Here is a 57161-nt window from a genome sequence, read left to right as displayed (position 1 = left end):
GGGCACGGGCGCGCTGGCCGTCGTGGAGCCGTACGCGCCGCAGGCCGTCGACCGCAAGGAGGCCGCCCTGCGCCTGCGGCTCCTGGCGGAATTCCGCCGGGCCACCGGCAAACGGGCCGTGGTCATCACCGTCGGCGCCCCCCGCTTCGCGGCCGGCCGCACCGAGGGCGTGCTCACCGTCGCGGCCCCGCGCACCGGCCGCACCGTGATCGGCGCCGACGCCTTCGCGACGGGCGACTGGCTCTCCGTACTGCCGGCAGCCGGCCGGTGAATCCGGCCGGCAACCGGGGAAGCACGGGCCGGCCGCCCGCCCCTGGCGTGAAACCGGACCGGGCCTTCCGGGACCCGGCCGGAACGATGATCCGGTTCCACCAGCCCCGCAAGCCCTGAGATCCACCGCACCTCATACCTGGCGCCGCTCCCGGATGACACCGCCGATCGGGTAGACAGGGGAGCGTTGACGCGACCGCGAAAGGCGGCGCCGGCCCCACGGAGCGGCGTCAGCCCGACAGTATGGAGACACGATGAGCAAGGTCACGAGGACGGGCACCCAGTCCCCCGAGCCGCACGCCGCCGACGTCCACGACCTGATCCGCGTACACGGTGCGCGGGTGAACAACCTCAAGGACGTCAGCGTCGAGATCCCCAAGCGGCGGCTCACGGTCTTCACCGGTGTGTCCGGCTCGGGCAAGAGCTCCCTGGTGTTCGACACGATCGCCGCCGAGTCGCAGCGGCTGATCAACGAGACCTACAGCGCCTTCGTCCAGGGCTTCATGCCGACCCTGGCACGGCCCGAGGTGGACGTCCTCGACGGGCTGACCACCGTGATCACCGTCGACCAGCAGCGGATGGGCTCCGACCCCCGCTCCACCGTGGGCACCGCCACCGACGCGAACGCGATGCTGCGCATCCTCTTCAGCCGGCTCGGCAAGCCCCACATCGGCTCTCCCAAGGCCTTCTCCTTCAACGTGGCCTCGGCCAGCGGGGCCGGCGCGCTCACCGTGGAGCGCGGCGGGCAGACCGTGAAGGAGCAGCGCAGCTTCAGCATCACCGGCGGCATGTGCCCGCGCTGCGAGGGCCGGGGTTCGGTCAACGACATCGACCTCACCGCGCTGTACGACGACACCAAGTCGCTCGGCGAGGGCGCCCTCACCATCCCCGGCTACACGATGGACGGCTGGTACGGCCGCATCTTCAGCGGGTCCGGCTTCTTCGACATGGACAAGCCGATCCGCAAGTACACCAAGCGCGAGCTGAGCGACCTGCTCCACAAGGAGCCGACCAAGATCAAGGTCGACGGGATCAACCTCACCTACGAGGGCATCATCCCCAAGCTCCAGAAGTCGATGCTGTCCAAGGACGTCGAGGCGCTGCAGCCGCACATCCGGGCCTTCGTCAAGCGCGCGGTGACCTTCACCGTCTGCCCCGACTGCGAGGGCACCCGGCTCAGCGCGGGAGCCCGGTCCTCGAAGATCAAGAAGATCAGCATCGCCGACGCCTGCGCGATGCAGATCAGCGACCTGGCGAAATGGGTCCGCGACCTCGACGAGCCCTCGGTGGCCCCGCTCCTCGCCACGCTCCGCCAGACCCTCGACTCGTTCGTGGAGATCGGGCTCGGCTACCTCTCGCTGGACCGGCCCTCGGGCACGCTGTCGGGCGGTGAGGCCCAGCGCGTCAAGATGATCCGCCACCTCGGCTCCTCGCTCACCGACGTCACCTACGTCTTCGACGAGCCCACCGTCGGACTGCACCCCCACGACATCCAGCAGATGAACCGCCTCCTGCTGCGGCTGCGCGACAAGGGCAACACGGTGCTCGTCGTGGAGCACAAGCCGGAGACGATCGCGATCGCCGACCACGTCGTCGACCTCGGTCCCGGCGCGGGCCAGGGGGGCGGCACCATCTGCTTCGAGGGCACCGTCGAGGGGCTGCGGGCGGGCGACACCGTCACGGGCCGGCACTTCGGCGACCGCGCGCGCCTCAAGTCGGCGGTGCGCGAGCCCAGCGGAAAGCTGGAGATCCGCGGCGCCAGGGCGCACAACCTGCGGGGCGTCGACGTCGACGTGCCGCTCGGGGTGCTCGTCGTGGTCACCGGCGTCGCCGGCTCCGGCAAGAGCTCGCTCGTGCACGGCTCGATCCCGGCGAGCGAGGGCGTGGTCTCGGTCGACCAGGGCGCGATCCGCGGTTCCCGGCGGAGCAACCCGGCCACCTACACCGGCCTGCTCGACCCGATCCGCAAGGCCTTCGCCAAGGCCAACGGCGTGAAGCCGGCTCTGTTCAGCGCCAACTCCGAGGGCGCCTGCCCCGGCTGCAACGGCGCGGGGGTCGTCTACACCGACCTGGCGATGATGGCCGGCGTCTCCACGACCTGCGAGGAGTGCGAGGGCAAGCGCTTCCACGCCTCGGTCCTGGAACACCACCTCGGTGGCCGCGACATCAGCGAGGTCCTCGCGATGCCGGTCACCGAGGCAGCCGAGTTCTTCGGCGCCGGCGAGGCCCGCACCCCGGCCGCGCACAAGATCCTGGAGCGGCTGGCGGACGTGGGCCTGGGCTACGTCAGCCTCGGCCAGCCGCTGACCACCCTCTCCGGCGGCGAGCGGCAGCGGCTCAAGCTGGCCACGCACATGGCGGACAAGGGCGGGGTCTACGTACTCGACGAGCCGACCGCCGGCCTGCACCTCGCCGATGTGGAGCAGCTCCTCGGCCTGCTCGACCGCCTCGTCGACTCCGGCAAGTCGGTGATCGTGGTCGAACACCACCAGGCGGTCATGGCGCACGCCGACTGGATCATCGACCTCGGGCCCGGCGCCGGTCACGACGGCGGCCGGATCGTCTTCGAGGGCACCCCCGCCGCCCTCGTCGAGGGCCGGGCCACCCTCACCGGCGAGCACCTGGCGACCTACGTGGGCGCGTAGGGCGGGCAGGGAGCGTGCCTGGGCCTTAGAGCCGTACGAGGGTGACCTCGGTCGCCTTCACGCTGGTCCACACCGCGGCGCCGTCGACGATTCCCAGTTCGGCGGCGGCCTCGGGGGTGATCTCCGCGACGAGGTCGGGTGCCTGGTCCGAGCCGACCAGCACGCGCAGCCGGCTACCGACCGAGGTGATCTCCCGTACGGTGCCGGGCCATACGTTACGCGGGCTGCCGCCCGGCCGGTCCCGGTGCACGGACACCGCCTCGGGGGCGATGATCGCGAGGGCCTGCGCCCCCTCGGGCAGCGCCTCGGCCACCACCAGGCGGCCCCCGGCGGCAAGGTGCAGCCCGTCGGCCGAGGCCGTGCCGGGCCAGGCGTTGCGCCCCAGCATCCGGGCCACCCACGGGGAGCGCGGGTGCCGGGTCACCTCGGCGGGCGGAGCGTCCTGCAGGGTCCGCCCGTCGGAGAGTACGAGGACCCGGTCGGCCAGGGACACCGCCTCGACGGGGTCGTGCGTCACGATGAGGCAGACCCCGCCGAAGCCGGCCAGATGCGTGCGCAGGGTGTGCCGGACACGGGCGCGGGTCGTCTGGTCCAGGGCGGCGAGCGGCTCGTCGAGCAGCAGCAGCCGGGGCCGGGCGGCCAGCGCGCGGGCCAGCGCCACCCGCTGGGCCTGCCCGCCGGAGAGTTGGGCGGGCTTGCGGTGGGCGAGGTGCCCGACGCCGAGCCGGTCCAGCCAGCCCTGCGCCTCGGCCCGGGCCGAGGCCCGGGGCACCCGGCGGGCGCGCAGCCCGTACGCGGTGTTGGCGAGCGCGCTCAGGTGCGGGAACAGCGCGCCGTCCTGGGGGACCCAGGCGACCTGGCGCCGGTGCGGGGGCAGGCCGGTCACATCGGCGTCGCCGAGCCGGAGCTCGGCGTGGGCGCGGGGGGTCAGGCCGAGCAGGGCGCGCAGCAGGGTCGTCTTGCCGGCGCCGTTCTCGCCGACGACGGCGATGGTGGTTCCGGGTGCGGCGTCGAGGGTGAGCTCGTTGAAACCGGTGACGGTGGCGTGCAGCGGCCAGTGCGCGCCGTCGGACGCAGTAGCGTCCTCGGCCGGAGTTCCTGCCGACGGCTGCGCCGCCCGCGCGGGAGCGGGCGCAGGGGACGCGGGGGAGCCCGCGGCCGCGGGCGGTACGGGGCCCACGGGAGCCGGCCCGGCGGCCTCCTCGGTGACCACCGACGCACCGGGGTCCTTGCGGGCGACGGGGGTTCCCGTCCACCTCCCGCGCAGGGCGATGAGTACGGCCATGGCGATCGCGAGCAGCAGCAGGGACACGGACGTGGCGGCCTCGGGCTGGTCCTGGAGCAGCAGGTAGACCTGGAGCGGCAGGGTCTGGGTGGTGCCGGGGAGGTTGCCCGCGAAGGTGATGGTGGCGCCGAACTCGCCGAGCGCCCGCGCCCAGGTCAGCGCGGCTCCGGCGACCAGGCCCGGGGCCACCATCGGCAGCGTCACGGTGAAGAACACGCGCAGCGGCGTGGAGCCGAGGGAGGCGGCGGTCTCCTCGTAGCTCGGCCTGAGCCCCGCGAGGGCGCCCTCCAGGCTGATCACGAGGAAGGGCATCGCGACGAAGGTGGCCGCGACGACCGCACCGGAGGTGTGGAAGGGCAGCGTGATGCCGAAGGTGCCCTCCAGCCAGGGGCCGAGCAGCCCGCGCCGGCCGAAACCGAGCAGCAGGGCCACGCCGCCGACCGTGGGCGGCAGCACCATGGGCAGCAGGACCAGCGAGCGCACCAGCGCCTTGCCCTTGAACTCGACGCGGGCCAGCAGCCAGGCGAGCGGCACCCCGAGGAGGAGCGAGAAGCCCAGCGCCCACAGGGACACCACCAGCGAGAGCCGGAGCGCTTCGACCACACCGGGGCTGGTGAGGTGCGCGCCGAGATCGCTCCAGTGGGTGCGGGTGAGGATGCCGACGAGCGGCATCAGCAGGAACGCCACGGCGACCAGAGCGGGGAGCGCCAGAGCCACGGGGGGCCGGGCGCGGCGGGTACGGAGTCTGCTCATGTGCATTCCTGGCCGGGGATGTCGGGACGCCGTCCGGGACGGAGGACGCCCGGGCGGCGTGTGAAGCGTAGTGCGGCGGGGGGAAACGGAGAGGGACTGCCTGTCCCCCCGGACCGGGCAGTCCCTCTCCGTCACCGGATGCGGCGGGCGGTCACGCCGTCTGGAAGCCCGCGTCCTGGAGGATCTTCTGGGCCTCCGGGGTGCTCAGCCACGCCACGAACGCGGCCGCGGCCCCGGCGTTCTTGGAGCCCTTGAGCGTGGCGGCCGGGTACGAGGCCACGGCGTTCTCGGCGTCCGGGATCTCCACGACGGCGACCTTGTCACCGGACTTGCGGGTGTCGGTCTTGTAGACGAGACCGGCGTCGGCCTCGCCCAGCTCGACCTTGCTCAGCACGGCGCGGACGTTGGGCTCCTGGGAGACCGGCTTCACCTCGATCTTCTGGGCGTCGAGGATCTGCTTGCTGTAACGGCCCACGGGGACCTCGGGCGCGGCCAGCACGACCTTGATCTTGGTGTCGGCGAGGTCCTTGAGGCCGGCGACCTTGAACGGGTTGCCCTTGCCGGTCGCGATGACCAGGCGGTTCTTGGCGATGACCGCCGGCTCGTCGGTCTCGGCCTTCAGGCCGTCCATCGTCTTGGTGTCGGCTGTGACCAGCGCGTCGGCCGGGGCGCCCTGCTTGACCTGCGCGGCGAGCTCCTGTGAACCGGCGAAGGAGAAGGTGACCTTGGACCCCGGGTGCGCCTTCTCGTACGCGGCGCCCGCGGCCTTGAAGACGTCGGTGAGGGAGGAGGCGGCGAGCACCGTCAGGTGCGCGGCCTTGGGCTCGGCGGACCCGGAGGCGGAGCCCGGAGAGGCGGCGGCCCCGTCCTCCTTGTCGTCGCCGCTGCCGCAGGCGGCGAGCGCCGGCACGAGCAGGGCGGTGGAGAGGGCGAGCGCGGCGGTACGGCGGTTCAGGGGCGGGATCGGGGACATGAGCTGGTGCTCCTCGGTCGGGTCGGCGGTCGGCCTGGTGCCGGATCCGCGCGGTGGTGACCCGCGCCGGGGACGGGCGGAGCGGGTGGGGACGCGTGGTACTGAGTGGTGTGGAACCGGGTGGCGCCGAACGGGGTCAGGCGCGGTCGATGTGCACGCTGGTGGACTTCACGCGGGCGGTGGCCCGCATGCCGACCTCCAGCCCGAGCTCGTCGACGGCCTCCCGGGTGAGGAGGGAGACCAGGCGGTGGGGACCGGCCTGGATCTCGACCTGGGCGGCCACGTCGCCGAGCTTGACGGCGGTCACGATCTCGGCAAAGGCGTTGCGCGCCGAGGTGTAGGTCTCGCCGTCCTCGGTGTGGGCCCCCTGCGCCACCTCGATCGAGAAGGCGGCCAGGGCCCGGCCGTCGATCAGCCGGCGGCCGGCCTCGTCGCGGTGGGTCGCGACACGGCCGGCGTCGGCCCAGCGGCGTGCGGTATCCGGGCTGACGCCCAGAAGACGGGCCGCCTGACCGATGGTGTAGGACTGCATGTGCGACAAGGTAGGGGCACGTGTGCCGCATTTGCAATTCCATTGGGATGATATCCATGGCAGATACCACTGCTCTTGTCGTAACCGCCAAAACCGTTCCGTTTCCACGGGCTCGGCCCGGCCCGGCTCGCCTCGCTAGAGTCGGGGCATGGCTGAAGAGGGAACCGCGGGTGCGGGTGCGGCGTCGGGATCGGCGCGGGTCGACGTGTGGATCTGGTCGGTCCGGCTGACGAAGACGCGGGCGATCGCCGCCACGGCATGCCGCGCGGGACACGTGCGGGTCAACGGCGAGCGCGCGAAGCCGGCGCAGGCGGTGCGGGCCGGGGACGAGGTGCGCCTCTTCCATGCGGGGCGCGAGCGCATCGTGGTGGTCCGGCGCCCGGTGTCCAAGCGGGTCGGCGCCCCGGCCGCCGCGGAATGCCTGACGGACAACAGCCCGCCGCCGCCCACCCCGGTGGAGGCGGCGGCGGTCGGCATCCGCGACCGCGGCGCGGGCCGCCCGACGAAGCGCGAACGCCGCGAGATCGAAACCCTGCGCGGCGGCCGGTAGGAGCCGGTAGCGGCGAAACGCCCAGGGTCGGTCCCCGGGGCCTCGCCCGGGTCCTGCGGCTGCGTGCGGTCCTGAGGCTGCCGCGACGGCTGCGACGGCTGCGACGGCTGCGACGGCCGCGGCTCCCGCGGCTCCCGCGAGCGTCGTGCGCCGGGTGCGCGCATCTCCGGAGTCGACTTGTCGACCTCCCCTGTGCCCGGCTCCCGGCCGCGTGCATCGGCCGGGAGAAAATTTCTGCAAGCCATTGCGGTGGTTCTCCCCGCAAAGGGTCACTTCGGGCTGCCCCGACGCCCCCGGTGGCGAGATTTCCGCTTCACGAGGGGTTCACGCGCTGGTGACACGTGGATAACCTCCCCGCAAAACCTTGCGGCAAGTTTTCAATGCCGCGAAGCCGCAGGGCTGTTGGGCCCCGCTTCGAGGAGCAGACCTTGAGATCACGTACGCGATCACACCCCAGAGGGCGGTCCACGGCTCTGGCCCTGGCCGTCGCGGGATGCCTGGCGGCCGCGCTGCCGGCCGCCGGAGCATCCCTCGCCGTGGCGGCCGCCACGGCCGACGCCGCCCCCGCCGCCACGACGGCGGCCGGCGACGGCACGGCGACGGTCTTCTATTACACCAAGACCCGCAACTGGACTGCCTACAACCTCCATTGGGCCCCCGACGGAGGTAGCTGGACCACCGTCCCCGGCACCGGGATGGAAGCGGCCTGTACCGACTGGGTGAAGAAGACGGTCAGCCTCGGCTCGGCCGCGGGCCTCCAGGCGACCTTCAACAACGGCCAGGGCACCTGGGACAACAACGGGGGCAAGAACTACGCCCTGGGTACCGGGGTCATCACCGTCAAGGACGGGGTCGTGGCCCACAGCGACCCCTGCACGGCGGACCCCGGTACGGGAACCGGCGCGAGCGCCACCGTCTACTACGCGACGGCGACGGTCGGCTGGCCGACCGTCAATCTGCACTGGACCCCTACCGGCGGCGCCTGGACCACCGTCCCCGGCACCGGCATGGACCCGGCCTGCACGGGCTGGGTGAAGAAGACGGTCCCGCTCGGCTCGGCCGCCGGACTCTCCGCCACCTTCAACAACGGCAACGGCACCTGGGACAACAACAACGGCAGGAACTACGCCCTCGGTACGGGCCTGTCCACGGTGAAGAACACCACGGTCACGGCGAACGCCGCCGACCCGTGCGCCGCCGTCGTCCCCGACACCACCGCACCGACCGCGCCCACGGGCCTGCGGGCCGCCGCCACCGACGTGTCCACGGTCGTGACCTGGGACGCCGCCACGGACGACCGGGCGGTGACCGGCTACCAGGTCACCCGCTCCGGCGGCACGAAGGGCACCTCCGTCACCTCCGTCACCTCCACGGTGCTCACCGAGTCCGGCCTGGAGGAGCGCACCGCCTACACCTACACGGTCAAGGCGGTGGACGCCGCCGGGAACCTCTCCGCCGCCTCCGCCGCGGCCTCCGCCACCACGGGCACCCGGCCCCCGGCCCCGGCCGGATCCGCGCCACTGGGCGGTGACCCGCGCAAGGACCCCATCTACTTCGTGCTCACCGCCCGCTTCAACGACGGAGACAGCGCCAACAACCGGGGCGGCAGCCAGGACGTGAAGTCCGGGAACGCCGCGAACAACGACCCCATGTTCCGCGGGGACTTCAAGGGTCTGGTCGAGAAGCTGGACTACGTCAAGGCCCTCGGATTCTCCGCGATCTGGATCACCCCGGTCGTGCTGAACCGCTCCGACTACGACTACCACGGCTATCACGGCTACGACTTCTACAAGGTCGACCCGCGCCTGGAATCGGCGGGCGCCTCCTACCAGGACCTCATCAACGCCGCCCACGCCAAGGGCGTCAAGATCTACCAGGACGTGGTGTACAACCACAGTTCCCGCTGGGGGGCCAAGGGGCTGTTCACCCCCACCGTCTTCGGCGTGCGCGACGCGCAGTGGTCCTGGTTCTACGACGAGAAGCAGACCGGTTTCGAGTACGACGGCCTCACCGTCGACCCCAAGAGCGGGAAGTCGTACTACAACGGCGACTTGTGGTCGACGGCCGAGCCGGCCGGGAACACCTGCGTCAACTGGGGCGTGGCCACGCAGTACAAGAGCGCCGAGGGCTACACGATCTACAACTGCCAGTGGCCGAACCCGACCTCGGGCATGTTCCCCAAGGCCCTCTTCCACCAGTGCTGGATCGGCAACTGGGAGGGCGAGGACGCCCGTTCCTGCTGGATCCACGAGGACCTCGCGGACTTCAACACCGAGAACGCGGCCGTCCAGAACTACCTCATCGGCGCCTACAACAAGTACATCGACATGGGCGTCGACGGCTTCCGGGTGGACACGGCCGTACACATCCCCCGCGTCACCTGGAACCGCCGCTTCCTGCCCGCCATCCAGCAGCGCGTGGCCCAGCAGTTCGGCGCCCAGAAGGCCGAGGACTTCTACGTCTTCGGCGAGGTCGGCTCCTTCGTCAACGACAAGTGGAACCGGGGCTCGGCCAACCAGTCCGCCCAGTACTACACCTGGAAGGAGTCCGCGACGTACAGCGCGGACGACGCCACCGCGGCCGTCCAGCAGTACACGACCGACAACGACCCGGCCAAGCAGCCGACCAGCACCAACGCCTTCCTGAACGGCAACCTCTACCACGCCCCCGACCACAGCAAGTTCTCCGGCATGAACGTCATCGACATGCGCATGCACATGAACTTCGGGGACGCGAACAACGCCTTCCAGAACGGAAAGGACTCCGACGACAGTTACAACGACGCCACCTACAACGTCGTCTACGTCGACAGTCACGACTTCGGCCCCGGCAAGTCCTCCACCCGCTATGCGGGCGGCACCGAGGCCTGGGCCGAGAACATGGCCCTGATGTGGACCTTCCGCGGCATCCCGACCCTGTACTACGGATCCGAGACCGAGTTCCAGGCGGGCAAGCAGATCGACTGCGGCCCGACCTGCCCGCTCGCCGGTACCGGCCGCGCCTACTACGGGGAAAAGATCGCGGGATCGGTCACCGCCTCCGACTTCTCGAAGGTCGCCGCCGCCACCGGGCCCGTCGCCGCCACCCTGGAATCCCCGCTGGTCAAGCACGTCCAGCGGCTGAACGAGATCCGCCGCGCCGTGCCCGCGCTCCAGATGGGCCAGTACTCCACCGAGGGGGTCTCGGGAGGCATGGCCTTCAAGCGCCGCTACACCGACGGCGCCGCCGGAGTGGACAGCTTCGCCCTGGTGGCCGTCACCGGGGCCGCCACGTACACGGGCGTGCCCAACGGCACGTACAAGGACGCGGTCACCGGCGACGTGAAGACCGTCACCGGCGGCACCCTGTCCGTCCCCGCCCCCGGAAAGGGCAACCTGCGGGTCTACGTGCTCGACCTGGGCGGCAGCAACGCCGCCCCCGGCAAGGTGGGCGCCGCCGGCCCCTACCTGAAGTAGTGGAGCGGCCCGGCCCTCCGTGGTGATCCCGCTTCCGGTCCCCGTCACGCCCGGGGACCGGAAGTGGCGACTCGTGCAGGTGTTCGAATCGCGCGCTATCCTGGACGCATGCACGCACTCCAGGGCTCGCTCTTCGACCAGAGTGACGAGATCCGGCTTGGTCCCCTGGCGGGCGTCCGGCGCACGGAGCTGGGCGCCGACGCCTGGGTGGACCACCTCCCGGGCTGGCTGACGGGCGCCGACGCGCTGTTCGAACACCTTGCGGCCGAGGTCCCGTGGCATGCCGAGCGGAGACAGATGTACGAGCGGGAGGTCGCGGTCCCGCGCCTGCTGGCCCACTACGGCGACGCCGACCCGCTGCCGCACCCCGCCCTCGCCGAGGCCCGGACCGCGCTGAGCCGCCACTACGCCTCCGAGCTGGGCGAACCCTTCACCACGGCGGGCCTGTGCCTCTACCGTGACGGCCGCGACAGCGTTGCCTGGCACGGCGACCGCACCGGCCGGTCCGCCACCGAGGACACGATGGTCGCGATCCTCTCGGTGGGCGACCCCCGCGACCTGGCCCTGCGCCCCCGGGACGGCGGCCCCACCCTGCTCCGCCTGCCCCTGGGCCACGGCGACCTGGTGGTGATGGGCGGCTCCTGCCAGCGCACGATGGAACACGCCGTCCCCAAAACGGCCCGCCCGGTGGGCCCCCGGATCAGCGTCCAGTTCCGCCCGCGCGGGGTCCGCTGAGCCGACGGGCCCGGATGCCGTTACGCCGCGTCGAGTTCCTTGGGCGGGCGGGCCGCCGAGGCCGCCGCGTGGAGGGAGCGCAGGGCGAGCAGCAGGATGCCGATGTCGTCCAGGTAGACCGGGTCCGGGATCAGGTCCACCGGGGAGACCGTGTACGCCACGGCGGCCCAGAACAGGGCCTTGTCGCGCAGGGGGATGCCCGCGTCGCGCAGGAGCCGGCGGGCCGCGAACACCCGTACCAGGAGTACGGCCGCGGTGACCGCCAGCCCGGCCGCCACCACCGCCGCCACGATGAGCCAGACGGTCGTCGTGTCCATCAGGCGCCCTGTTTCCGCAGGCGGCGGCTGACCTCGCCGAGTCCGTCCGCGAGCGCGTCGAGCTGCTCGGGGGTGAGGACGTCCACCAGGACCTCCCGGACCGTGGTCACGTGCCCCGGCGCGGCCTCCGTCAGCCGGGCGCGGCCGGTCTCGGTCAGGACGGCGAATATCCCCCGGACGTCGGAGGGGCAGGTGCGGCGGCGGACGAGGCCCGCCTTCTCCATCTGCGTGACCTGGTAGGTGAGGCCGCTCTTGGAGTTGACGAGCCCGTTGGCGAGCTCCGTCATGCGCAGTTCGCCCTCTGGTGCGCCGGCGAGCCGTACGAGGATCTCGTACTGCGGGTGGGAGAGCCCTGAATCGTCCTTCAGCTGCTGGTCGAGGCGGCGGTTGACCAGCGCGGAAGCGGCCAGGAACCCCTCCCAGGCCCGCATTTCGCGGTCGTCCAGCCATTTCGTCTGAGCCATGCGTCCAGGCTACACGCGACGTTCCAATTTGAATCAGCGACGGATGCGGGGCTAGGGTCGGGACGAGTCGTTCGAATTTGAACAACCTGCCCCCGGGCCGCCCGATCGGAAGGACCCCCTCATGACCAGCCCTCTGACCAGCCCCTCCAGCCCCTCCGGCGCCACGCCGAAGCCGCGGGCCGGCGAACCGGCCGCGTCCCGCACGCGCTCCTCCGACGCCCCGGCCCTCTCGACCCCCGCCCACGACGTCGGCCTGCTCCTCCTGCGCGTGGTCCTCGGCCTGACCATGGCCGCCCACGGCACTCAGAAGCTCTTCGGCTGGTTCGGCGGCGGCGGCATCGGCGGCACCGGCCAGTTCTTCACCGCCAGCGGCTACCCGGCGGGCGACGCCATGGCCGTCGTCGCCGGACTGACCGAGACCCTCGGCGGACTCGGCCTCGTCCTCGGGCTGCTCACCCCGCTGGCGGGCGCCGCCCTGGTCGGCACCATGATCAACGCGATCGCCGTGCACGGCGCCGGCTCCTTCTTCGCCCCGCAGGGCGTCGAGTACGAGCTCCTGCTCACCGCCGGCGCCGCCGCCCTCGCGCTCACCGGCCCCGGCCGGTACGCCGCCGACCGCTTCCTGCCCGTCCTGCGCGGCCACCGCCTCGCCCACGGCGCCCTCGCGGTAGGCCTCGGCGTCGTGACCGCGGGCGTGCTGCTCCTCGTACGGAACTGAGCCGCCCCGGGGGCGGCTCCGCGAGGGGACCCGAACGGGCTGATTGAGTACTGGCATTCGGGGGAAAGTGCCCTAAATGACACAACCCATCGAAGACTACGCGGTCATCGGCGACCTGATGACCAGTGGACTGGTCGGCCGTGACGGGTCCATCGACTGGCTGTGCCTGCCGCGCTTCGACTCGGCCGCCTGTTTCGCCGCCCTCCTCGGCGACGAGGAGAACGGCCACTGGCGCATCGCCCCGGCTGCGGCCCCCGATTCCGCGCGCTGCGCCCGCCGCGCCTACATCGACGGCACGCTCGTACTGGAATCCTTCTGGGAGACCGAGGACGGCGCCTCGTTCAAGGTCGTCGACTTCATGCCGCAGCGCGACACCGCGCCCGACCTGATGCGGATCGTCGAAGGCCTCACCGGTGAATCGACCGTGAGCAGCACCCTGCGCCTGCGCTTCGACTACGGACACGTCGTGCCCTGGGTCCGGCGCGGCGGCAACCGCGAGGGCGACCGGGTCGCCGTCGCCGGGCCCGACGCCGCGTGGCTGCGCAGCGAACCTCCCGTGCACACGTGGGGCGAGGACATGAGCACCCGCTCCGAGTTCACCGTCGCCGCCGGCGAGCGCGTCGCCTTCGTGCTCACCTGGCACCCGTCGCACGAACCGCGCCCCGAACTCCTGGACCCGTACGCCGCCCTGGAGCAGAGCCTCGCCGACTGGCGGAAATGGACCGGCCAGTGCACCTACCAGGGCCCCTACCGGGAGGCGGTGGTCCGCTCCCTGATCACCCTCAAGGCCCTCACCTACGCCCCCACCGGCGGAATCGCCGCCGCCTCGACCACCTCCCTGCCGGAGGAGCTCGGCGGTGTCCGCAACTGGGACTACCGCTACTGCTGGCTGCGCGACTCCACCCTCACCCTCGGCTCACTGGTGGCCACCGGGTACCTCGACGAGGCCCGCGCCTGGCGGGAGTGGCTGCTGCGGGCCGTCGCGGGCGACCCGGCCGACCTGCAGATCATGTACGGGATCGGCGGCGAGCGGCGCATCCCGGAGGCCGAGCTGCCCTGGCTGAAGGGGTACGCGGGCTCCGCTCCGGTCCGCGTCGGCAACGCGGCCGTCGACCAGCTCCAGCTCGACGTGTACGGAGAGGTCCTCGACTCCCTCTACGTGGCCCGCTCCGCCGGACTCCCCTCCGAGTGGCACTCGTGGAAGCTCCAGCTCGCGCTCCTCGACTTCCTGGAGCAGAACTGGCGCCGCCCCGACGAGGGATTGTGGGAAGTGCGCGGCCCGCGCCGCCACTTCACGCACTCCAAGGTGATGGCGTGGGTCGCCGCCGACCGCGCCGTGCGCACCTTGGAACTCAACCCCAGGCTGCCCGGCGACGTGCACCGCTGGCGCGCCATGAGGGAGGAGGTGCACAGCGACGTCTGTGCCAACGCCTACGACGCCGACCGGCGCACCTTCACCCAGTACTACGGGTCCCGCGAACTGGACGCCGCCACCCTCCTCATCCCGCGCGTGGGCTTCCTGCCGCCCGACGACCCCCGCGTCATCGGCACGGTCGACGCGGTGCGCGAGGAACTGGGCCGGAGCGGCCTGGTCCGCCGCTACAGCACCGAGGGGCTCTCGGTGGACGGCCTGCCCGGCGACGAAGGAGCCTTCCTCGCCTGCTCGTTCTGGCTGACCGACGCCCTGCACCTGATCGGACGGGAGAAGGAGGCGCGGGAACTCTTCGAACGGCTGCTGGCCGTACGCAACGACGTGGGACTTCTCGCCGAGGAGTACGACCCCGTCTCGGGACGCCAACTCGGCAACTTCCCCCAGGCGTTCAGCCACGTCGGCCTCGTGAACACGGCGCTCACCCTGGGCGGAGCGAGTCCGGTGGTCATGCCCGGGTAGGGAGGCCGCCGGCGCCCGGCGGACGGAGAAGAGGTGCGGGGCCACGGGGGGAACCCGTGGCCCCGCACCTGTGCTCCGCCGGTCGACCGCTACACGGCGGCAGCCGGCGCCGGAGCCGGGTTGTCCTCGTCCACCGGGATGCTGACCAGCCAGCGGGTGTCCTTGCGCGGGCGCAGGTACAGCGCCCAGTACAGGGTGGCGACGGCGGTGATCCCGCCGGTCCACAGCAGGTACTGGGTCTCCTGCTGCGTGAGGATGTACGCGAACACCAGGATCAGCACGATCGGGACGGCGGGCCACAGCGGCATCCGCCAGGCGGCCGTCTCGCGGTGCGCCCCGCGGCGGCCGGCCAGCGCGGCCACGGCGACCAGCAGGTACATGCCGGTCACCGACACGCCGGTGACCCCGTAGAGGGTGTCCAGGTCGACGAAGCACATCGCCGCGCCGGGGATGCCGACGAGCAGGGTGGCCACCCACGGGGAGCCGAACCGGCCGAGCCGCGAGAGCGCGGAGTTGACGGGCGCGGGCCAGGCCTTGTCGCGGGCGGAGGCGAACAGCACCCGGGAGTTCTGGATGACCATGACGATGCCGGCGTTGACGATGGCGAGGGCCACGCAGAGGCTGACGAAGGTGCCGACGGCCGAGTTGGACCAGGCGGTCACCATGGTGCCGAGGTCGCCGGAGGTCAGCGCCTCCAGGTCGGGGGCGCCCAGGGTGATGGCGATGACGGGGACCAGGATGACGGCGGCGGAGATGGTGAGGGTGGCCAGCACGGTCCGCGGGACGTTGCGGCGCGGGTTCTCCAGCTCCTCCGAGAGGTAGACGGCCGTTATTTCCCTCCGCTTTGCCGACTCGCCGCGCTCCCGTGTCACGGGGTGACCGAGACGACCGGGAGGCCCACCCGGGCCGCGCCGAGAGCAGGGTCCGCGGCATGGACGGCCGCCGGGCCGGCCGCCGGGACCCGCTCCAGGACACCGCCCGCGAAGACGTCGTAGAGCGGGAGCGTCTCCAGGTGGACGTAGCCGATGTGGCAGTCGCAGACCGCCAGGGGGCAGGCGCGCGGGCGCAGGGCGGCCCGGTACGAGCCGTCGTAGAGGTTGCCCAGCTCCGCCTTCACGAAGTGGCAGCGGCGGACCGTGCCGGCGCCGTCCACCGAGATCACCGAGGCGCCCGTGCGGCACGGCAGTCCCGCCGAGCGGTGCGGGTGGCGGCTGAACGGGAAGAGCGGGTCCAGGGCGGTCCAGTTCGCCGCCTCCGGATCGGTGTAGGCGTGCCCCTCCGCCGCGTTGACCCACAGGTAGACCTCGGGCGGCAGCGCTGCGCGCAGCCGCCGGGCCTCCGCGAGGTGTTCCGGCAGGCCGACCACGCCCACGCTGAACCGCACCCCGGCGGAGGCCAGTTCCCGGCACTTGCCCAGGAAGCGGTCGTACGGGGTCTGTCCCGGGTGGTACGTGCACCACAGCGCGAGCGTGTCCCGATCGGCCTCGGCGGTCCAGCCGGTGCGGCCGCTCAGGTTGGTCTGGATCGCGACCCGGCGCACGTGCGGCAGGTGCGACAGCTCCACCAGGGCGCGCCGGTACCAGGAGCGGACCAGGCCCTCGCCCCACGGGGTGAACAGGACGGACAGCCGGTCGCCGGTGTTCCCGGCAGCCCAGCCCGCGAACCGTTCCAGGGCGGCCCGGTCGGCCGTCAGCCGCTCCCGGCTGTCCCGCCGCTTGGCGAACGGGCAGTAGGGGCAGTCGTAGTCGCAGGAGGACAGCGGGCCCCGGTAGAGGACCGTCAGGTCCATCGGCGACCCGCCCGCCGCCCCGGCCCCCGTCACTTGCGCTCGTACGCGGCCATCGTGGCCCGTACGTCCGCCGAGAACAGGACCGGGCCGGCCGCGTCCGAGTGCGCCAGCCCCTCCGGGGTCAGCCGCAGCAGCTCCGCGTCGTCCACGAGCCAGCCGCGCTCCGCGAAGGCCCCCAGCTCCACCGGGAAGTCCTCCCACGGACCGGTCCCGAACCGCTCCCGGTACTCGCTCACGGGCATGCCGCGCGCCTGGAGCAGGGACTGCAGCAGGTGCCGGCGCCGGGCCTCCTCCGCGCCGATCCACCGGCCGTGCTCGGCCCGCGCGAAGTCCTCCTCCGGGCGGCGCACGTAGTCGTCGACGATCGTGCGGATCTGCCGCATGTCGACCGCGTAGTCGAAGGAGTAGTGCAGCTCGGCCGTGTAGGAGCGGGCCCCGCAGCCGAGGCCGATCATGCCGTCCGTCTGGCAGGCACCCGGCTCGACATCCTGCTCGGCGCCCTCCCCGGGGGCACCGGTCCGGCGGAACATCCGCATCGACACCTGCTCGTACCCGGCGGCCAGCAGGTGGTCCCGCCCGGCCCGGTACAGCCGCAGCCGCTGCTGGTCCCAGCCGGCGGACGAGGCGTCGGCGGGCCGGCGCCCCAGGCCCGTCAGGGGGCGCACGTACAGGGGGTACAGGTACAGCTCCTCCGGCCGCCAGGCCAGGGCCGCGTCCAGGGAGTACCGCCAGCTGTCCTCCGTCTGCCCGTCTATGCCGTAGATCAGGTCGATGTTCAGCACCGGGATCGCCGCGTCCCGGATCACCGACAGGGCCGCCTCCACCTCCGCCCGCTTCTGCGGACGCACGGCGGAACGCGCCTCGTCGGGCACGAAGCTCTGTACGCCCAGGCTCAGCCGGGTCGTCCCCCGGTCGGCCAGGACGGCGAGCCGGTCCGCCGTCGCCGTGGCCGGCGAGGCCTCCACCGACAGCGGCACCGCCCGCAGATCGGCGCCCGCCGCCTTCTCCGCGATGTCGCAGAGCCGCTCCAGCTCGGCCGCCGTCAGGAAGGTCGGCGTCCCGCCGCCGAAGGCCGCGGCAGTGAAGCGCACGGGCTCCTCGTGGCCCAACGCGCCCCGGACCGCACCCGCCTGCCGCTCCAGCGCGTCGAGGTAGGCCGTGGTCAGTCCCTCCGGCGCGCCGATCCGGGTGAAGAGGTTGCAGAACCCGCAGCGCACTTCGCAGAAGGGGACGTGGAGGTAGAGCGAGAGGGAGTCCTTGGGCTGCTCCGACCACAGCGTGCTCAGCTCCGGCCGCTCGGGCAGTGGCCGGTACGCCGTCTTGTGCGGGTAGGCGTAGACGTAATTCTCGTACGGGGTGGCGAAGTTCATCGGGGGACGGGCTCCTCGTGGTTCAGGTGGAACTGTGCGTACGGGACCGTCCAGACCGCCTCGTGAGCGAGCCGGTGCCCGGTGTACCCGTCGTCCCCGTAGGTGGTCCCGTGGTCGGAGCAGACGATCGCGAAGCAGCGGCGCCGCGAGCGCATCGCGTCGAAGAGCCGTCCGATGTGCCGGTCGACGTACTCCAGCGCGGCCGCGTGCGTCTCCAGGCTGTCGCCGTCCGCCGCGGTTGCCCCGGGGGAGTGGAACCAGTTGGGCTGGTGCATCGCCGACACGTTCAGGAAGAGGAACAGCCGCCGGTCGTGCGGCAGTCCGGCCACGACCTGCTCGGCGCGGGACACCTGGGCCTCGAAGGAGGTCGGCGACGCCACTGCGAACTCCGGTTCCCAGTGCGACTCCTGGAACATCCCGGGCAGTACGGAGCCCAGCGCGGCCGCCTTGTTGAAGAAGCCGACGCCCCCCACGCACACGGTCCGGTAGCCCGCCCCGGCCAGCCCCGACACCAGATCCGGGGTGTCGAACACCCAGGTGCGCCCGGCGGTGGTCTCACTGCCCGGGAACCGGGCGGCGAACAGCCGGGGATGCGGACCGGGCCCGTCAGGGGTGGGCAGGAAGCCGGCGAACATCGCCTGGTGGGAGGCATAGGTGAAACTCCCCGGCGCGTGCCGCCGCTCCCACGTCCCACCGGGCAGGTGCGCGGCCAGGTTCGGGATCCGGCCCTCCGCGGCCAGCCGCGCGGCCACGTCGTGGCGCAGCGTGTCGAGGGTGACGAGCAGCAGGTCGTCCCGACCGACGACCTCGTTCATGTCAGGGACGGACGGGGGCGTGTGCATGCTGTTCCTGTCGTACGGCGGCCACTTGGGCCGCATAGGTGTCCTGGCCCTCGGCGGGCGAGCCGGGCAGTCCCGTCAGCCGGGGCAGCAGGTCCCCGAAGGCGTTGACCTCGCCCACGGCGAAGCTCCGCCAGCCGAGGGCGGGCAGCAGATCGACCCCGACGCACAGCGTGCGGGGGAAGACGGCCGCCGCCCGCTCGCAGACGGCGAGCGCGTCCGTCTCCCAGCGGCCGCCCGCCGCCGTCACGGCGGCCACGGCCGCGTCGAGATCGCCGCGGGCACCGCCGAGGTGCAGGTTCGTGAGCGGACCCGCGGCCGTGCGGACCACGGCGTGGGTGGCCCGGCCGCCGATGACGACCACCCGCAGATCGGCCGAACGCCCCTGCTGGGAAGCCTTCGGCAGCCACCGCTCGATGTGCAGGCCGTCGGGGGCCAGGGCGTCGACGACGGCGCCGATCACCCGCTCGTCCTCGTACCGCCGCAGGCGCAGCGAGTTGTGCAGCGCCCCCGAAGGGGCCCGCTCCACGGACGTGGTGGCACGGATCCGGCCGCCCGCGCCCGTCTCGACCGCGAGCACCCCGGAGGCCGATGAGCCGTGCGCGAGCTTGATGAACGCCCGGCGGTAGCCGGGGAGGGCGAGCACCGCCCGGACCTCCTCCCAGCCGCGCACCGGGGCGCGGACCGCCGCCGGGCCCGAGGTCGGGGAGGCCGGCACGGGCGTCCCGGCAGCAGCCAGCACCCCGTGGCAGAGCCGCTTGTCGAAGAGCACCGCGAGCTCGTCCGGATCGGCCGTCAGCGTGCCGCCGGCCGACCGCACGCCCTCCGCCACCGCGCGCACCGCCTCGGTGAACCGCCGGTACCAGCGTCCGGTGCCCTCGACCCGGGTGGTGTCGACCACCCCGCGCAGCAGCCGCTCCACCTCGGGGTCCTCACCGGGGGACTCGATCCGTACGCACTCGCCCGCCCGGAAGACGGCCCGGCCGGCCAGCACGTCCCGCCACGGAACGACCCGCGCCGCGGGCAGTCCGGCAGCGCGCACGGCCTCCTGGAAGAGGGCGACCCGGCGGTTGCCCGGGTTGCCGACGACGGCGAAGGCCACGGGAGCAGTACGCGTCACTCCGCGACCGCGACGTAGCGGTACTCGGCGTCGTCATCGACGTCCGCGGTCTGGGGATCGCCCAGATCCACCTCCACGCCGTGGGGGACGAGTGCTGCGCTCAGCCGCTCCCGAAGCGGTTCGCCGACGTAGTGGTGGTGCAGGTCGAGCTTGGTGAGATGGGTCAGGGGGCGCCCCGCCAGCAGGGCCTCGACGCCTTCGTCGGTCAGGACGCCCATGGAGAGGTCGAGCACCTCCAGCCGCTCCACGACCGGAGCGGTGGCGAGCGCCGCCGCGACGGCGTCCTGGATCTCGCTGTTGCGCAGCGCGAGCCGGCGCAGGGCGGGCAGCCGCTCGCCGCTCAGGAACGGCTCCAGATCGCCGACTTCGGCATCGCCGCCGTAGTCGGGGGTGCCCAGCCACAGGTCGAGCTCGGTGAGGGCCGGGAAATCGCTCCGCGCGACCCCGGCCACCACGCCCTTCGGGAGCCCGCCGGCCTCCAGGCGCAGCACGCGCAGCGCCGCGTGCTCCACGGGCGGGAAGAGCAGCCCCTCTCCGCCGCGCACTGCGAACTCCTCCAGCGCGGGATACGCCGGCAGCAGCGGACCCACGTCCGACTGCTGGATCCAGGAGATCTCGCACTCCTCGAAAGTGATGTCGCCGACGAACAGCGCCCGCAGCGCGGGGAACTTCGGAGCGGCTTCGACCAGCGCCCCGACGATCACCGCGCTGGAGGCGTCGTACGCCTCGGACCAGCCGCCCACGATCAGGGACCGTACCCGCCGGGTGTCCACGGATGCGGTGAACCGGGCGAAGGCCTGCGGCCATTCCTCTTCGGCGTCGTACGTGCCCACCGAGATCCGCCAGGCCACGGCCCCGGCCTCCGGCAGCTCACGGGCGTCCTTGGGTCCCGGGAAGTCGAAGGCGGGCAGGCCGCCGAGCTCGCTCAGGTGGGTCCCGATGGTCATGTGCCCAGCTCCTGACGGTATGGCGGGTGGTGGTGCCCGGCCGTGTGTGTCGTGCGACAACAGTTCTACCAAGCCCCACCGACAGCCCGCGGCGGCAGGAGCCGCCCGAGCGGGCCGCCTCGGCCGACGCCCGGTTCCGCGCGGGGAAAGGCCGGTGGGCGGCCCTCGCGGGTGAGGGCACAGGCGCAGCAGTTCCTCGGGCGGCTCGCGCCCTACGGGTCCGTCCTACGGGGCTCCGCGCGCGGACCGTCCCCCACGCCGCGGGCCCCGTCGGGGTCGGCCAGATCCGCGTCCGTCCGGCCCGCATCCGTCCGCTCCGCGTCGGTCCGGTCCGGGGTGACCGCCTCCGGGGTTGCCACCTCCGGGGCGGACGTGCGGGACGCCAGCAGCAGGGCGATGTCGTCCGGCCGGTCGGCGGAGTGCCCCGCCTCGGCGACCAGCCGGTCCGCCGTCTCGGTCAGCGGAGCGGGACCGGCGGTCGCCAGTGCGGCGCGCAGCCGCTCCACTCCCACGTCGATGTCCGTGCCCGGGATCTCCACCAGCCCGTCGGTGTACAGGGCGAGCACCGCCCCCGGCCCGATCCGCAGCCGGGTCACCGGATACACGGCCCCGGCGTCGACGCCGAGCACCGTCCCGCCCGCCAGGTCCAGCACCTCCGTCCGGCCGCCCGGATGCCGCAGCAGCGGCTGGGGGTGCCCGGCGCGGACGGCGAGGGCGAGACCGGACCCCGGGTCGAGCAGGACGTAGCAACAGCTGGCGAACTGACCCGGGTCCAGGTCGATGAGCAGCTCGTTCGTGCCGCGCATCACCTGCTCGGGCTCGTTGCCGCTGAGCGCGAAGGCCCGTACGGCGCTGCGTAGTTGGCCCATCGTGGCCGCGGCCGCCACCCCGTGGCCCTGGACGTCGCCGATGACCAGCGCGAGCCGCCCGCCGCCCGTCTCGATGACGTCGTACCAGTCGCCGCCGACGTCCATCCCCGCCGTGCCGGGCAGGTACCGCCCCACCGTGACCACGTTCTCGTGGACCGGCAGCCGGTGCGGGAGCAGCGCCGCCTGGAGCCCGCGGGCCAGCGCCGACTCGCTGTCGTAGCGCCGGGCCCGCTCCAGCGCCTGCGCGATCAGCCCGGCCAGCGCCGTGAGCACCGTACGCTCCTCCGGACTGAACCCGCGCGGGGCGTCGAAACCGAGGATGCACGAGCCGACCGGCCGGCCCGAGGCGATCAGGGGGAGGAAGGCCCGGGCGCCCACATGGGCGTCCAGCTCGATCCCCGGGTAGGCGGCGGCCAAGTGCTGCATCGACTCGAAGAACAGCGGGCGGCCCGAGGTGAGGGTCTCCACCCCGGGCAGCCGCACGTCCAGCGCCACTCCGTCGAACCGGTTGAGGAACCCTTGGGGGAATCCGGTCTCCCACGCCAGGTGCAGATGCCCCTCCCCCAGCAGGTAGATCGCCAACTGCCTCCCGCCGAAGGCCGGGAGCAGCTCGTCGGTGACCACCATCGACACCTGGCGGGCCGTCACCGCCTCGGTCAGCGCGATCGCCAGCGCCACCGGCCGGTACAGGGCCGAAGCCCGGTCCGCGGGCGAACCGAGGCCGGGGGCCCCGACCCCCGCGCCGGGCCGCATCACCGACTCGGGCGTGTACGTGGGCGGTTCGGCCGTGGCGATGGTGACGGTGATCCCGTCGATCCCCGGATGCAGGCCCACCGACAGCCACTGCGAGGAGGGCTGGGGTCCGCGCCGGGTGGCTTGGAAGTGGATCGGGGTGGGGGCGAGGAACGCGGCACGGAAGTGGTCCTCGTAGGCGGGGTGTCCGAGCCAGGGCAGCGCCTCCCACAGCATCCGTCCGGTGAGTTCCGCTCCGTCGGAGCCGAGCAGGGTCGGGGCGGCGGAGCGGGCGACGGAGTTGGTGAAGCCGATCACGCCCTGCCGGTCCACCGACAGGACGGCCAGGTCGAGGCGGTCCACGGCGGCGCGGGCACCGGCGGCGGGGTCGTCCGCGGTGCTGCCGGGGTGGCTGCCCCGGTGGCGGTGTGCCCCACTGTCGGCCGCGCCGCCTGCCGGGGCCGGCGCCGGGGCCGCTGTCGGGCCGCCCGGCGGGTTGCCCGCCGGCGCGGGACCGGGCAGGCACACCGGATCGCCCTCCCAGGTCACTTCGGCCCCGCCCGCGGAGAGCGCGGCCAGCTCCCCGGCCAGCCTGGCGGCCACCGCGCGCAGCCGCTTCCGGTCGCCGGGCCCGACGGGGACGCCGGGAGTCGCGGGGCGCAGCACCAGGAGGACGCCGTAGCGCTCGCGGCCGCGGGTCACGGGTTCGTAGAGCGATCCGAAGGGGAACGGCAGACCGGCCATGAGCTGGGGGAAGCGCCGCATCGCCGATTCCGCGTCGGGCAGGTGCACGGACTGGCCGGACCGGTAGGCCTCGGCGACGGGGTAGGGGCGGTTCACGTGCATCCGCCACCAGGGGCGGAACAGCGGGCCCGGGATCCCGGTCACGGCCGCCATCAGCAGCAGTCCCTCGGTGCCGGAGCGCAGGTAGACCCCGCCCGCGTACCCGCCGGCGGCCACCACGGCATCGCGAGTGGCCCGGGCGAGCGTCTGGGCCGTGGCGTCGGTAACGGGGCCGCCGGTGTCCGGTCTCGCCGTCACCCCTCCAGAATGCGCTCGGGCCGGTCCTTCCGCACACCCCGCGGGCCCTCCCCGCCGCCATCGGATCCGATCATCGGACGCGTAGTGGTGCGGCGGGAGCCGGCGCCGGCTCGCGGCCGGCCCCGCCCGCAACCTGTACCTCCTCACCTCCTCTCGCAGATCCTCGACACCGACATCCCCGTCGTGGTCGCGCTCACCATGACCGACGTCGCCGCGGCTGCACGACCGGACGGCTCCGCCGTCACCCCGCGGCCGACCCTGGTCGCCCTGCCCCCCGTACGGCCCGTACGCCCGTACGGCCCGTACGCCGTACGGACTGATCCGAACGCCTCCCCCGTCCGGGGGAGCTCCGGGGTGGGGGCCGCCGTCCCGTGGCCGCGGGCGGGCAGGCTTGCGGACATGCGACAGCAGTACGACACGTCAACGCCCCCGCCGGCCTTCTCGGTCGCCGACGCCTTCACCTTGAGCACGGCCCTGGACGCCCTCGGCGGTGTCCGCGGCCTCGACACCCTCGACCTGGCCTGCGGACACGGCAGCACCACCCGGCTGCTGGCGAGCGGCGGGGCCCGCCGGACCGTGGGCGTCGACAGCTGCCCGGACCGGATCCGCCGGGCCCGGGAGACCTGCGCGGACCTCCCGCACGCCGTCGAGTACGTCGTCGCGGACGCCGCTGCCGATCTGCCGGCCCTGGGACCGTTCGACCTGGCCACCGCGGTGTACCTGTTCAACCAGGCCCACGACCGGACCGCACTGCACGCCATGTTCCGCGCCGTACGGGCCAACCTGCGCCCCGGCGGGCGGCTCCTCGCCATCGTGCCGAACCCGGGGGCCTTCCCCTACGCGGACTGGGAGCCGTACGGGATCAGCGTCGTCGAGCGTTCCCCCGGCGGGGACGCCCCGCTGCTGCGGGCCCGGCTGGAGACCGACCCGCCGGTCCCGTTCGAATGCCGCGAATGGGCCCACGCCGACTTCGCGGAGGCCGCCGCCGACGCCGGCTTCGCCACCGTGACCTGGCAGCCGACCAGGACTCCGCCCGCGTGCGAGATCCGGGACGAGACCTACTGGGCCCGCTACCGCACGGCCCCCGTCGGCTCTCTGATGAATTGCGTGGCCTGAGGGGGCTGAGGGGAGTGCCTGACCCGCGCGGCCTGAGAGGCGCGCCCTGCCCGCGCGGCCTGAGGGGGCCGTCCCGATCCGCAGCACCGTGCGGCCCGGGAGGCGGCGGCTCAGGCCTCCGCCGCCGCCGCGCGGACCAGCTCCACGATCCGGTCGCGGGCCGCCCTGCCCTCCGGGAGCGGCAGCAGCGGGTAGGCGTGCGGCAGGCCCGGCTCCTCGACGAACTCCACCTCGGCGCCGGCCGCCCGCGCCCGGTTCAGCAGTTCGCGGCTGTCGGTCGTCAGGACGTCCCGGGTGCCCGTGAACACCGTCAGCGGTGCCAGCCCCGCGAACGATCCGCGCAGCGGGCTCACCCGGGGATCGTCGGCCGCCAGGTTGCCCGCGTACAGCCGTCCGGCCTCCCGCAGCCCGGGGCGGGCCAGCAACGGGTCGCCCGCCTCGATGGCCGCCTGGTCGGGATGGCTCATGGACACGTCCAGCCAGGGCGAGATCAGCACGATCCGGGACGGCTGCGCCCCGTTGCGGTCGCGCAGCCGCTGCGCCGCGGCCAGCGCCAGCCCGGCGCCCGCCGAATCCCCGAGGAGCACGGTGCCGCCCGCGCCGCCGCTCGCGATCAGGCCGCTGAGCAGATCGGCGGCGACCGGGACGGTCCGGTCGGCCGTTCCGCGCGGCGCCAGTATGTACGCCGGTACGACGACCCGGGCCTGCGCCTGTGTGACCAGGGTCCGGATCAGCGACCAGTGCGCCCGGACCAGTTCGTTGATGTAGCCGCCGCCGTGCACGTACAGCACCCGGGCGGCCGGTTCCGCGCCGAGCGGCGAGACCTCGTACACCGGCCAGGCCCCGACGAAGGTCCGCGAGACCTCCGCCACCCGCCCCAGCGAACGCGGGGGGAGGTGCGACGCCGGGCGCCGCATCGACTCCGCCACCCGGGTACGGACCGCCTCGGCGCTCCCGAACCGTCTTCGCCGTCCCGCCGCGATCAGCGCGACCGAAAGCGCCCTGCTGCGCAGACTCGGCACGCCCCTCACCTCCCCATTCCCGGCCCGGCCCACGCCCCGGCCCCTGCCCGTCACCCCAGGAGCATAGGCGTGAAGCTGGGCTGTGGACCCGCTTAAGAAATCCTCGATGGACTGATCACCCGCAGGTCGGCAGATTGGTGTCGTCCGAACGCTGCCCGGCCCGCACGCCCCGTAGCGCTTCCTTCCGCATGCCTGGAGCCACCCCCATGAAGGCACTCGTCAAGCACAAGGCCGAGCCCGGGCTGTGGCTGATGGACGTTCCCGAGCCGGAGTACGGCCCCGGCGACGTGCTGATCAAGGTGCTGCGCACCGGCATCTGCGGGACGGACCTGCATATCCGCTCCTGGGACGGCTGGGCGCAGGGCGCCGTCAAGACCCCCCTCGTACTCGGCCACGAGTTCGTCGGAGAGGTCGCCGCGCTCGGTTCGGACGTGTCCTCGGACATCGAGGTCGGCGCGCTGGTCAGCGGCGAGGGCCACCTGGTCTGCGGCAAGTGCCGCAACTGCCTGGCCGGGCGCCGCCACCTGTGCCGCAGCACGATCGGGCTCGGAGTGGGCCGCGACGGCGCCTTCGCCGAGTACGTGGTGCTGCCCGCGCAGAACGTGTGGGTGCACCGGACCAAGGTGGACCTCGACGTCGCGGCGATCTTCGACCCGTTCGGCAACGCCGTGCACACCGCGCTCTCCTTCCCGCTGGTCGGCGAGGACGTACTGATCACCGGCGCGGGCCCCATCGGGATCATGGCGGCGGCCGTGGCCCGGCACGCGGGAGCGCGCAGCGTGGTCATCACCGACGTCAGCCCGGAGCGGCTGGAGATCGCCCGCAAGGCCGGCGCCACCCTCGCGCTCGACGTCTCGAAGGCGACCATCGCCGATGCGCAGGCCCAGCTCGGCCTGCGCGAGGGCTTCGACATCGGCCTGGAGATGTCCGGCCGCGGCGAGGCCATGCGCGACATGATCGACAACATGACGCACGGCGGCCGGATCGCCATGCTGGGCCTGCCGGCGCAGGAGTTCGCCGTCGACTGGGCCAAGGTCGTCACCTCGATGATCACGATCAAGGGCATCTACGGCCGCGAGATGTTCGAAACCTGGTACGCGATGACCGTGCTGCTGGAGGGCGGGCTCGACCTCAGCCCCGTCATCACCGGCCGCTACGCCTACGGGGACTTCGAGGCCGCGTTCGACGAGGCCGCGACCGCCCGCAGCGGCAAGATCATCCTGGACTGGACCCAGGCCTAGCCCGGGCGTCCAGCCCTCCAGTCCCACAGACCATTTCCCTCCGGCCGGGCCCCGCAGCACCCTCCCCCCCTCCGCGGGGCCCGGCCCCCTCCCTCCGCCGCACCAGGAGAAAGAGAGCACCGCACATGTTCGAGACCGTCCGCGCGGACCTCCGTACGACCCTCGACGAGATCCGCGCCGCGGGTCTGCACAAGCCCGAGCGCGTCATCGGCACCCCGCAGAACGCCGCCGTCGCGGTGACCTCGGGCGGCGCCGCAGGCGAGGTCCTCAACTTCTGCGCCAACAACTACCTCGGTCTCGCCGACCACCCCGAGGTGGTCACCGCGGCGAAGGAGGCCCTGGACCGCTGGGGCTACGGCATGGCCTCCGTGCGCTTCATCTGCGGTACGCAGGAGGTGCACAAGGAGCTGGAGGCGCGGCTCTCCGCCTTCCTCGGCCAGGAGGACACGATCCTCTACTCCTCCTGCTTCGACGCCAACGGCGGAGTCTTCGAGACCCTCCTCGGCGCCGAGGACGCGGTGATCTCCGACGCCCTCAACCACGCCTCGATCATCGACGGCATCCGCCTCTCCAAGGCCCGCCGTTTCCGCTACGCCAACCGCGACATGGCGGAGCTGGAGACCAGGCTCAAGGAAGCCACCGAGGGCGGCGCCCGCCGCAAGCTGATCGTCACCGACGGCGTGTTCTCCATGGACGGCTACGTCGCCCCGCTCGCCGAGATCTGCGACCTCGCGGAGCGCTACGACGCCATGGTCATGGTCGACGACTCGCACGCCGTCGGCTTCGTCGGCCCCGGCGGCCGCGGCACCCCCGAACTGCACGGGGTCATGGACCGCGTGGACATCATCACCGGCACCCTCGGCAAGGCGCTGGGCGGAGCCTCCGGCGGCTACGTCGCGGCGCGCGCCGAGATCGTCGAGCTGCTGCGCCAGCGCTCGCGCCCGTACCTCTTCTCCAACTCCCTCGCCCCGGTCATCGCGGCGGCCTCCCTCAAGGTCCTCGACCTGCTGGAGTCGGCCGACGACCTGCGCGAGCGGCTCGCCGCCAACACCGCGCTCTTCCGTACGAAGATGACCGAGGCCGGCTTCGAGATCCTGCCCGGCGACCACGCCATCGCCCCCGTGATGATCGGTGACGCGGCGGAGGCGGCCAAGATGGCGGAACTCCTCCTGGAGCGCGGGGTCTACGTGATCGGCTTCTCCTACCCGGTGGTGCCGATGGGTGCTGCGCGGATCCGCGTCCAGCTCTCGGCCGCGCACTCGACGGCCGACGTGGAACGTGCGATCGCGGCCTTCATCGACGCGCGGGCGTCCCTGGCGGGCGTCGAAGCCTGACCCCGCGCTCCTCGACGCCTGAGGGGCTGGATGGGGCCGGAGCCTGTCGTCACGTGACCGCCGACGGTCCGGTCCAGCGATGTCGTCACCTGACCGCCGACGGTCTGTGAGGACTCAGCCCCGTCGGCGGTCTGTGAGGACTCAGCCCCGCCGGTGTTGGAGGCGGGGTCCGGGGCTGAGCCCCAGAGGACTGGGCGGAGCCCTGCCCGGTGTCTCGGGGCGCGGCCCGCAGAGGGGCTGCGGCCTGCGAGAATGGCAGGGTGATCGACCCCCGGAGGCTGCGCATCCTGCGGGCCGTCGCGGACCACCGTACGGTGACCGCCGCGGCCGCAGCGCTGTACCTCACCCCCTCCGCCGTGTCCCAGCAGCTGGCGGCCCTGGAGCAGGAGACGGGGCACGTCCTGCTGACCCGCAGCGGCCGGGGCGTACGCCTCACCGCGGCCGGCGAGATCCTGCTCGGGCACGCCCACGAGGTCCTGGCGCAGTTGGAGCGGGCCGAGGCCGAACTCGCCGCCTACGCGGGCGGTTCGGCGGGTGACGTCACCGTGGCGGCCTTCGCCACCGGCATCGCCGAGGTGCTGGCCCCGGCCATCGCCCGGCTCGCCGTCGACCACCCCGGGATCCGGCTGCGCGTCCGCGACGCGGAGGGCGACCAGAGCCTGCCGCTGCTGCTCGACGGCGAGGCGGACCTGGCCCTGGCCGTGGAGTACCGGGGCGCCCCCGGCGCCGACGACGGCAGACTGTCCGTGCTCCCGCTGTACGCGGAACCCTTCGACGCCGTCCTGCCCGCCGGCCACCGCCTCGGCGACCTGCCGGAAGTGCCGCTGGCCGGTCTCTCGGACGCCGACTGGGTGGGCCAGTACCCCGGCAACCCCTGCCACGACGTCATGCAGCTCGCCTGTGAACTCGCGGGGTTCCAGCCCCGGCTGGTGCACTCCTCCGACGACTTCCGCGCCGTGGTCGCGCTGGTCGGCGCGGGCGCCGGGGTGGCCCTGGTGCCCCGTTCGGCGCTGCGCGGCATGGAACTCAAGGAGGTCCAGGTCCGCCCGGTGAGCGGCCCGGCGGCGACCCGGAGGGTCTTCGCGGCCACCCGGCGCGGCGCCGAGACGCATCCGCTGATCGCCCCGGTCCTGGCCGCCCTCGCCCGCGAGGCGGGCCGGCTCCCGGCGCACTGACGGCACGGCCCCAGGGCCACCGGGGGTGGCCCGGTCAGCCGAAACAGACCCGGCCGCCCTCCGCCGGGCTGCCCGGCGTCAGGCAGAACCGGGCGCCGGCCGGCCCCTCCACCGCCGGCACCATCGGGGTCGCCACGTACTTGCCGACGTCCCGGACGGTCACCCTGAGCTCCTGGGGTGCCGGACCGTCCGGCACCGACAGCTCGACGCGGTCCCCGTCCTTCAGCCCCGAGGCCCGCACCCACACCGCCTGGCACAACTCGCCGTGGCGCAGCTCCAGTTGGCGACCGCCCGGCGCCGTTGCGGTCAGTGCGGTGGTCACCATGCCGGCTCCCCCGCACGCCATGCTCAGCGGGTCCTTGCCCGCACAGCTCGCCGCCAGGCATCCGGGATTGCGGATGGGCTTCTCCGACGCCGGATCGGCCGGATCGGCCGGGTCCGCCCCCCGCCCGGCCCCGCGGAGCAGCAGCACCGAGGCCGTCGCGAGCACGGCGACGCACAGCGCGCCGACGGCCACGGCCACCCACGGCCGGCCCGGAGCGGCGGGCTCGGCACGAGGCCGGGTACCGGGCTCGGCGCCGGGTACCTCCGCGGCCGGCCGGCCACGGTCGCTCCAGGCTGCGTCGGCGAGCTCCCACAGGGCCAGCAGCCGGGTCGGCTGCTCGCCGGCGACCGCGCACAGCGCCTCCACGGCCTGCCGGGGCGCGGGCTGCTTGCCGTTGAGGTACCGCTCCCACGAGGACTTGCTGTAGGGAGTGCGCCGGGCGAGGGCCGCGAGGCTCAGGCCCGTGCGCTCCCGCAGCCGCCGCATCTCGGCGGCGAGCTGCCCACCCTCCGCGGGTGTTGTCACTTGCGCAGCTCTCCCCAGGATTTCGGTCCGACGATGCCGTCGGCGACCAGCCCGCGCGCCGCCTGGAACCGTGTCGCGGCGTCCTTGGTGGTCTGGCCGTACAGGCCGTCCGTGGTGCCGGGGTCGAAGCCGTGCTCGCGCAGCAGGCACTGGACCTCGACGACGTCGAAACCGGTGCTGTTGATGTCGAGCAGGATCTCCCGGTTGGTGCTGTGCCCGGCGCGGAGATCTCCGTCCTGGCGACCGATGTCGCACGTGTACGCCACTCCGCGCCGGTAGCCGGACTTCCCGGTGTCCGCGGCCGCCTTCCCGTCGTCGGCCCACACGCCACCGGTCAGCAGCCCTGCGGTGAAGGACAGGGCCACGGCGGCGACGACCCCCGCGACGAAGCCGCGCAGGGAGACCGTGCGAACGGTCGGCGCCGGCTCCTCCGCGACGCCGTCCCGATCCTCCTGCGGCTGCCCGCCGTCCAGCACCGCGGTGGCCGTCCGGCCGGGGGCGTCCCGCCGGGCCCGTACGGCGACGTCGTGCAGCACCACCAGACGCGTGGGCTCCACCCCGCACACCGCCGCGAGCTCCTCGACGGCCTCGCGGGGCACCGGCTGCTTCCCGTTGAGGTACCGCTCCCACGAGGAACGGCTGTAACCGGTCTTCGCCGCGAGCGCGGCCAGGCTCAGCCCGCTGTGGTCCTTCAGCCGCCGCAGCTCTGCGACGAGCCGCTGCTCCCGCCCGTCGAGTGCGGCGGGCAGTTCCTTCCAACGCGCCACTGGTTCGTCCCCCTCAGTCCGGGGTCCAGCATCGGGCCCCGGCCTCCGGGCTTCCAGCGTTTCGCACGGCTTGGCGTGATCCCTTTCGCTCCCGGCGTCCCATGAGAGCGTCCCGGCGCGGGACGTCCCAGCAGGTCAGGGCGTGGGACGTCCCACGTTGACCCCGTTCGCCGAGCGCGCTGGACGCCGCCGAGTTGGCGCAGGAGAGTCACTGCGGACACGGGCCGGATGGCCGGTCGACGACAGAGGGGGAGCAGCGCATGCACCTTCGTGAGCAGCCACCCGGGGCAGGCCGCGCGCCGGGGTGTGGGGGGAGGCGCGCCTGAGCTGAACGAGGAAAGCCGAATCGGGGGAACCACGGGGGAACGGCAAGGGACCGACAGCACGGGGGAAACAACGGGGGAATTGACGGGGGAAACAACGGGGGAAGTAGCGGGGGAAATTATGGAGGAGATAACGGGGGAATTGACGGGGGAATGAAAGTGGCCCGGCCTCATCCAGGAGGCCGGGCCGCCATATTGGCATCACTCAGGGTCGAAGGCCGACCTCATTACGCCTGGCCGTACGCGCTTCCGACCCATTTCCAGTCGCTGCCCCTGCGCAGCCACGCCTTGACCTCGACGTTGGCCGGCTCCTGGATGTCGCCCGTCTTCCACGGGGTGCAGTACGGAGACGCGTGGCCCTGCGTGGTGACCGAACGGTTGTACACGCCGTTGACCCACAGCTCGCCGTAGACGCCCCATCCGTCGGGGTTGTTGTCGCAGGCCTGGAGCTTGTCGCCGTTGGCCTCGAAGTAGACCCCGTACCGGTCTCCCGGGACCCCGATGGCCGCGGAGGCCGGGCTGGCCAGCCCCATGACCAGAGTGCCCGCGGTGGCCGCGACCAGCATGCCGACGCGGATCCGGCCGCGATGTGACAGGAGTTTCATAAATCCCCCGAACTAGAATTGTCAATCAATCGCCGTGTGCGATCGAGGCAATCCTGGCACTCCGCGACCGACCTTCCCAGAGTATTTCCGGCCCGTCATCCGATCATTCATTCACGCCCATACCGACAACTCCCGGAAAATGACCGCCAGGGAATTCCATGTAATATGGCGCGTTGTCCGATTGGCGATTATGGCCGAATGTAATTCGGTCGGCCGGGTCATCGGAATTCACCACGCGGGGGCCGGCCTCGTCAGCCGGCGCCGCCTCCCCGGCCGCGCGCTCAGGCTCGGATGACCTCCACGCCCGCCGCCTCGAAGGCCTCGGCCACCGAAGGGGCCAGGCCGGTGTCCGTCACCAGCACGTCCACGGCGTCGGTCGGGACGATGCGGGCGAAGGCGCGGACGCCCAGCTTGCTGGAGTCGGCCGCGATCACCACGCGGCGGGCGCGCTCGCAGAGCAGCCGGTTCATGGCGGCCTCGTCCTCGTGCCGGGTGGCGGCCCCGTCGGCCGGGTCGAAGGCGTCCACGCCGACGACGGCGGTGTCCACGGAGAGCTGTCCCAGCACCTCCATGGCGAGGGGGCCCGTGAGCTCGTAGGACTGGGGCCGGGCGACACCACCGGTGAGCACGATCTTGAACTGCGGTCTGATGACCAGCTCGCCCGCGATGTTCAGGGCGTTGGTGACCACGGTGAGGGCGGGGGAGCCGGTGGCGAGGTCGGGGCGGGCGGCCAGGGCCCGCGCCACCTCGGTGGTCGTGGTGCCGCCGGTCAGGCCGATCACCTCGCCCGGGACGATCAGCGCCGCGACGGTTTCGCTGATGCGCCTCTTCTCGGCGGCCCGGCGCGAGGTGCGGTAGCGCAGCGGGAGTTCGTAACTGACCCCGTGCAGGACCGCTCCGCCGCGCGTGCGGACCAGCAACTGCTGCTCGGCGAGCTGGTCGAGGTCGCGCCGGATGGTGGCGGCGGACACGCCGAGGGCCTCGGCGGCGGGCTCCACTTCCAGCTCGCCCCGCTCCACCAGCAGGTCCAGCAGTGTCTGCCAGCGTTCCTTGCGGGTCATCGGCCGCCCTTTCGGTGATCTCTTCGGTCTCGTCTTCGATCGTGGCTTCGATCGCGCCTTCGGTAGTCGCTTCGCCGTTCGCTTCGGCGCTCCCTCTTGGCCTACGCGTCGAGATTAACGCAGGAGATCATCCCTGAGATGCTTGAAGTTGCGTGAAAGAGCCCACTATCTTGCAAGAACACGCATTCAGGGTGCACGCACCGCGCTGAGGAGCCGCCATGAGCCATGTCGCGTACGAGTTGGGCACGCAGCCCGCATGCTGGGAGCAGGCCGCCGAACTGGCCCGGGAACACCGGGCGGTGCTGCCGCGGCCGGGGGAGCGTACCGCGATCGTCGGATGCGGCACCTCGTACTACATGGCCCAGGCCGCCGCCGTGTTGCGCGAGGAAGCCGGGCAGGGCGAGACCGACGCCTTCCCCGCCTCGGAGTTCCCCCACCACCGGCGCTACGACCGGGTCGTCGCGCTGACCCGGTCCGGAACCACCACCGAGGTCCTCGACCTGCTGGCCGGGCTGCGGGACGCGGGCGTGCCCACCACCGCCGTCATCGGGGACCCCGCCACGCCCGTCATGACCCTCGCGGACGAGCTCGTCGTACTCGACTTCGCCGACGAGCAGTCCGTGGTCCAGACCCGCTTCGCCACCACCGCCCTCACCCTGCTGCGCGCCCACGTAGGCCTGCACAGCCCGTCCGTCGTCGCCGACGCGCGCGCCGCACTGGCCGACCCGCTCCCCGCGGAGCTGGAGACCCGGGGCCAGTTCACCTTCCTCGGGCGCGGCTGGAGCGTCGGACTCGCCAACGAGGCCGCGCTGAAGATGCGCGAAGCCGCCCTGGCCTGGGCCGAGTCCTACCCGGCCATGGAGTACCGGCACGGCCCCATCAGCGTCTCGGCGCCCGGCACCGCCACCTGGTCGCTCGGCGACGCGCCCGAGGGGCTCGCCGAACAGGTCCGGGGGACCGGAGCCCAGTGGGTGGCCGGGCACCTCGACCCGCTCGCCGAACTGGTCCGCGTCCACCGCCTGGCCATCGCCGTCGCCACCCACCGGGGGCTGGACCCGGACGCGCCGCGCAATCTGACCCGGTCCGTCATCCTCACCACGGGAGAGGAGGCCGTCCGATGAGCCTGGTCCCCGCCGGCAGGCTCGTCCTGGAGGCCGCCGCCCAGGGCCGCGCCGTCGCCGCCTTCAACATCATCACGCTGGAGCACGCCGAAGCGGTCGTCGCCGGCGCCGAATCGGCCGGACTGCCCGTGGTCCTCCAGCTCAGCGAGAACGCCGTCACGTTCCGGGGCGGAGCACTGCTGCCGATCAGCCGCGCGGCCGTGGCCGTCGCCGAGGCCGCCGGGGTCCCGGTCGGGCTGCACCTGGACCACGTCAAGAGCTCCGAACTGCTGCGGCAGGCCGTGGACGCCGGATTCAGCTCCGTCATGTACGACGCGGCGCATCTCTCCTACGCCGAGAACCTGGAGGCCACCCGCTCCGCCGCGGACTGGGCCCACGTCAACGGGCTCTGGATCGAAGCCGAACTGGGCGAGGTGGGCGGGAAGAACGGGGCCGCGCCACTGGACCCGCACGCACCCGGCGCCCGTACCGACCCGGACGAGGCGCGGCGGTTCGTCGCCGACTCCGGTGTGGACGCACTGGCCGTCGCCATCGGCAGCAGCCACGCCATGACCAGCCGGACCGCGGCCCTGGACCACGTGCTGCTCGGCCGCCTCGCCAAGACGGTCGACGTGCCGCTGGTCCTGCACGGCTCCTCCGGTCTGCCGGACGCGGAACTCGCCGCGGCCGTCGCCGGCGGCATCCGGAAGGTCAACATCGGCACCGCGCTGAACGTGGCGATGACCGAAGCCATCCGCACCCATCTGACCCCCGCGGATCCCCGCCCGTATTTGACCGCCGCACGGGAGGCGATGACGGCGACGGCCGCCGCTATGATCAGCGCCCTGAACTGACGGGAACGGGCATCGGGGGGACTTTGATGAGCACACAGCAGGGCCTCAGCAGCAGACGGCGGCTCCTTCTGGGACTGGGGGCCCCGCTGCTGCTCGGCGCGGCGGGGCTCGGCTACGCGATGTGGCCCGAGGAGGAGAACGCGGAGAAGGTCCGCACCGATCTGGCGCCGCTCAACCGGCGCTTCTGGACCGCGCTGGGCGACGTGTCCGACGCGCACTGGCTCGGATACGACATCGACGAGTCCACCAACGACCGGGCGGTCCCGAGCCCGGATTCCCGGATGCGGCTGGTCGGGGTGGCCCGCCTCAAGCAGGGCACCGCGAACCGCATCATGCGCGATCCCGCCCACCGCTTCGAGGTCGGGCCGCTGGCCGGGATGCCCGCCCCGCTGAAGCCGTACATACCCTCCAGCGCGGCCTGGAAGCAGAGCCAGACGTACGACAGGGTCGCTCTGGAAGAAGGCCTGGACATGATCCCGTCGGGCACCTTCCGCTTCGACGGCATCCGCGACCTCGTGTACTTCGACTACGTCTTCCTCTACACCTGAGCAGCGGCCCACGGGAGTCCTCCCACTCAGTGGGAGGACGGCCGCGGCGGCATTGAAGCCGCGGCCCGGGCGGTGTTTCGTCGGATGCCGGAGCAGAGCAGGCGCCGCCGAGGGAAGGCCACCGCACATGCCACCGCACGCGCCGCAGCACGTACCGCCGCACGCGACCGCGCACCTGCGGCAGTCGCAGGCGCCGCCGCAGCCGTACCTCCCGCACCGCTTCGGGGTCTTCCTCGCCCCCTACCACCGCCCCGACGGTGACCCGGCGCTCCAGCTGCGCCGGGACCTCGACCTCGCGGCCGACCTCGACCGGCTCGGCTACGAGGAGCTGTGGGCCGGCGAACACCACTCCGCCGGGTACGAGATCATCGCCTCGCCCGAGGTGTTCCTCGCCGCGGCAGCCGAACGCACCAGCCGGATCATGCTCGGCACCGGGGTCAACTCCCTCCCGTACCACCAGCCGTTGATCCTCGCCGACCGGATCTGCCAGCTCGACCAGCAGTCCCGGGGCCGTGCCATGCTCGGCGTCGGGCCGGGCCAACTGCCCTCCGACGCCTTCATGATGGGCGTCGACCCGCTCCACTCCCGCGCGATGACGGCCGACTCCCTCGACGCCATCGTGCGACTGCTGCGCGGGGAGACGGTCACGGCCGCCACCGACTGGTTCGCCCTGGAGGAGGCCCGGCTCCAGCTCAGGCCCTACCGGGCTCGGGAGCTCGATGTGGCCGTCGCCTCCGCCGTGTCGCCGACCGGGGCGGTGCTCGCGGGGCGCCACGGGCTCGGGATGCTCTCGCTCGCCGCCGCCGACCCCACCGGGTACGCGGTGCTCGACGCCAACTGGGCCGCCCACGAGCGCGCCTGCGGCGAAGCCGGCCGCCGCGCCGACCGCTCCACCTGGCGGCTGGTCACCCCCGTGCACCTCGCCGAGACCCGCGAACAGGCCCTGCGTGAAGCCGAGTACGGCACGCCCGACATCGTGGAGTACATCGAGAAGCTGAGCGGGACCCGCCTCGACGGCTGCGCCACCCCGGCCGGCGCCGTCGAGCGGTGGACCACTGAAGGGCTGCCCACCTTCGGCCGGGCCGTCATCGGTGCTCCCGAGGACGCCGTACGGCGGATCGAGCAACTCGCGGAGAAGTCGGGCGGGTTCGGCACCTTCCTGATCCTCCGGCTGGACCTCGCCGAGCCCGCGGCCGCCCTGCGCAGCCTGGAACTCTTCGCCGAGCGGGTCGTCCCCCGGCTCACCGGCCACGCCGAATCCCGCCGCGCCAGCCTGGAGTGGGCCGGGCGCAACAGCGAACGGTTCGTCGGGGCCCTGCGCCGGTCGACGATGGACGCCATCGCCCTCAGGGGAGAGGTTCGTTGAGGGCCGCGGTGTTCGAGGACGGCCGGTTCCGCGTACGGGAGCACCCGGATCCCGTGCCCGGCCCCGGGCAGGCGCTCGACGTACCCGCCCGAGGAGTTCGGCGCCACCCTCGCCTCCCTGCGTCGGCCGGAGGAGCACATCAAGGTCCTGATCCGGCCCGGACAGGACGGAATCGGGGTGGTGGCCCGCTGACCGCCCGCTGACCCTTCCGGATTCTTGGAACAGGTTCTAGTCTGCCCCCGCGGCGGCGGCGGACGGCCGCGCGCCCCTTGAGCCATCAGACCTTGAGCCACGAGACCTTGAGCCACGAGAGACCCGGAGGGGCCGTGCACCTCGAATACACGCCTGAGCAGCAGCGGTTGCGCACCGAGCTGCGCGCCTACTTCGCCGAACTGATCCCGGACGACGTCTACGCGCGGTACGAGGACCCGGCGGAGCAGAAGCGCTTCTACCGGGAGACCATCCGCCGGCTCGGGGCCGACGGCTGGCTCGGCGTCGGCTGGCCCAAGGAGTACGGCGGGCGCGGGATGTCGCCCATGGACCAGTTCATCTTCTTCGACGAGGCCGCGCAGGCCGTCGTACCGCTGCCGCTGATGGCGCTCAACACCGTCGGGCCGACCATCATGCAGTTCGGCACCGACGAGCAGAAGGCGTACTTCCTGCCCAAGATCCTCGCGGGCGAGATCGACTTCGCCATCGGGTACAGCGAGCCCGACGCCGGCACCGACCTCGCCGCCCTCAAGTGCAAGGCCGTCCGCGAGGGCGACGAGGAGACCGGCACGTACGTGGTCGACGGACAGAAGATCTGGACCACGAACGGCGACACCGCCGACTGGGTCTGGCTCGCCGTCCGCACCGACCCGGATGCCCCCGCCCACAAGGGCATCACCATGCTCCTCGTACCGACCTCCGACCCCGGATACTCCTGCACCCTCATCAACACCCTGGCCTCGCACGACACCACGGCGAGCTACTACGAGAACATCCGGGTGCCCGCGAGCCGCCGCGTCGGCCAGGAGAACAAGGGCTGGCGGCTGATCACCAACCAGCTCAACCACGAGCGCGTCACCCTCGCCGCCCACGGCACCATGGCCATCCGCGCCCTGCACGACGTCCAGCGCTGGGCCGCCGAGACCAAGCTCGCCGACGGCCGCCGCGTCATCGACCTCTCCTGGGTCCGCGGCCGCCTCGCCCGCACCCACGCCCGCCTCGACGCGATGAAGCTGCTGAACTGGCAGATGGTCAACGCCGTTCAGGACGGCACCCTCACCCCGCAGGACGCCTCCGCCGTCAAGGTCTACGGCTCCGAGGCGCGCAGGGACGCGTACGCCTGGCTGATGGAGGTGGTCGGCGCGGCCGGCTCCCTGAAGGACGGCTCCGCGGGCGCGGTCCTGCACGGCGAACTGGAACGCGGCTACCGCAGCGCCGTCATCTTCACCTTCGGCGGCGGCAACAACGAGATCCAGCGCGAGATCATCTCGTGGATCGGCCTCGGCATGCCGAGGGTGCGCCGCTGACCGGCTTTCGCGGCCGACAGCGGAACGGGTCGGCACAATCCCTGCGACCTCCTGGCTCCGCCCGCGCGGAGCGCCCCGCGGCGCGTGGCCGCGGGGCGTGGCTGCGGGGCGCCCCGCGGGGGTCAGTCGACCTGCTCCCCGTCCTTCGTACCGCCCTTGCAGTAGTTGCCGTCCTCATTGATCGCGGGCGTACCGCCGCCCTCCCTGCACTCGGAGGGGGTGACGACGGATGGGACACCCTGTGCGCTGGCGACAGTGGCGGCGCCTGTGAGGCCCAGTCCGGCGAGGGCTGCCGTGGCGATGACGGCGGCAATAGTTCGTCGAATGCGCATTCGGTTCCCCTTTCACGGATTGCGTCGATTGGGGCACTTTTCAGCTTCTCACCCATGCCGGTGGCACGTCCTGTTGGGCGGGAGGTGAGACTCAGCTTCCTCGTTGGCTCCTGTGAGCGTTCTCGTTGTCCCGCCGGCTCGCTGTCAGTGGCTCCTCGTACGGTCCGGGCATGGCTGATCAGCAGTGGGGTGGTGTCCGTCACCGTGTGGTCTCGTTGGGCGCGCAGCCGTCGAGCCGCGAGGTGTTCGGCTCGCACGGGCACCGGTGGGTCCTGGAAGACCCGCTGACCGATGACGGGCTTGCCGACCTCGAAGCGCAGGTAGGCGTGCGGTTGCCGGATGGCTACCGGAGCTTCCTTACGTGCGTGGGCGCCGGCGGCGCGGGTCCCGCCTACGGCCTCTTCCCCGTGCGCCGCGTGCAGGGCCGCTGGCGCTGGGAAGGGGACGGAGCCGACCTGGCCGACCTGGCCATGCTCGCTCGGCCCTTTCCCGAGCACGGCCCGGATCCCGAAGCCCTCGACGCACTTCTCGCCGCACGCCCCGAAGAGGAGGACTTCGAGGAGATCGAGGACTTCGACGACGCCATCGAGGCGTGGGACGAACGCTGGGAATCTCTGATGTTCGCCCCCGAGCGCACCGCCGGCGCCATCGTGATCTCCCACCTCGGCTGCGCCCAGCGCGAGTGGTTGATCATCAGCGGCGCCCACCGCGGCACCGTCTGGTCCGACTGCCGGGCAGACGGCGCCGACCTCGTCCCGCTCCTCGACCAGGACGGGAAGCCTGTCACCTTCGCACGCTGGTACACCGACTGGCTGCACAAGGCTGAGCTCACCGCACACCAAGTCACTTGAGGGCGACGTCCAGCGGTGCCCAGGACGTGCGGGGGCGAGGATGCGACGCTGGAGTGAGGGCCCGCGAGCGGAGGCCGGAGCGCATCTCATCCGGTCCGCGCCCCAGCGCCGCCAAGCGGCCTCACGGCGTGGATCCGGCCGCCGGGACCGGGGCCGCGCAACCAACCCGGAAGGCAGGTGCGTCCCATGCACGCGTCGACCCGTATCGCCGGTGCCCTCACCGGCCTCACCCTCACCCTCGGCGGTGCGCTCGTCGCCGCTCCCGCGGTCCGGGCGGACATCCCCGCCTGCGTACAGATGGCCGAACTGGCCGGTGCCACCGACTCCGACTCCGTCACAGCGGCCTGCAGCCGTGGCGTGGTCGGCGACCTGGAGAGCTGCGTGACCGGGCTGACCGCCGCCGGAGTGGCGGGCGGCGCCGCGACCGGCGCCTGCCGGGCGGCGGCCTACGAACCGCGTTAGAGCCCCGCGCGCGACAGCCGTCCGTTGAGACTTGCCTTTCTAGTTGGCCCTTTGGCGCCGTAGGTGGCCTCTGAGCGTGGTAGCCGGCCCGCCAACCCCGCTCCGGCGCACGCCGCCCCGGATATTGAACGGCCTGACCGGGGCGTTAGCCTCAGCGGATGATTCCTGAGCGGTCATTGAAGGTCACGCGTGCCGGCGACTTCATGTGGGCCTCGGGCCTCGGGCCTCGAGCCGCACTCCGACGTACGCCATGGCCACCAGCCTGACGACCGTCCCAACGAGGACGTGCCTTCGCCCTCCCCGTCGAAGCCTTCGGATGCGACCCGGAGGAGTCCTTCGTGGAATGGGGCGGCGGCTACCGGTAAGCATGTGTGAGAACGCGGCAAGTTCAGTAATTTTTGAATGCGGAATGGTCGGCGCCCTGTCGTCACTGCTCATCGAACGCGTGCATGGCCTGGCAGATGAGGTCTGAGCGGCAAAGGGATCCGCTTATCGTCGCGAAATGCGCCCCAAGCCGCCGAAGGTGTCCAAGGAACTCGCTCATCGACACCACGCCATGGACCACCCCCGATGGCACCCTGCAACACCTGCGGTACTAAGCTCCCCGCAACTTATGAGAAAGGAGATCCATGAGCCGAGCCCGTAGGATCCTGCTGGTAGTGGAGTCGGTTCTGGTCCTTCTCCAAGCAATCCTGGTTGCTGGTATATGTTTTATCTTCGCTCCGCTGCTCATCGGCGGACTCGGTCCGCACGCCTATGAAGAAGGTGATCCCGGAACCGGGGAGAGAGTCGGCTACGCCGTTGTGGCCGCGGTCGCGGGTCTCATTTTCCTCATCGCGAGCGTTTGGTATCTGCTGGGCCTGATGCGTTCGTTCCTCACGGACGTTCTGCCAGGCCGCCGGGCTCAGGTGGCGTGCGTTCTCCAGGCCTCTCTGCTCGTGAGCGCCATCGTGGTGGAGATGTGGCCACTGGTCATCATCACCGCCCCATTGCTGCTACTCATGGTCTCTGTCCGCATGGCCGACCGAGGCCGCAGGCCAGTAACGGCCTGACATGCGAACAGCGCACTGTTCGAGCGGGAGTGGCCCTGCCTGCCCGCCCACTGCGCGCTCTACTCGGCGTAGGGGGCCAACTACAGCGCCGATTCCCACCCGTCCGCACCGGCCCGAGGCAGGTACGGCGCCGCCCCGCTTCCACCGACGCGGCCGGTCGAGGCTGTGCCTCTCCGGAGCCGGGCAGTCACCGCCCGGGCGTGGTGGCCACCCTCGCCTCGCGGGCCCCATGCGGAGCGCCCATGCTGAGTAAGAGGGCGCCGTCGTCATGAGACTTGTCCTTCCCGAAGGCCGAACGAGGGCGCCTGAGAGGAGGAGGAAGTCATGCGCATGCGAAGAATCCTGGGCCTCGCCCTGGCCGCGGCAACCCTTGCCGGAATGAGCGCAGTCGGCGCTGTCAGCGCAGGGGCCGCCTCGTCTCCGAACATCTCCAGGGACGAGTGCACGGCCGCCGGCGGACAAATCGTTTCCCAGCCCTACGCGGGCGACTCCTGCGTACTGCCTGACGGGACCAAGTCGGCGATCACTTGACCGGCTGGCGCACGGCCGGGCAACCAGTCCGGCCGGTGCATCCGTGCGGTGCTGAGAAGACGTCCTCAGTCGGTGACGTGCGGATCGGTATCGGCGATGACGCGGATCATCTCGTGCCATAGCCGCCACAAGCGGGGGCTGTCTGCTTCGTCGAGCTCTGGCAGGACCTGTTCCAGGTCGAAGAGCTTCCGATGCAGGATGCCGAGAGGACCCGCTTGCGGAATGTCATCCAGGTTGCTGCACGCAGTGGCGGTAGCAGAGGAGGGCGCAGGCGAATTCATCTCCACGGCGTTCCCGAGGGTGGGCGCGGACCGTCTCGAAGTCAGAGTTTCCACCGCTTCGAGGCGGTCCGCGCTGTCCTGAACACCAGGCTGCCGCCGTCCTGAAGGGCCTCGGCCGTGTCGTCATGCAGTGACCGACGAGAAGAGGGCGAGTAGGTCATCCCGCCGTAACAGCACGGCCAAGGAGCCGACCGGCACGGTGCACCCGCCGGTCGGCTCCGTCGTGCTCCCCGACGCCCCGGGGACGACTCCGTCGTTCGGCCCATCAAGGGTGCCTGCTGCGACGCCGAAGAGGACCAAGCGGAGTCGCCCACCCTCGCGTTCCGGTACGCCTCCGTGCCCCAGGCCGCCCCGATGACGGCGGTCCCGTGCCTTGGCCGACAGGCCCGGAGGAGATCCCGCATGCACGTCGTCCTGCCCCTGACCGCCGTCACCACCGCCGCGCTCCTGCTCGTCACCGTCACCGGCGCGACTCCCGCCGCGGCAGGCCGGAACCCCGACGGCACACCACTGGTCAAGGTGTCCCACGGCGACCCGTACGCGCACTGCACCATCGGAGCGAGGTCCCCCGAGAGCATCGTCTACCCGGGCACCGAGGTCGAGCCGTACGTGTCCGTCGATCCGCGCGACTCCGAGCGCGTGGTCACCGTGTTCCAGCAGGACCGCTGGAACGACGGCGGCGCCCGTGGCTTGGTGGCCAGTTGGACCACGGACGGCCGCACCTTCCACCGGAGCACGCTGCCGTTCAGCCTCTGTGCCCCGGGCGGAGCGGACTTCGAACGGGCCACCGACCCCTGGGTGAGCACCGGACCGGACGGCACCGTGTACGCGAGCGGCGAGGGCGTCGACTTCACCAAGAGCACGCGCACGGGCCTCCTGGCCGCCACGTCCCGCGACGGCGGCCGTACGTGGCAGAACCTCACCACCACGCACGTCGACGAGCAGCCGTTCTTCAACGACAAGCCCTCGCTCACCGCCGACCCGATCCGCAAGGGCACCGCCTACCAGGTGTGGAACCGCCTCGACAACGACCCTCCCGGCCCCGGTTCCCTCGACGGCCCGGGCTACATCTCCGTCACCCGCGACGGCGGCCTCACCTGGAGCAGGGCCCGGCCCTTCGTCGACACCGGCAGCGTGCCCAACACACAGACCATCGGCCATCTGATCGTCGTCGACCGGCACACCGGCACCCTGTACGACTTCTTCGACCGGATCACCTACTCCGACGACCTGAGCACCGTCGTCGAAGCCCGCTACGAGGTGGTCACCTCGACCGACGCCGGAGAGACCTGGAGCGCCCCGGTCATCGTGGCCCGGGACACCTCCGTACCGGAGGTCGACCCGAACGACCCCACCAGACTGCTGCGCGCCGCGTCCACCCTGCCCAGCCCGGCCGTCGACCCGAAGACGGGCACGCTCTACATGGCGTACGAGGGCTCGGACTTCTCCGGCGGCAGGTTCGACTCGGTCCAGTTGGTGCGCTCCACCGACGGGGGACGCAGCTGGGGACCTCCGGAGCTGATCAGCCCGAAGGGCGTGCCGGCCTTCTCCCCGTCGATCGCGGTCGACGAGCGGGGCACGGTCGCACTCACCTACTACGACCTGCGCTTCCTCGAGCCGGGCGACACCACCACCCTGCCCACCGCCTACCAGCTGGCCACCCTGCCGCACGGGGACCCGGAGCGCCGCACCGAGCGACGCATCTCGCGGATCTTCGACTGGCTGCAGGCACCGTTCGCCGGGGGCTACTTCCTCGGCGACTACCAAGGCCTGGTGGCGGACGGCAAGGGCGTACGGGCGGTGCTCACCGAGACCAACTCCGGCGCACCACAGAACCGTACGGACGTGTACACCACCAGTCTCCGCACCCACTGACCGACCCGCACGCCGTCGGCCGGCCCGACCGCCGACGGGCCCCCTCGGTGAAGTCCTGGCGGTGCAGGATGAGTTTGCGCGGGTGAGGCCCTCTGGCATCCGTCGGGCCACGGCCTCATGATGGACGGGCCACCTTCACCGTGGAGGACTCGAATGGACCCTCTGTCCCTCGCCATCGCCGGAGCCCTCGCCGCCGGTGTCGCCACCGGAGCAGGTGAGTCTGCGGGGGCCGCTTCGGCGGCCCTTCTGCGGAGAATCAGGGAGCGCTTCGCCGGCCGTCCGAACGGCACTGTGCCCGATATGGAGTCCCAGGAAGAGCTCTCGGCCGCCCTGGGCGAGGAGTTCACGCGCGACCCCGCGTTCCGCGAGGAATGCCAGGACCTGTGGAGCCAGGTGACGAACGGCGGCGCCGTCAATTCGTTCCAGGGTCAGGCCGAGAACGTCGTCATGACCCGTGACATCCACGGCGGGTTCACGATCCAATGACGTGCACCCCGTCGCTCTCCGGCGGACAGCCGGGTTGCTGGTGAGGGACCCGGGGGAGCCTCATTTCTCGCGTGATGGCCCAGCGTTCGTGGTCGCGCCACACTCCGCCGATCTTGATGAAACCGGGTGAGACGCCTTCCTTCCGGAAGCCGAGTCGCCGGACGAGTTTCAGCGAGGCGGTGTTTCCGGGTTGGATGTCGGCCTCCACGCGGTGGAGGTCCAACTGGTCGAAGGCGTAGCGCACCGCGAGTGCGACCCCCTCGGACATGTAGCCCCGGCCCGCGTAGGGCAGGAACGCGGCGTAACCGAGCACGCCCCGGTGGTAGGGGTCTCGGACGATGCCGCTGATACTGATCGTCCCGACCAGGTCGGCGCAGTCCTTGAGGCAGACCACCATGCCGACGGCGGTCCCTCCGTCGACCCTCGCCAGGTAGGCCGAGAATCCACCCGGCGTACACGGCGTCACCACCCATGGGTGATGGAGGTCGGCGCTCATCCGCGCCAGTTCGACGAATCTTTCCCGGTCCTCCGCCGTCACCGCCCGGAGGGTTACTTGTGACCCCTGTGCCGATTCGATAATCATCGGCCCGAGTGTACGCCGATCAGGATCGGATGTATCCAACAAACCTGGGAATGTGGATAGTCGGATGCTATTCTGAGGCCCGCGGTCCTCCGCGTGAGCGAGCCTGTGTGCACCCTTCATGGATCATGCCTTCCGCTATGACAGAAAAGGTGATCATGAGCGACCCCGCCGGGCGGCCCCTCCCCGACATCGGGAATCTCACCCTGTCGAGGCTTGTCTCCGATTCGGCCGTCACGGCTGCTGAATTCCGTTCGCTGATCTTCAATCCCGAGATTCCCGAGATTCCCGAGCGGAGGGCGGCATTCTCATCGGAAATCTCTGGCGATTCGCTGATCTTCCATCCCGTCGTGCCTGAGGTGAGGGCGTCCTTCCAATCTTCCATCGGCGGCGATGAGTGTCTCCTGCCATCGACCAATTCGTCCTGAAGGTACACGGCGGCTGCAATCTAGCCTGCGACCATTGCTATGTCTACGAGCACGCAGATCAGAGCTGGCGCGAGAAACCGCGGACGATGAGTCCGGAAGTGGTGGCTCAAGCGGCGGCGCGTATCGCGGAGCACGGTCGTCGTCATCAGCTCTCCGTGGTTCGCATCAGCCTCCACGGCGGAGAACCGCTCCTTCTCGGAACGAAACGCCTGCGGGAGATCGCCCTCACGCTGCGCGACGTCGTCGGTGGTGAATTCCGGCTCGGGCTTCAGGTGCAGACCAATGGCGTGTTGCTCAACGAAAGATTCTGCAGGCTGTTCGACGAACTCGGCATCCAGGTCGGGGTCTCGCTCGACGGTGACCGGACGGCCAACGACCGGCACCGCCGATATGCGAGCGGCCGCAGCAGTCATACCGGGGTCCTCCGGGCCCTCGAGCTGCTGAGGCGTCCTGAATTCCGTCATCTCTACGGCGGGATTCTGTGCACAGTAGATCTGGCGAACGACCCGATCGCGGTGTACGAAGCAATACTGGCGGAGTCGCCACCCCGGGTGGACTTACTGTTCCCCCATGCGACCTGGGAGAATCCGCCACCGCGCCACGGAGAATCACCGGCTCCCTATGCCGCTTGGCTCGGCCGCGTCCACTCCCGCTGGCTCGCCGACGGGGCGCCGGTTCCCATCCGGCTGTTCGACGCCTTGACGGCCGCGTCCCGGGGCGAACCCAGCGGAAGTGAAGCGGTGGGGCTCAGACCGGTCACCCTCGCGGTGGTGGACACCGACGGCTCGTGGGAGCAGGCCGATTCCCTGAAGACCGCTTATGCGGGCGCACCCGCCACCGGCATGTCCGTCTTCACCCACAGCCTGGACAGCCTCATGTCCCACCCCGGCATCGCCGCGCGGAACGAGCGCCATGCGGAGCTGAGCGCGACCTGCATGGCCTGCCCGGTGATGCGGACCTGCGGTGGCGGTCTCTACGCCCACCGCTACAGCTCCGCGGGCGGTTTCGACAACCCGTCGGTGTACTGCGCCGACCTCCTGGTCCTGGCGACCGAGGTGCCGGCGGCGCACGCCGGGCGCCCGGCCGCTGCCAGCCCCGGTGGACGGCGCCGCGTCACCGACCACCTGCCGGCAGGCGCCTTCGAGGCGTTCGCGGCAGGGGCGGGGACCGCAGAAGGCGTCCGTGCGCTCCAGGAGATGCAACTCATCCTGACGAAGACCCTGGTGGCGGGCACGGCCGCTCGGCCGGCCGGCCGGTCGCCCCTGGGAGCTGCGGCCTCCGAAGGCTGGGACCTGCTGCTGGAGCTGGAGAAGCGTCATCCGGCCGAGACCCGGGACGTCCTTCGTCACCCTTTCGTGCAGGCGTGGGCGGACCGCTGCCGGCGCCCCGTCGGCTTCGGTGAGGGTGAACGGGACAGAGCGCACATCGCCGGCGTCGCGGCTGCCGTCGCCTGGCGGGCCGGCGTGGACGTGAGCCTGCCGTTACCGGTGAGAGCCGGGCTGGTCCATCTGCCAGGCGTGGGCGCGCTACGGGTCCGAGGCGACGGGCCCACCGCGGTCGTGTCGCTCGGGGACGGCCACCCGGCAGGTGGCGGGCCGCTCGTGATCAGACGGCTGACCGCGGCCTCGCTCCCCGTTGCCGTCGAGGACCTCGACCCCTACCGCGCCGACGAGGACCGGCCCGCTCTCGGCCGCCTGGCCACACCCGAGTGGGACACCTGGAGGACCGCGCTCGCCGGGGCGGGAAGTGAACTCGCGCGGCTGGTCCCCGCCTACGCAGCGACGATGAGAGCGGGACTGCGTGCGGTCGTCCCGCTCCGGTACGCGGAGACGGAGCCCGGTGTCCGTGACCGCCCTTCGAGGCGCGCGTTCGGCGGCGTCGGCCTGGGCCTGCGACGGAGGCCTGAGGGGAGGGCAGGCCCGGACCCGGCCGCTGCCCTGCTGGGCGAGTTCCAGCACACCAAGCTGGCCGCACTGCTGGACGCGTACGCGTTCTTCACGGCGCAGGACGCCGCCCGGCTGTCCGTACCGTGGCGGCCCGAGCCGTTGCCGGCCCGGCAGGTCCTCCACGGTCTCTACGCCCACGTGGCCCTCGCGGAGCTGTGGGGTGCGCGTTCCGCGGAGCTACCGCGCGGAGCCGCTCCGGAGCGGCAGGAGGAAGCCGCGGCCGCGTTCCGGCGGTACCTGAACCGGGCAGACATCACCGTGGACGCCCTGGCAGCCCAGGTGCCGATGGAAGCAGCGGGCGTCCGCTTCACGGCCGGCCTGCGGGCCGCCCTCGACCGGCTGTCCGCCGACGGCCGCCCCGGGGTGCGGGGCGTACCGCCCGGACGACCAGGTACGGGCGGGACACGTACGAACAGCCGGACCCGGAGAGAAGGCCCATGACCGCAGACGGCGGTACCAACACCTACGCCGGACAGGCCGGGAACGTCGTCCTTGCCGCGACCATCCACGGCGGCGTGAACACCGGGCCGAGGGTGTTGCCGGTACCGAGGCAACTGCCGCGGGCGGTAACCCACTTCACGAACCGCAGCGACGCGCTGCACAGGCTGGACGAGCTGGCCGTGGCCGGGAATGGCATCGCCATGATCTCCGGCCCGGCCGGGGTGGGGAAGAGCGGCCTCGCCGTGCACTGGGCGCACGAGCATCAAGACGCCTTTCCCGACGGCCAGTTGTACGTCAACCTCTGCGGCTACGACCAACGGGCCCCGCTGCGGCCCGAGGACGTCCTCCACGGCTTTCTGCACGCCCTGAACGCATCGGTCGACGGGGTGGCGGACGATCTGGACGCCATGGCGGCGCTGTTCCGCTCGCTGGCCCACGGGAAACGCCTGCTGGTCGTGGCGGACAACGCGCGGAGTGCGGAACAGGTACGGCCGCTGCTTCCGTCGTCGCCGGGCTGCTTCACGCTCGTCACCAGCAGAAACCGCCTCGGCAGTCTGACCGCGGTGGACGGGGCCACGCCCCTGCCCGTGAGGCCGCTCGACGTTCCCGAGGCGGTTCTCCTGGTGGAGCGCCTCTCGCGGCACCGGGACACACGGGCCGCCACCGAACTCGTGCTCCGCTGCGGCGGTATGCCGCTCTTCATCAGGATCGTGGCGGAAAGAGCGAGCGACGCCCCGTCTCTGAGCGGGCCGGTCGCAGAGCTGGCGCGCGACGGCGACCGACTCGACGCGCTCTCCACACTGGATGAGGGGATGGATGCCCGGATGGTGCTCTCGTGGTCCTACCAAGGACTGCCCGCGACGATTGCCCGAGCCTTCCGCCTGCTCGCCCTCCACGCCGGTCCCGACTTCTCCGTCCCGGCAGCCGCCGCACTGATCGACCGCCCCGAGAACGAAACCCGGCGCATCCTCGACAAGCTGGATGCCCTCAACATGCTCGAGGCAACGGGAGGAGGGCGGTACCGGTACCACGACCTGCTCCGCGACTATGCAGGGGAGCGCGTGGAGGAGGAGGAAACGCCGTGGGACCGACAGGGCGCGCTGCGCCGCGAGTTGTCGTACTACCTTCGGATGGTGGACGCCTGCGACCGTGTTCTGGCTCCTGACCGGAAGCACGTGCCGCTGGACCACGACACGGACCGGGGACCGGCGCCGTTCTCCGGTCACGATGAGGCCATCGCCTGGTGCGATGGCGAACTCCCGAGTCTCGTCCGCGCCGTCCATCAGGCCGTCGAACTCGGCTTCGATGACGTGGCATGGAAACTGCCGGTGGCGCTGGTCTACTTCCTGCGTTTGCAGCGGCGCGACACGTACCGGTTGGAACTGTCCGCGATCGCGGTCGACGCGGCCCGCCGGGAGGATGACCGGTGGGCCGAGGCATGGGGGCTGATCTGCGTCGGCGGCGCGGAGTCCGACCTGGAACGCCACGAGGACGCGCTCGGGCATTTCACGGAAGCGCTGGGGATCAGCCGCGAGATCCGGGACCGCCACTGGGAGGCGACCTGCATCTACAACGTGGCCTGGACCCTGCGTCTGCTGGGACGGCCCGCCGAGGCGCTGGAACAGCAGCGCCAGGCACTGGCCATCCACCGGGAGTGCGGTATCCAGCGCAGCGTGTCGATCGCCCTGACCGAGATCGCCGCACTGGAACTCGACCTGGGCAGGCCCGACCAGGCGTACGCCGAGTTCGAGCGGGCGCTCGGCGGAGCACGGGCGACGGCCGATCTGCCCACGGTGGGCAAGGCGTTGCACGGGCTCGGAGACGTGTGCCGCACAGCCGGCCGGACGAGCGAGGCGATCGAGTGGTACCGACAGGCCGTCGACGTACGCCGACGCGTCGGCGACCGCTTCGGACTGGCCTGCTCGCTCCTCGACCTGGGCGAACAACTCGCCTCGGCCGGCCGCCCCGTCGAGGCGGGCCAGGCGCTGGCCCAAGCGGTGGCGATCTTCGACGCCCTCGAGGACCCGCTCGTGGAGGACGCACGGCGCCGCCTCGCGGACCTCGGCGGCGAGGCGGACTGAGCACCCGGCGTGCCCTGGCCGTCGCGCCCGTACGCCTCGTACGCTGGAGTCACAGGCCGTGGTCCCAGCGGCAAGGAGGTACGGGGATGGGAGACACCGTGGCCGTCGGATCCGACCCCGGGCTGTACGGTCCGTCGTCCGTGACCTGGCAGTGCCACGGCGACCCGATCATGTGGATCGCCGGGGTCCGCGCGCTCTACCTCCAGGCCCTGCATCCGCGCGCGGTCCGCGGGGTCATGGAGAACAGCTCCGCCTTCAGCGGGGAGAACGGCGGGGGCGACGCCTGGGGGCGCCTGCTGCGCACCGCCGATTTCGTCGGCACCATCACCTACGGCACCACCGGGGCCGCCGAACGGGCCGGCGCCCGTGTCCGCAAGATCCACACCATGCTGTCGGCGACCGATCCGGCCACCGGCGCATCGTTCCGCGTGGACGAGCCCGAACTGCTGCTCTGGATCCACTGCGCCCAGATCGACAGCTTCCTGCACGTCCTGCGCCGCTCCGGGGTCCCGCTCAGCGCCGCGCAGGCGGACCGCTACGTGGCCGAGAACCGTGTCAACGCCCGTCTCGTCGGCCTCGACCCGTCCGGGGTACCGGGGGACACCGCGGCCCTGGCCGCCTATTTCGAGCGGATCCGCCCCGAGCTCGCCGCCGGACCCGACGCCCGCGCCGTCGACGCCTTCCTGTGCGCCCCGCCCATCCACCCCCTCCTCGTCCCTGGCCGAAACCTGGTGTGGCGACCGCTCGCCGCGCTCGCCTACGGATCCCTCCCGGCCTGGGCGCACCAGATGTACGGCCGCCCCGCACCGGCCCCGCGCAGCGTCACGCGCCGCCTGCGTCTCACCGGTAGCCTGCTGCGCAGCATTCCCGCAGGTCTGCGCTGGAAGCTGCCTCCAGGTCACATCTTGAAAGCGATGCGCCGCATGGGCCCCGGGAGCCGCCCCGCGCCGTACACACTGCGTACATCAGCGGCCATACTGGACCGGCCGGGGAGGGCATAGCACGACACACGGGGGCGACTTCAAGACATGGCGGAGTCCAGACTGATCCAGGGCCGGTACCGGTCGCTCGATCTGATCGGCCGCGGCGGCATGGGCGAGGTGTGGCGGGCCCGCGACGAGTCGCTGGGCCGGCAGGTCGCCGTCAAGTGCCTCAAGCCCATCGGGCCCGAGCAGGACACCCACTTCACCCAGGTGCTGCGCGAGCGCTTCCGCCGCGAGGCGCGGGTCGCCGCCTCCCTCCAGCACCGCGGCGTCACCGTCGTCCACGACTTCGGCGACGACAGCGCGGCCGGTGGCCCCCTCTACCTCGTCATGGAGCTCCTCGAGGGCCGCAACCTCAGCCAGCTCCTGGAGGACAACGACGCGCGCCCGCTCCCCGTGGACGTGGTCGTCGACATCGCCGAGCAGATGGCGGCCGCCCTCGGCTACACCCACGAGCAGGGCGTCGTCCACCGTGACCTGAAGCCCGCCAACATCATGCGGCTCACCGACGGCACGGTGAAGATCTGCGACTTCGGCATCGCCCGGCTGGCCGCCGACATCGGCTTCACCGCGAAGCTGACCGGCGGCGGCATGGCCATGGGCACCCCGCACTACATGTCGCCCGAGCAGATCGCGGGCGGCGAGGTGGACCACCGCAGCGACCTCTACTCCCTCGGCTGCGTCCTGTACGAGATCGCCACCGGAGCCCCGCCCTTCGACCTCGGCGACTCCTGGTCCGTGCTGGTCGGCCACCGGGACACCGCGCCCGTGCCGCCGCGCGAGCACCGCCCCGAACTGCCGGTCGCCTTCGAGCGGCTGGTGCTCGACCTGCTCGCCAAATGCCCCGAGGACCGGCCGGGCGACGCCCGCCACCTGCACCGGCAGCTCGTCGAGGCGCGGCTCGGCCCCGGCTCGGCGACCGGGGCGCACCCGCCGCTGCCCGAGTGGGCCGGCGGGATGACCGCCGGGCGCAAGGCCGGCATCGAGGCCCGCCCCGCGAGCGGGGAGTGGGCCGTCCTCACCGGTTCCTGGACCGCCGCACGCCCGGGCGGGCAGCACCCGACGTCCGCGGGAGCCGCCCCCGACGCCACCGGCCCCGTCCCCAGGGGCGCGGCGGCTTCCGGCCCCCCGGCTCCGGCCGCGCCCACCGTCGTACGCCCGCGTCCGGCCGAGGACCCGCGTCTCACCGCCGCCTACGGGCTCCCGCACGGCCCCGGCCCCGCCCCCTCGGGCCCGGCCGCGCTCGACGCCGGCCACGCGCGGGCCTTCGCCCTGAGCCGGGCGGGCCGTACCGCGGAGGCCCTCGCCGGGTACGCGGCCGTCGCCGAAGGGCGCGCCCGGGTGCTCGGCCCCGACCACCCGGACACCCTGGCTGCGCGACAGGAGGCGGCGTACGAGACGGGCCTGCTCGGCCGCCACCAGGAGGCGTACGAGGGCTACCGCGCGGTGCTCGCCGCCCGGGAGCGGACCGTGGGCCGGATCCACCCCGACACCCTGCGCTGCCGGCACAACCTGGCCTGCGCGCTGGGCGCCCTCGGTCGTTTCGCCGAGGCCCACGCCGCCGCCGCCGAGGTGGCCGCCGACCGGGCTGCCGTCCTGGGGGCCGAACACGCGGACACCCTGCTGACCCGGTACGAGGTGGCGTACGCCCTGGGACGTCTGGACCGCTGGGAGGAGGCCCTGGAGGCCTTCCGGCACATCGCGGCCGTACGCGAGCGGGTGCTCGGCCGCGACCACCCCGACACGCTGGCCGCACGCTACGAGGCCGGGATCGCGCTCGGCCGGACCGGGCGCTCGGCCCAGGCCCTGGACCTGTTCCGGGACCTGGTCCGCGACCGCACCCGCGCCTACGGGGCCGCCGACCCGGAGACGCTGCGGGCCCGCCACGTCCTCGGGGTGAACCTCGGGCGCCTGGAACGCTGGGAGGAAGCGGTCGCCGAAGCCCGGCAGGTGGGCGAGGCGCGGGCCCGCACGCTCGGCCCCGAACACCCCGACACCCTGGTCAGCCGCCGCGAACTCGCCGTGGGACTGGGCCGGCTGGGCCGCTGGGACCAGGCGCTGCCGGTCTACCGGGAACTCTCCGGCATCCGCGAGCGCTCGCTCGGCGACGGCCATCCCGACACGGTCGCCGCCCACGCCGACGAGGCGCACTGTCTGGAGCGGCTCGGCCAGGTGTGTTACCAAGAGCCATGACGACCTCACGGGGCTTCGGGCACGACGTGTACGACGCGGTGATCGTGGGCGGGGGCCACAACGGCCTCGTCGCCGCCGCCTACCTGGCCAGGGCGGGCCGCTCGGTCCTCGTCCTGGAGCGGCTCGGCCGCACCGGCGGGGCCGCCGTGTCCACCCGGCCGTTCCCGGGCGTCGACGCCCGTCTGTCCCGCTACTCCTACCTCGTCTCGCTGCTCCCGGCGAAGATCGTGCGCGAGCTGGGACTGGACTTCGAGGTGCGCCGGCGCACGGTCTCCTCGTACACCCCCGTCGAGCGCGCCGGACGCCCCGGCGGACTGCTGGTCGGCGGCGGCGAGGCGCGCACCCGGGAGTCCTTCGCGCGGCTGACCGGCTCGGAGCGGGAGTACGAGAACTGGCGCGCCTTCTACGGGACCACCGGGCGGGCCGCCGAACGCCTCTTCCCGACGCTGACCGAACCGCTGCCCACGCGCGCCGAACTGCGGGCGCGGCTGGACGACGAGGCGGCCTGGCGGATGCTGTTCGAGGAGCCGATCGGACGGGCCGTCGAGCGGGAGTTCGCCGACGACCTGGTGCGCGGGGTCGTCCTCACCGACGCGCTGATCGGCACGTTCGCCGACGCCCACGACCCGGGCCTGGCACAGAACCGCTGCTTCCTCTACCACGTCATCGGCGGCGGCACCGGCGACTGGGACGTACCGGTCGGCGGCATGGGCGCGCTCACCGACGCGCTGGCGGCGTCCGCGCTGGCGGCCGGGGCGGAGATCGCCACCGGGCACGAGGCGCTGCGCATCGACACGGACGGCACGACCGTCCCGGCCGAGGTGACCTTCCGTACGGCGACGGGCGAGGGGCGCGTCGCCGGCCGGGTGGTGCTCGTCAACGCCTCGCCGCGCGCGCTGGCCGAACTCCTGGGGGAGGAACCGGCGCAGCCGGCCCCCGAGGGCGCCCAGCTCAAGGTCAACATGCTGCTGCGCCGCCTGCCCCGGCTGCGGGACACCTCCGTCGACCCGCGCGAGGCCTTCGGGGGCACCTTCCACATCGCGGAGGGGTACGAACAGCTCGCCCGGGCCCACGCGGAGGCCGCGGCCGGCGAACTGCCCTCCGTGCCGCCCTCGGAGATCTACTGCCACTCGCTGACGGACCCGACGATCCTGGGGCCCGAGCTGGCGGCGCAGGGCTACCAGACCCTGACCCTCTTCGGACTGCACACCCCGGCGCGGCTGTTCGAAAAGGACGACCAGGGGGCGCGGGAGGTGCTGCTCGCCGCCACCCTCGCCCAGCTCGACGCCCACCTGGCCGAACCGCTCACCGACTGCCTGGCCTTCGACGCCGACGGCCGCCCGTGCATCGAGGCCAAGACCCCGCTCGACCTGGAGCGCGAACTGCGCCTGCCCGGCGGGCACATCTTCCACCGGGACCTGTCCTGGCCGTACGCGGAGGAGGGCGGAGGCCGTTGGGGCGTGGAGACCGCCCACCGCAACGTACTGCTGTGCGGCGCGGGGGCGGTTCGCGGCGGCGGCGTCAGCGGGGTCCCCGGCCACAACGCGGCGATGGCGGTACTGGGGCACTGAGGCCTCGGGGCTCCCTCCCCGGGAAGCGCCCGGGTGCGGATCGGGAGCTCGGGCGGATCAGGCGGCTCAGGCGGCTCAGGCGGCTCAGGCGGGTCAGGACACGGGGTCGATCACGACGATCGGGATCTCCCGGCTGGTCTTGGTCTGGTACTCGTCGTACGAGGGCCAGTGCTTGACCATCAGCGGCCAGAACCGGGCGCGCTCCTCGGAGGTCGCGGTCCGCGCGATCCCCTGCCGGACCTCGGGGCCGACCTGCACCCGGACCTCGGGGTGCTCGCTGAGGTTCCGGTACCAGAGCGGGTCCGCGGGGTCGCCGCCCTTGGAGGCGACGATGAGGTAGCGGCCTTCGTCCTCGCCGTAGATGAGCGGGGTCCGCACCGGCTTGCCGGACTTGCGGCCGATGGTGGTGAGCAGCAGGGTCTGGGTGTTGTTCCAGTACTGGCCCTCGGTCCCGCCCGAACCGACGTACAGCTTGACGTGATCCAGGGTCCATCCCGGCTTGGGGTCGATCGGGTTGTCCCAGTCGATGTCGCTCATGTGGCTTCTCCTGCCCTCGTGTTGAACGGTCAACGAACCACAACAACGAGCGTCGACGCCACAGGGCACGGTCGCGTTCCGGCCTAATCCGGAAGCGTGAACCCGTCGACGCCGGACAGGTCGAAGGCGAACAGGTCGTCCAGGGCGCGGCGCGCGGCGCGGGCCGGGGTGGCACGGACGGCGAGGTCGCGGGCGGCCACCGCGAGCGGGTGCGTGAGGGCGGCGACCCGGCCCGCGCGGCGGGAGCGGATGCGCAGGGCGTCGGTGCGGGCGCAGCGGGCCGCGCTGTAGGCGGCCAGGGCGGCCGGTACGTCGGCTCCGTCCAGCAGGTGCGCGAGGACGGCGGCGTCCTCGACGGCCTGGCAGCCGCCCTGGCCGAGGTTGGGGGTCATGGCGTGCGCCGCGTCACCGAGCCATGCCAGCCGGCCCTGGTGGAAGCGGGGGAGCGGGGCGGCGAGGTCGTACAGGTCGTGCTGGAGCACGGCCGCCGGGTCGATCCGCTCCAGCAGGGCGGGGATCGGGTCGTGCCAGGTGCCGTAGCGGCGCAGGAGTTCGGTGCGGACGTCGGCGGGCCGGTAGCCCCCGGGGACGACCGCGGTGGCGTAGAGGTACACGCGGCCGTCGGCGAGCGGGACGACGCCGAAGCGCTCCCCGCGGCCCCAGGTTTCGCAGGCGGCGCGCACGGGCGGGCCGCCTGCGGGAAGGACGGTCCGCCAGGCGGTCTCCCCGCTGTGGTGCAGGCCGGGATGGGCCGGGAAGTACTGGCGGCGGATCGGGCTGTGGATGCCGTCGGCGGCGATGACCACGTCGGCGGTGAGGGCGCCGGCCGAGGTGTGGACGGCCGGCCGCCCGTCCGCGTCCTCGATGGCGGTCACCGCCGTGCCGTACCGGAGGGCGCCGTCGGGGAGTGCGGCGGCCAGGGCCGCAGACAGGGCCGGGCGGTGCACGGCGAGCGGGGGCCGGCCGTACCGGGCGGTCAGCGCGGCGCCGTCGGCGCGGCTCAGCAGGCGGCCGCCGGGGCGGCGCAGGTCCATCGCGGCGGGGGTGGCGTGCCCCGTCGCGCGGGCGGCGTCGAAGCCGATGGCGTCGAAGGCGCGCAGGGCGTTGGGGGCGAGCACGATTCCCGCGCCGGCGGCGGACGGCTCCGTCGCGCGTTCGCAGACGGTGACGTCCCAGCCGCGACGGTGCAGTGCCACCGCCGCGGTGAGTCCGCCGATCCCCGCTCCCACCACCAGCGCTCGACGTCGAGTCATGGCCGTCCCCTCCGTGTTCCCCATGCCCTCTACAGATGTAGAGGGCATGGTCGTCACTCTACACTTGTAGAGTGACGGTATGCACTCCTCCGAGCGTGGAAGCGACCGCAGAACCCTGATCGCGGACAGCGCGATCGACCTCGTGGCCGCCGCCGGGCTGCGCGGTCTGACCCACCGGGCGGTCGACGGCGCGGCCGGGCTTCCGGCGGGCAGCACCTCGTACTACTTCCGTACGAGGACGGCGCTGATCGGCGCCTGCTACGCGCGGCTGGCCGAGCTGGACCTCGGTGACTTCGACGGGGACGCCACCTCGTCGCCGTCGCCGTCGCCTTCACCTTCGCCTTCGCCTTCACCGACGGACCGGGACGCCGTCGCCGCGGCGCTCGCCGCGCTGCTGTACCGATGGCTGACCTCGGGGCGGTCCCGGCAACTGGCGCGCTTCGAGCTGAGCCTGGAGGCCGCCCGGAACCCGGAGCTGGCGACGGAGCTCCACCGGGCCGGGCAGGGCTCGCGGGACCGGGCCGCCGGGATCCTCGCGGCACTCGGCGCCGCCCGGCCGGGCGAGTCCGCCGAACTCCTGGTCGCGTGGGCCGACGGACTCCTCTACGACCGCCTTGCGGGCGCGCTCGCCCGCACCCGCCCCGCCCCGGACCTCGCCGAACTGGCGGCCGTGACCCGCAGGATGATCGACGCGGCCCTGGCCTAGCCGCGCCCTGCGCCCAGGTCGCACCTGATTCCGGGTCGCGCGCGTGCCCAGGTCGTGGCCGGGCCTTGGCCACGCCCGGGCCTCCGTGGCGCGCGCCGCCTTCAGTCCGCCGAGCGGGACCAGCCCGTCGCCTCGATGCGGGCGGCGTCCGCGGGGCGGTCCTCGGCGAAGAGGAGGTGGGAGGGTTCCGAGACGCGCACGATGTCCACGTAGGCTCCGCGGCCCACGTAGCGGCCCTGGGCGGTGTGGCGGAAGCGGAGGCGGACCTCGCGGCCGGCCCAGGCGGTGAGCGGGGCTTCGAGGCGGTGCCAGATGCGGCCCGACCAGCCGGAGACGGAACCCTGCGGCCAGGGTTCGGCGGCTCCGCCGGTGGTGCGGACGGTGGTGAAGGGGAGCGG

The 57161-nt window shown here is 72.5% G+C and carries 51 protein-coding genes and 1 pseudogene (2 of these 52 cut by a window edge); 29 read left to right on the top strand and 23 right to left on the bottom strand.

Annotated features, from left to right (window positions below):
* Positions 1-271, top strand: partial view of a phosphodiester glycosidase family protein gene (locus ABZY57_RS05130; protein ID WP_356508269.1) — the 3' end only. Its footprint begins 2489 nt before the window's first position; the window shows 271 of its 2760 coding nt (coding positions 2490-2760); its start codon lies beyond the left edge, outside the window; the stop codon is at positions 269-271.
* A 253-nt stretch (positions 272-524) separates the two neighbouring features.
* Positions 525-2915, top strand: a complete 2391-nt coding sequence (locus ABZY57_RS05125; protein ID WP_356508268.1) for an excinuclease ABC subunit UvrA — start codon at positions 525-527, stop codon at positions 2913-2915.
* Positions 2916-2940: 25 nt separating this feature from the next.
* Here the strand turns inward: ABZY57_RS05125 and ABZY57_RS05120 are convergent, their stop codons facing one another.
* From ABZY57_RS05120 to ABZY57_RS05110, 3 genes are all read right to left on the bottom strand, one after another.
* The gene (locus ABZY57_RS05120; RefSeq protein ID WP_356508266.1) at positions 2941-4953 is read right to left on the bottom strand and encodes an ABC transporter permease; all 2013 of its coding nucleotides are present in this window, start codon (positions 4951-4953) and stop codon (positions 2941-2943) included.
* A 151-nt stretch (positions 4954-5104) separates the two neighbouring features.
* On the bottom strand, positions 5105-5926 hold the full coding sequence (modA, locus tag ABZY57_RS05115; protein ID WP_356508264.1) for a molybdate ABC transporter substrate-binding protein: 822 nt from the start codon (positions 5924-5926) through the stop codon (positions 5105-5107).
* 136 nt (positions 5927-6062) lie between these two features.
* Positions 6063-6458 (bottom strand): helix-turn-helix transcriptional regulator, encoded by a 396-nt coding sequence (locus tag ABZY57_RS05110; protein WP_356508263.1) that lies wholly within the window; start codon positions 6456-6458, stop codon positions 6063-6065.
* A 148-nt stretch (positions 6459-6606) separates the two neighbouring features.
* Between ABZY57_RS05110 and ABZY57_RS05105 the strand changes: the two genes are divergently transcribed.
* The 3 genes from ABZY57_RS05105 (at position 6607) to ABZY57_RS05095 (ending at position 11198) form a co-directional block, all read left to right on the top strand.
* Positions 6607-7008, top strand: a complete 402-nt coding sequence (locus ABZY57_RS05105) for an RNA-binding S4 domain-containing protein (RefSeq protein ID WP_356508261.1) — start codon at positions 6607-6609, stop codon at positions 7006-7008.
* Positions 7009-7436: 428 nt separating this feature from the next.
* On the top strand, positions 7437-10463 hold the full coding sequence (locus ABZY57_RS05100) for a carbohydrate binding domain-containing protein (RefSeq protein WP_356508259.1): 3027 nt from the start codon (positions 7437-7439) through the stop codon (positions 10461-10463).
* Between the two features lie 108 nt (positions 10464-10571).
* Positions 10572-11198, top strand: a complete 627-nt coding sequence (locus ABZY57_RS05095) for an alpha-ketoglutarate-dependent dioxygenase AlkB (protein ID WP_356508257.1) — start codon at positions 10572-10574, stop codon at positions 11196-11198.
* 20 nt (positions 11199-11218) lie between these two features.
* Here ABZY57_RS05095 and ABZY57_RS05090 read toward each other — a convergent pair whose 3' ends face one another.
* The gene (locus ABZY57_RS05090) at positions 11219-11515 is read right to left on the bottom strand and encodes a YkvA family protein (RefSeq protein WP_243340820.1); all 297 of its coding nucleotides are present in this window, start codon (positions 11513-11515) and stop codon (positions 11219-11221) included.
* Complete coding sequence (locus ABZY57_RS05085; RefSeq protein ID WP_356508255.1) at positions 11515-11979, bottom strand: MarR family transcriptional regulator; 465 nt, start codon at positions 11977-11979, stop codon at positions 11515-11517. The genes ABZY57_RS05090 and ABZY57_RS05085 overlap by 1 nt, the downstream gene beginning before the upstream one ends.
* 121 nt (positions 11980-12100) lie before the next feature.
* Here ABZY57_RS05085 and ABZY57_RS05080 point away from each other — a divergent pair, with 121 nt between their 5' ends.
* Positions 12101-12697: a DoxX family membrane protein gene (locus ABZY57_RS05080; protein ID WP_356508254.1), complete on the top strand. Its 597-nt coding sequence runs from the start codon at positions 12101-12103 to the stop codon at positions 12695-12697.
* A 76-nt stretch (positions 12698-12773) separates the two neighbouring features.
* A complete protein-coding gene (locus ABZY57_RS05075; RefSeq protein ID WP_356508252.1) occupies positions 12774-14588 on the top strand; it encodes a glycoside hydrolase family 15 protein in 1815 nt (604 codons plus the stop codon).
* An 89-nt stretch (positions 14589-14677) separates the two neighbouring features.
* Here ABZY57_RS05075 and ABZY57_RS05070 read toward each other — a convergent pair.
* The 7 genes and pseudogenes from ABZY57_RS05070 to ABZY57_RS05040 form a co-directional block, all read right to left on the bottom strand.
* Positions 14678-15418, bottom strand: a pseudogene (locus ABZY57_RS05070) (APC family permease); the annotation flags it as partial.
* Between the two features lie 38 nt (positions 15419-15456).
* Positions 15457-16377, bottom strand: coding sequence for an STM4011 family radical SAM protein (locus ABZY57_RS05065; protein WP_356508250.1), 921 nt, complete (start codon positions 16375-16377; stop codon positions 15457-15459).
* 29 nt (positions 16378-16406) lie between these two features.
* On the bottom strand, positions 16407-17747 hold the full coding sequence (locus tag ABZY57_RS05060; protein ID WP_356508248.1) for an STM4012 family radical SAM protein: 1341 nt from the start codon (positions 17745-17747) through the stop codon (positions 16407-16409).
* A complete protein-coding gene (locus ABZY57_RS05055; RefSeq protein ID WP_356508246.1) occupies positions 17744-18562 on the bottom strand; it encodes an STM4013/SEN3800 family hydrolase in 819 nt (272 codons plus the stop codon). Before ABZY57_RS05055 ends, ABZY57_RS05060 begins: the two co-directional genes overlap by 4 nt.
* A gap of 1 nt (position 18563) precedes the next feature.
* Positions 18564-19706 (bottom strand): STM4014 family protein, encoded by a 1143-nt coding sequence (locus tag ABZY57_RS05050; RefSeq protein ID WP_356508244.1) that lies wholly within the window; start codon positions 19704-19706, stop codon positions 18564-18566.
* Positions 19703-20653 carry an STM4015 family protein gene (locus tag ABZY57_RS05045; protein ID WP_356508242.1) on the bottom strand — a complete coding sequence of 317 codons (951 nt, stop codon included), beginning with the start codon at positions 20651-20653 and terminating at the stop codon, positions 19703-19705. The genes ABZY57_RS05050 and ABZY57_RS05045 overlap by 4 nt, the downstream gene beginning before the upstream one ends.
* A 212-nt stretch (positions 20654-20865) precedes the next feature.
* Complete coding sequence (locus ABZY57_RS05040) at positions 20866-23295, bottom strand: SpoIIE family protein phosphatase (RefSeq protein WP_356508240.1); 2430 nt, start codon at positions 23293-23295, stop codon at positions 20866-20868.
* A 183-nt stretch (positions 23296-23478) separates the two neighbouring features.
* On the opposite strand from ABZY57_RS05040, the gene ABZY57_RS05035 reads away from it, so the two are divergent.
* Positions 23479-24411, top strand: coding sequence for a class I SAM-dependent methyltransferase (locus tag ABZY57_RS05035; RefSeq protein WP_356508238.1), 933 nt, complete (start codon positions 23479-23481; stop codon positions 24409-24411).
* A 110-nt stretch (positions 24412-24521) separates the two neighbouring features.
* On the opposite strand, the gene ABZY57_RS05030 is transcribed toward ABZY57_RS05035, so the two are convergent.
* The gene (locus ABZY57_RS05030) at positions 24522-25433 is read right to left on the bottom strand and encodes an alpha/beta hydrolase (RefSeq protein WP_356508236.1); all 912 of its coding nucleotides are present in this window, start codon (positions 25431-25433) and stop codon (positions 24522-24524) included.
* 206 nt (positions 25434-25639) lie between these two features.
* On the opposite strand from ABZY57_RS05030, the gene tdh reads away from it, so the two are divergent.
* The 3 genes from tdh to ABZY57_RS05015 all read left to right on the top strand — a co-directional run bounded on the left by tdh (position 25640) and on the right by ABZY57_RS05015 (position 29183).
* Positions 25640-26674 carry an L-threonine 3-dehydrogenase gene (tdh, locus tag ABZY57_RS05025; protein WP_356508234.1) on the top strand — a complete coding sequence of 345 codons (1035 nt, stop codon included), beginning with the start codon at positions 25640-25642 and terminating at the stop codon, positions 26672-26674.
* A gap of 125 nt (positions 26675-26799) precedes the next feature.
* The gene (locus ABZY57_RS05020) at positions 26800-28008 is read left to right on the top strand and encodes a glycine C-acetyltransferase (RefSeq protein WP_356508232.1); all 1209 of its coding nucleotides are present in this window, start codon (positions 26800-26802) and stop codon (positions 28006-28008) included.
* Between the two features lie 260 nt (positions 28009-28268).
* Entirely contained in the window at positions 28269-29183 is a 915-nt protein-coding gene (locus ABZY57_RS05015; protein ID WP_356508230.1) for a LysR substrate-binding domain-containing protein, read from the top strand.
* 34 nt (positions 29184-29217) lie between these two features.
* On the opposite strand, the gene ABZY57_RS05010 is transcribed toward ABZY57_RS05015, so the two are convergent.
* The 4 genes from ABZY57_RS05010 to ABZY57_RS04995 all read right to left on the bottom strand — a co-directional run bounded on the left by ABZY57_RS05010 (position 29218) and on the right by ABZY57_RS04995 (position 32789).
* A complete protein-coding gene (locus ABZY57_RS05010; protein WP_356508228.1) occupies positions 29218-30033 on the bottom strand; it encodes a helix-turn-helix domain-containing protein in 816 nt (271 codons plus the stop codon).
* A complete protein-coding gene (locus ABZY57_RS05005; RefSeq protein ID WP_356508226.1) occupies positions 30030-30800 on the bottom strand; it encodes a helix-turn-helix domain-containing protein in 771 nt (256 codons plus the stop codon). The genes ABZY57_RS05010 and ABZY57_RS05005 overlap by 4 nt, the downstream gene beginning before the upstream one ends.
* 550 nt (positions 30801-31350) lie before the next feature.
* A complete protein-coding gene (locus ABZY57_RS05000) occupies positions 31351-31728 on the bottom strand; it encodes a hypothetical protein (protein ID WP_356508225.1) in 378 nt (125 codons plus the stop codon).
* Between the two features lie 281 nt (positions 31729-32009).
* A complete protein-coding gene (locus ABZY57_RS04995) occupies positions 32010-32789 on the bottom strand; it encodes a DeoR/GlpR family DNA-binding transcription regulator (RefSeq protein WP_356508223.1) in 780 nt (259 codons plus the stop codon).
* A 218-nt stretch (positions 32790-33007) separates the two neighbouring features.
* On the opposite strand from ABZY57_RS04995, the gene ABZY57_RS04990 reads away from it, so the two are divergent.
* The 5 genes from ABZY57_RS04990 to ABZY57_RS04970 all read left to right on the top strand — a co-directional run bounded on the left by ABZY57_RS04990 (position 33008) and on the right by ABZY57_RS04970 (position 38174).
* Complete coding sequence (locus ABZY57_RS04990) at positions 33008-33910, top strand: SIS domain-containing protein (protein ID WP_356508222.1); 903 nt, start codon at positions 33008-33010, stop codon at positions 33908-33910.
* A complete protein-coding gene (locus ABZY57_RS04985) occupies positions 33907-34743 on the top strand; it encodes a class II fructose-bisphosphate aldolase (protein WP_356508221.1) in 837 nt (278 codons plus the stop codon). The genes ABZY57_RS04990 and ABZY57_RS04985 overlap by 4 nt, the downstream gene beginning before the upstream one ends.
* A 26-nt stretch (positions 34744-34769) precedes the next feature.
* Positions 34770-35291: a hypothetical protein gene (locus tag ABZY57_RS04980; RefSeq protein ID WP_356508219.1), complete on the top strand. Its 522-nt coding sequence runs from the start codon at positions 34770-34772 to the stop codon at positions 35289-35291.
* Between the two features lie 127 nt (positions 35292-35418).
* Positions 35419-36657, top strand: coding sequence for an LLM class flavin-dependent oxidoreductase (locus ABZY57_RS04975; protein WP_356508217.1), 1239 nt, complete (start codon positions 35419-35421; stop codon positions 36655-36657).
* A gap of 326 nt (positions 36658-36983) precedes the next feature.
* Positions 36984-38174 (top strand): acyl-CoA dehydrogenase family protein, encoded by a 1191-nt coding sequence (locus ABZY57_RS04970; protein WP_356508216.1) that lies wholly within the window; start codon positions 36984-36986, stop codon positions 38172-38174.
* Positions 38175-38296: 122 nt separating this feature from the next.
* Here ABZY57_RS04970 and ABZY57_RS04965 read toward each other — a convergent pair whose 3' ends face one another.
* Complete coding sequence (locus ABZY57_RS04965; RefSeq protein ID WP_356508215.1) at positions 38297-38506, bottom strand: hypothetical protein; 210 nt, start codon at positions 38504-38506, stop codon at positions 38297-38299.
* 170 nt (positions 38507-38676) lie between these two features.
* Between ABZY57_RS04965 and ABZY57_RS04960 the strand changes: the two genes are divergently transcribed.
* The 4 genes from ABZY57_RS04960 (at position 38677) to ABZY57_RS04945 (ending at position 41402) form a co-directional block, all read left to right on the top strand.
* Positions 38677-39357, top strand: coding sequence for an SMI1/KNR4 family protein (locus ABZY57_RS04960; protein WP_356508214.1), 681 nt, complete (start codon positions 38677-38679; stop codon positions 39355-39357).
* A gap of 186 nt (positions 39358-39543) precedes the next feature.
* Entirely contained in the window at positions 39544-39819 is a 276-nt protein-coding gene (locus ABZY57_RS04955) for a hypothetical protein (protein WP_356508212.1), read from the top strand.
* A gap of 659 nt (positions 39820-40478) precedes the next feature.
* Positions 40479-40871, top strand: coding sequence for a hypothetical protein (locus ABZY57_RS04950; protein WP_356508211.1), 393 nt, complete (start codon positions 40479-40481; stop codon positions 40869-40871).
* 324 nt (positions 40872-41195) lie between these two features.
* Complete coding sequence (locus ABZY57_RS04945; protein WP_356508210.1) at positions 41196-41402, top strand: hypothetical protein; 207 nt, start codon at positions 41196-41198, stop codon at positions 41400-41402.
* 65 nt (positions 41403-41467) lie between these two features.
* Here the strand turns inward: ABZY57_RS04945 and ABZY57_RS04940 are convergent, their stop codons facing one another.
* The gene (locus tag ABZY57_RS04940) at positions 41468-41689 is read right to left on the bottom strand and encodes a hypothetical protein (protein ID WP_356508208.1); all 222 of its coding nucleotides are present in this window, start codon (positions 41687-41689) and stop codon (positions 41468-41470) included.
* A gap of 396 nt (positions 41690-42085) precedes the next feature.
* Between ABZY57_RS04940 and ABZY57_RS04935 the strand changes: the two genes are divergently transcribed.
* Positions 42086-43558: a sialidase family protein gene (locus ABZY57_RS04935; protein ID WP_356508206.1), complete on the top strand. Its 1473-nt coding sequence runs from the start codon at positions 42086-42088 to the stop codon at positions 43556-43558.
* Between the two features lie 153 nt (positions 43559-43711).
* Positions 43712-44044, top strand: a complete 333-nt coding sequence (locus ABZY57_RS04930; protein ID WP_356508205.1) for a hypothetical protein — start codon at positions 43712-43714, stop codon at positions 44042-44044.
* Here the strand turns inward: ABZY57_RS04930 and ABZY57_RS04925 are convergent.
* Positions 44031-44627, bottom strand: a complete 597-nt coding sequence (locus ABZY57_RS04925) for a GNAT family protein (RefSeq protein ID WP_356508204.1) — start codon at positions 44625-44627, stop codon at positions 44031-44033. The two genes, ABZY57_RS04930 and ABZY57_RS04925, sit on opposite strands and share 14 nt — an antisense overlap.
* 137 nt (positions 44628-44764) lie before the next feature.
* On the opposite strand from ABZY57_RS04925, the gene ABZY57_RS04920 reads away from it, so the two are divergent.
* The 6 genes from ABZY57_RS04920 to ABZY57_RS04895 all read left to right on the top strand — a co-directional run bounded on the left by ABZY57_RS04920 (position 44765) and on the right by ABZY57_RS04895 (position 54267).
* Positions 44765-45052: a hypothetical protein gene (locus tag ABZY57_RS04920; protein WP_356508202.1), complete on the top strand. Its 288-nt coding sequence runs from the start codon at positions 44765-44767 to the stop codon at positions 45050-45052.
* Entirely contained in the window at positions 45022-47439 is a 2418-nt protein-coding gene (locus tag ABZY57_RS04915; RefSeq protein ID WP_356508200.1) for an FxsB family cyclophane-forming radical SAM/SPASM peptide maturase, read from the top strand. Before ABZY57_RS04920 ends, ABZY57_RS04915 begins: the two co-directional genes overlap by 31 nt.
* Positions 47436-49520, top strand: a complete 2085-nt coding sequence (locus ABZY57_RS04910) for a tetratricopeptide repeat protein (RefSeq protein ID WP_356508199.1) — start codon at positions 47436-47438, stop codon at positions 49518-49520. Before ABZY57_RS04915 ends, ABZY57_RS04910 begins: the two co-directional genes overlap by 4 nt.
* Positions 49521-49606: 86 nt before the next feature.
* Positions 49607-50521 carry an oxygenase MpaB family protein gene (locus ABZY57_RS04905; RefSeq protein WP_356508197.1) on the top strand — a complete coding sequence of 305 codons (915 nt, stop codon included), beginning with the start codon at positions 49607-49609 and terminating at the stop codon, positions 50519-50521.
* A gap of 27 nt (positions 50522-50548) precedes the next feature.
* A complete protein-coding gene (locus ABZY57_RS04900) occupies positions 50549-52696 on the top strand; it encodes a serine/threonine-protein kinase (RefSeq protein ID WP_356508195.1) in 2148 nt (715 codons plus the stop codon).
* Complete coding sequence (locus ABZY57_RS04895; RefSeq protein ID WP_356508194.1) at positions 52693-54267, top strand: NAD(P)/FAD-dependent oxidoreductase; 1575 nt, start codon at positions 52693-52695, stop codon at positions 54265-54267. Before ABZY57_RS04900 ends, ABZY57_RS04895 begins: the two co-directional genes overlap by 4 nt.
* 93 nt (positions 54268-54360) lie before the next feature.
* Here ABZY57_RS04895 and ABZY57_RS04890 read toward each other — a convergent pair whose 3' ends face one another.
* Both ABZY57_RS04890 and ABZY57_RS04885 read right to left on the bottom strand, forming a co-directional pair.
* Positions 54361-54804, bottom strand: a complete 444-nt coding sequence (locus ABZY57_RS04890) for a nitroreductase family deazaflavin-dependent oxidoreductase (protein WP_356508192.1) — start codon at positions 54802-54804, stop codon at positions 54361-54363.
* An 83-nt stretch (positions 54805-54887) separates the two neighbouring features.
* Positions 54888-56057, bottom strand: coding sequence for an FAD-dependent oxidoreductase (locus tag ABZY57_RS04885; protein ID WP_356508190.1), 1170 nt, complete (start codon positions 56055-56057; stop codon positions 54888-54890).
* Between the two features lie 79 nt (positions 56058-56136).
* Here ABZY57_RS04885 and ABZY57_RS04880 point away from each other — a divergent pair, with 79 nt between their 5' ends.
* Positions 56137-56763: a TetR family transcriptional regulator gene (locus ABZY57_RS04880; protein ID WP_356508188.1), complete on the top strand. Its 627-nt coding sequence runs from the start codon at positions 56137-56139 to the stop codon at positions 56761-56763.
* A 101-nt stretch (positions 56764-56864) separates the two neighbouring features.
* Here ABZY57_RS04880 and ABZY57_RS04875 read toward each other — a convergent pair whose 3' ends face one another.
* Positions 56865-57161: the 3' end of a serine hydrolase gene (locus ABZY57_RS04875; protein ID WP_356508186.1), read on the bottom strand. It continues 1662 nt past the right edge of the window; the window shows 297 of its 1959 coding nt (coding positions 1663-1959); the start codon falls outside the window, past its right edge; its stop codon occupies positions 56865-56867.

Source organism: Streptomyces sp. NPDC006450 (genome assembly GCF_040612195.1).
Lineage (GTDB): Bacteria > Actinomycetota > Actinomycetes > Streptomycetales > Streptomycetaceae > Streptomyces.
This window is presented reverse-complemented; position numbering and strand designations above follow the sequence as displayed.

Coding starts and splice junctions, on each gene's coding strand:
- ABZY57_RS04910 (WP_356508199.1), top strand. CDS start 47,436: ATGACCGCAGACGGCGGTACCAACACCTACGCCGGACAGGCCGGGAAC.
- ABZY57_RS05075 (WP_356508252.1), top strand. CDS start 12,774: ATGACACAACCCATCGAAGACTACGCGGTCATCGGCGACCTGATGACC.
- ABZY57_RS04980 (WP_356508219.1), top strand. CDS start 34,770: ATGAGCACACAGCAGGGCCTCAGCAGCAGACGGCGGCTCCTTCTGGGA.
- ABZY57_RS04880 (WP_356508188.1), top strand. CDS start 56,137: ATGCACTCCTCCGAGCGTGGAAGCGACCGCAGAACCCTGATCGCGGAC.
- ABZY57_RS04955 (WP_356508212.1), top strand. CDS start 39,544: ATGCACGCGTCGACCCGTATCGCCGGTGCCCTCACCGGCCTCACCCTC.
- ABZY57_RS04905 (WP_356508197.1), top strand. CDS start 49,607: ATGGGAGACACCGTGGCCGTCGGATCCGACCCCGGGCTGTACGGTCCG.
- ABZY57_RS04945 (WP_356508210.1), top strand. CDS start 41,196: ATGCGCATGCGAAGAATCCTGGGCCTCGCCCTGGCCGCGGCAACCCTT.
- ABZY57_RS05110 (WP_356508263.1), bottom strand. CDS start 6,458: ATGCAGTCCTACACCATCGGTCAGGCGGCCCGTCTTCTGGGCGTCAGC.
- ABZY57_RS04895 (WP_356508194.1), top strand. CDS start 52,693: ATGACGACCTCACGGGGCTTCGGGCACGACGTGTACGACGCGGTGATC.
- ABZY57_RS05000 (WP_356508225.1), bottom strand. CDS start 31,728: ATGAAACTCCTGTCACATCGCGGCCGGATCCGCGTCGGCATGCTGGTC.
- ABZY57_RS04885 (WP_356508190.1), bottom strand. CDS start 56,057: ATGACTCGACGTCGAGCGCTGGTGGTGGGAGCGGGGATCGGCGGACTC.
- ABZY57_RS05090 (WP_243340820.1), bottom strand. CDS start 11,515: ATGGACACGACGACCGTCTGGCTCATCGTGGCGGCGGTGGTGGCGGCC.
- ABZY57_RS04930 (WP_356508205.1), top strand. CDS start 43,712: ATGGACCCTCTGTCCCTCGCCATCGCCGGAGCCCTCGCCGCCGGTGTC.
- ABZY57_RS05085 (WP_356508255.1), bottom strand. CDS start 11,979: ATGGCTCAGACGAAATGGCTGGACGACCGCGAAATGCGGGCCTGGGAG.
- ABZY57_RS05120 (WP_356508266.1), bottom strand. CDS start 4,953: ATGAGCAGACTCCGTACCCGCCGCGCCCGGCCCCCCGTGGCTCTGGCG.
- ABZY57_RS05125 (WP_356508268.1), top strand. CDS start 525: ATGAGCAAGGTCACGAGGACGGGCACCCAGTCCCCCGAGCCGCACGCC.
- ABZY57_RS05060 (WP_356508248.1), bottom strand. CDS start 17,747: ATGAACTTCGCCACCCCGTACGAGAATTACGTCTACGCCTACCCGCAC.
- ABZY57_RS04965 (WP_356508215.1), bottom strand. CDS start 38,506: ATGCGCATTCGACGAACTATTGCCGCCGTCATCGCCACGGCAGCCCTC.
- ABZY57_RS05055 (WP_356508246.1), bottom strand. CDS start 18,562: ATGAACGAGGTCGTCGGTCGGGACGACCTGCTGCTCGTCACCCTCGAC.
- ABZY57_RS04890 (WP_356508192.1), bottom strand. CDS start 54,804: ATGAGCGACATCGACTGGGACAACCCGATCGACCCCAAGCCGGGATGG.
- ABZY57_RS04990 (WP_356508222.1), top strand. CDS start 33,008: ATGAGCCATGTCGCGTACGAGTTGGGCACGCAGCCCGCATGCTGGGAG.
- ABZY57_RS04995 (WP_356508223.1), bottom strand. CDS start 32,789: ATGACCCGCAAGGAACGCTGGCAGACACTGCTGGACCTGCTGGTGGAG.
- ABZY57_RS04920 (WP_356508202.1), top strand. CDS start 44,765: ATGACAGAAAAGGTGATCATGAGCGACCCCGCCGGGCGGCCCCTCCCC.
- ABZY57_RS04935 (WP_356508206.1), top strand. CDS start 42,086: ATGCACGTCGTCCTGCCCCTGACCGCCGTCACCACCGCCGCGCTCCTG.
- ABZY57_RS04960 (WP_356508214.1), top strand. CDS start 38,677: ATGGCTGATCAGCAGTGGGGTGGTGTCCGTCACCGTGTGGTCTCGTTG.
- ABZY57_RS05095 (WP_356508257.1), top strand. CDS start 10,572: ATGCACGCACTCCAGGGCTCGCTCTTCGACCAGAGTGACGAGATCCGG.
- ABZY57_RS05080 (WP_356508254.1), top strand. CDS start 12,101: ATGACCAGCCCTCTGACCAGCCCCTCCAGCCCCTCCGGCGCCACGCCG.
- ABZY57_RS05105 (WP_356508261.1), top strand. CDS start 6,607: ATGGCTGAAGAGGGAACCGCGGGTGCGGGTGCGGCGTCGGGATCGGCG.
- modA (WP_356508264.1), bottom strand. CDS start 5,926: ATGTCCCCGATCCCGCCCCTGAACCGCCGTACCGCCGCGCTCGCCCTC.
- ABZY57_RS05020 (WP_356508232.1), top strand. CDS start 26,800: ATGTTCGAGACCGTCCGCGCGGACCTCCGTACGACCCTCGACGAGATC.
- ABZY57_RS05045 (WP_356508242.1), bottom strand. CDS start 20,653: ATGACCATCGGGACCCACCTGAGCGAGCTCGGCGGCCTGCCCGCCTTC.
- ABZY57_RS05065 (WP_356508250.1), bottom strand. CDS start 16,377: ATGGACCTGACGGTCCTCTACCGGGGCCCGCTGTCCTCCTGCGACTAC.
- ABZY57_RS04985 (WP_356508221.1), top strand. CDS start 33,907: ATGAGCCTGGTCCCCGCCGGCAGGCTCGTCCTGGAGGCCGCCGCCCAG.
- ABZY57_RS04975 (WP_356508217.1), top strand. CDS start 35,419: ATGCCACCGCACGCGCCGCAGCACGTACCGCCGCACGCGACCGCGCAC.
- tdh (WP_356508234.1), top strand. CDS start 25,640: ATGAAGGCACTCGTCAAGCACAAGGCCGAGCCCGGGCTGTGGCTGATG.
- ABZY57_RS04900 (WP_356508195.1), top strand. CDS start 50,549: ATGGCGGAGTCCAGACTGATCCAGGGCCGGTACCGGTCGCTCGATCTG.
- ABZY57_RS04925 (WP_356508204.1), bottom strand. CDS start 44,627: ATGATTATCGAATCGGCACAGGGGTCACAAGTAACCCTCCGGGCGGTG.